The organism is Shewanella sp. 125m-1, assembly GCF_052977065.1.
This window is the reverse complement of the sequence record NZ_JBRILT010000041.1, coordinates 1-40,776: the sequence shown is the minus strand read 5'-3', so window position 1 is coordinate 40,776 and position 40,776 is coordinate 1. Positions and strand designations below refer to the sequence as shown.

Genomic DNA, 40,776 nt, shown 5'->3' with positions numbered 1-40,776 from the left:
AAGTGGTCACTTTGCTCTTCATCTTTAACGAGGAACATTTTGCATTCTGGGCAGCGACCGGGCTCATGGCTGGTCACCTCTGGGTGCATGGGGCAGTAATACTCTGCTCCATCTTGATTAGACTCATGCTGGTGAGCTTGAGTGTGTTGTCTATTGGCTGTTTCTGCTGTTTGGCTAAATCCGATGAGTGGGGTCGATGCCATCATTAGACTTAATGCACAAACGGCAGTTTGGCGTATTTTCTTTATCTTAAATAAACTCATAATGCCTTATCTCCACCCTAATGATTAGTGATGCGTGTGAGCTGATTTAGTCGCTTTATCGCCAGTAGCGACAGGTTCTAAATCCATACCACACTTAGGGCAGCTATCGCCTGCTTGACCTGTAATAGCTGGGTTCATTGGGCATGCATGGGTATGTTTGCTCATATGTTTCTGGTGTTTTTTAGCTTTATTAGGGCACGACTCTTTATTAGGGCAAGAATCACAGTTTTGGTTATGGGCTTTAGCTGCCGTTTTTGTGACTTCTAAATCCATACCGCACTTAGGGCAAGAATCACCTTTCGTACCAGTTACTTCTGGGTGCATTGGGCAAGCATAAGCTTGGTTTTGTACTGCATGTTGGTTTTTATGTGCACCGTGATGATGCTCATTTGCTGACGCAGTGCCTGTCCAAGACAACATTAACAAGGCAGATAAGGCTAAACTTATAAGGGTTTTCATAATTCTACTCCATCATAGAGATGGCCGAATGGCTGTGCTTAGCATAAGCAACAGAACAATTAACGGCTAAAATAATTGCTGATTAAGATTAATAACGGTTTCTGATCCGCGAACAGATGTATACGAAGAGACGTATAGCCTCTGTTTAAGCGATTGGAGGTCTTAAATCTTGTGGCAATGAAATAGAGTGGAAATGAGGCATTGGAGTGGCCGTTACAATTTCGGAAGTGGTGAAACCTGGCCAAGGTGACGCACTAAGCAGGGTACCTGTTACTGAAATAACCATGCAATGGTTGCAGTCGCTCTGACATGATCCATTGCCGTTGCAACAATCTTTTGAATTGCCGGGAAGCATTTGCATTTGTTCTTCAGAATCGCAGCAATGAGCCCCTTCATCCATTTGAACTTGATGACATTCAGTTCCGTCTTGCATACTCATCATTTGCATATCACCAGCCATCGCACTGGGTACCATCAAGGATCCATTAGATAGCACTAGCTGACTCAGCAAAGCGAGTAGCGTTAGGGCTAGTAATGTATGTCGACGGAATATGCTAAGCATGATGTATCCAAACAATAAGTTGCGATAAGTCTATCATAGGAATTATGTGGCACATTGATAAACTTCACAATTTTATCTGTTCAATGTGCCATCTCTATAAGTTATAGCTTGAATATCCTATTGTTTTGATAGTAGTAACTTTGTCATAAGTTGACCATGAGTCATTAGACTGACTTGTTGCTGTCCTCCCATACTGTCAGTTAATTGAATGGTCGGATTATCGATAAATTGATAAGCATCTGCTTCAGACAAAATGCTCGGAGTGAGCGCCTCGTAATTAGCCCCGCTATTAAAATCAATGTATAGATAAAGCAGCTCTGATTTAACCCAGTTAGAATCTTCGGCGTTGATATCAAAAAGATCACGATATTGAACCTCGATCAGATTGGGACCATTGTCGAGATCTAGGTAGCGGCTATCGACTTTACTTAGTCCGTTAACAGCGAGTACTTCTATAGACTCAGGAAAGGACACCGATGCAGCAGAAGAGATGAAACTGGTGAGTGATAGTGCGATAACAGCAATAAACTTTTTCATAATAAACTCCAAACTAAATTAAGTCGTTATTAATGCGAATATCTCTTCGGCTTCAAAGAGTGTTTCTGCAATCGATGCAGGGGTAATTGTTTTGGCTCAAATGAGCGTTCTAAAAATCATTACCAGTTAAAGCCAACATGATATGAGACAGTGCGCTACTGGCCAGCTATCGATAATGTGTGACAGCAAAGGCGCAATATTTCTGTAATGCTAAGCGCTGTATTGCTAGGCGCTCAATATGGATTAAGTTGAGATAAAGCTTAAAGACTGATGGGAGGGGGATTGATGGGCGACAACTCAGCAGTCTGTAAAGACCAAAAAACCGTTTGTACACTGGCCGTAGAACTTTGGGCGCTAGTGGTAAATTGTTCTTGCTCCATAATGCCTGGAGCCGATACATAGTGGGATACACAGTTATCCGCCCCTAACAGCTCGCATAGGGCGTCACAATCAATCTCAACTAAGCTAAAATCGCCTAAACCATCTAGGTCTAAATTTGGTGCTGTTGAATCACAGCTAATCTGCGAGTCCGCAATATGGGGCAGTCGAAAACTTTCAGCTATGAGTTCTGCTGTGGGTATGAGTGAAGCTTGGGGCTGATTATTTTCGGAGACGTGTGGTTGATAGACGTGTGAGCTAGCATGCAAAAATTTTGGCATCGCCATCGCTGGAGACAAGATAAACTGCCCTACCAGTGAGATGAAAAATGCTAAATATACAATTTGCTTACGCATGCTAACCTTAATGTGACCAAATCAAGTTGATGTAATTAGAAGACCTAGGTTTTATAGATAAAGTTTCATTATTCATAATTTTTTTGATTTTAGATGTATGGCATACCTCCTTTTACATCTAAAAGATTTTCAAACTAAAGAATTTATACTGCTCAAATATCAGCTTGATAGCCTATTAACCTTGCGGCAATCAAGGCTTTAGAGTAGCTTTAGTAAATGTGCATATAATGTGAGCAATTGAGGACTCAGAAAACAGAGTTAGAGCCATGTCTCATTTTGCACTTTTAGTTCCAGATCAATGAGTAGGATCTAGTTTATACTGGAAGGCATAAATAGCGATGAAGTTAACTTACATCGATATAAAAATTAAATATTCGGAGAAGAGTGATGAACTGGCGAGCACTATTTAAACCTAGCGCAAAATATTCGATTCTAGCCTTGCTAGTTATCGGTGTAGTTGTCGGTGTTGTAGGCTATTTTGCTACACAGCAAACGTTACATGCTACAAGTACAGATGAATTCTGTATGAGCTGTCACAGCAACCATTCGTTGAAAGCAGAAGTTCTTGCTTCACCTCACGGCGGTAATAGCGCGGGTGTTACGGTACAATGTCAAGATTGTCACCTTCCACACAACCCAGTTAAGTACCTAGTGAAGAAGATCATCGTATCTAAAGATCTATACGGTTACCTAACGATTGACGGTTTCAACACTCAAGAGTGGTTGGATGCAAACCGTAAAGAGCAGGCTGACCTAGCGCTTAAGTATTTCAAAGGCAATGACTCTGCTAACTGTAGACACTGTCACACTCGTATCTATGAGGACCAGCCTGAAGCTATGAGCAAGATGGCGAAGAGAATGCACGCTAACAACTTCAAGAAAGCTGAAGACAAGCGTAAGACTTGTGTAGACTGTCACAAAGGTGTTGCTCACGTTTATCCTAAGGGATAATACGCCAGCAAACCTAGAGTTAGCTAAGCCTGCTAACTCTTCAAGTTAATCGCTAAAAGCCCCTTAATTGGGGCTTTTTTGTTTTTAAAATCTAACAAGGCGCTAGGAAAAGCAGATAAAGACCCTAGGGAAAGCTAAGACGGAAAAGCTAGATAAGCCAGAGATGGTTTGCCTTTATTGAGTTGCGGGCTAGGATTTTTCTGCAGGTTGGGCTTTGATCCATCAATACGTTAATCATTTATTACTCGAACCGTTCATTACGAGCTGACGGCATAAATGCCGACCTACAAATGCAAAGCGAAGAAAGGTCCTAGGAAAGGCTTAGACGATCGGCCAGCGGCCTAGGGAACGTGACTGCGTCACTTACGGAACGCTATGCTGACGGAAAAGACGGAAAAGGCAAAAAAGCTGATGCCGTTTTGCCTGTGTTGTTTCGACTGTTGCTAGAACCTAGAACCTAGAACCTAGAACCTAGAACCTAGAACCTAGAACCTAGGCTTTAACCTGCTTATCTAACACCTGTTTGCGGTATTGCAGTAAGCTAAATACACCGAATAGGAATACCTGCAGATAATCGCTTTTTCTTAGTGTTAAAAGTTGGCTAAATAAACTGTGGAAAATGAAGGTTTGAAAGCAGTGCATCAATATTGTCATTACAAACAGAATATTAAGAGCCACTGCAATGCCACCTTCAAAGGGGAAAGCTATGTTATATAGCATCATCAACCAAGCAAATGCGGTGACGATTTTCCCTAGAATTAACATAACTTTCATTTAGTTCGTTTCCTGTGCATCGTTATTTGAATTATCAATTTCTTCTTCAAGTGCTACTGCAGAGTATTGATACAAACGATAGATCACTTGGCCTGCTTTTTTCTCTTTTAGCAAACTCCAGCTCGCGGGTACGGTTAACATCGCGATTTCACTCTCTGTTTCTACGTAGATCTGTGCATTGTCATTAAGCCATTCGTGCTGCTCGATAAGCGTAATACTCTTCTCGGCAAGTGACTTTCTAAAAGGTGGGTCGATAAAAACCAGATCGAAGCCTTCGCTAGGTTTATTCGCCAGCAAGGCTAAGCTATCACCTTTAATCACATCTGCGTTATCGCACTTGAGCGTGGCTAAGTTGGCCACGAGCTGTTTCGCAGCCTGGGCTTGTAGCTCAAAAATCTTCGCGTAACTTGCGTATCGCGACAGTGATTCAAGGCTCAGTGCGCCACTCCCTGCAAAGCAGTCGAGTACGCGTGCACCGCGAATATCGTTAGCAATCCAGTTAAATAGGGTTTCTCTAACGCGATCTGTGGTTGGGCGTAGCCCTTCAAGGTCATGAATGGGCAACTTTCGAGAGCGCCACTGGCCTGAAATAATCCTAACTTGACCGCTAGAAGGTCTTTTTTTGACCATGGTGTCCTCGTGATTTTGCCTAATGAAAGAAAGTGGTAGACTATGCCGTCTGAATTCAGGTCGTTATTTTATATCAAAGCACAGCTAAAAGGTAAAAAGCCGTTGTTAGAATCCGTATGAATGGCGGTTTTGCTGCTTTTATCTGCGTAATCTAAGCTGATTTTTGATATAACGTCCTCCACCCTAATGCATTTATGTACAGCTATTTGAGCACCGGTATAACACATGGCAAAGAAAGGTTTTTTTTCCTGGTTCCGCAAGGATAAGTCTAAAGAAGAAGCGCAGGCTGTAGAAGCGGCGAAATTAGAAGCTGAAAAGCTTGAATTAGAAGAAGCTGAAAAACTTGAGTTAGCAAGAGTTGAAGCTGAGCATCTTGCTGCCGAACAAGCTGAAGCGCAAAGAGTTGCAGAAGAGGCTCGCCTAGCTGCAGAGCAGGCAGAAGCTGAACGTATTGCAGCAGAGCAAGTGGCTCAAGCTGAGTCAGCACGTATTGCTGCTGAGCAGGCTGAAGCGCAAAGAGTTGCAGCAGAGCAAACGGCCCAAGCTGAGGCTGCACGTATTGCGGCTGAAAAAGCAACTCAAGTCGAAGCGCAAAGAGTTGCAGCAGAGCAAACAGCCCAAGCTGAGGCTGTACGTATTGCGACTGAAAATGCCGCCGTGGCAGAAGCTGAAGCGCAAAGAGTTGCTGCAGAGCAAGTGGCTCAAGCTGAGACTGCCCGTATTACGGCTGAAAATGCCGCCGTGGCAGAAGCTGAAGCTCAAAGAGTTGCTGCAGAGCAAGTGGCTCAAGCTGAGTCAGCACGTATTGCGGCTGAAAATGCCGCCGTGGCAGAAGCTGAAGCTCAAAGAGTTGCTGCAGAGCAAGTGGCTCAAGCTGAGACTGCACGTATTGCGGCTGAAAATGCCGCCGTGGCAGAAGCTGAAGTTCAAAGAGTTGCTGCAGAGCAAGTCGCACAAGCTGAAGCTGCACGCATTGAAGCTGCACGCATTGAAGCTGAACGCATTGAAGCTGAACGCATTGAAGCTGAACGCATTGAAGCTGAACGCATTGAAGCTGAACGCATTGAAGCTGCACGCATTGAAGCTGCACGCATTGAAGCTGAGCGCATTGAAGCTGAACGTATTGAAGCTGCACGCATTGAAGCTGCACGCATTGAAGCTGAACATATTGAAGCTGCACGTATTGAAGCTGAGCGCATTGAAGCTGCACGCATTGAAGCTGAACGTATTGAAGCTGAGCGCATTGAAGCTGAACGTATTAAAGCTGAACGTATTGAAGCTGAACGTATTGAAGCTGCACGCATTGAAGCTGAGCGCATTGAAGCTGCACGCATTGAAGCTGAGCGCATTGAAGCTGAGCGTATTGAAGCTGAAACTGCTGCAGAGCAAGCGGCACAGCTAGAAGCGGCAGAAGAGCAGCAGCCAGAACCGCAAGCTAAACCAGTAAAAGAAGGCTTATTTGCCCGCCTTAAGCGTGGCTTAAAACGAACCAGTGAAAGCATTGGTAGCGGCTTTATTGGTTTGTTTAGCGGGAAGAAGATCGATGACGATCTTTTTGAAGAGCTAGAAGAGCAGTTATTGATTGCCGATGTGGGTGTTGAAACGACGACACGCTTGATTAAGAACTTAACTGAGCAAGCGAGTCGCAAGCAGCTAAAAGATGGCGAAGCGCTGTATGAGTTACTGCGCGAAGAGATGCAAAAGACGCTAGATCCGGTTTCTGTACCATTAGTGCCAGAAAACGCCGATGGCCCATTTGTGATCTTAATGGTCGGTGTTAATGGTGTGGGTAAAACCACCACCATTGGTAAGCTTGCTAAGCAATATCAAGCGCAAGGCAAGTCGGTCATGTTAGCGGCAGGTGACACTTTTCGCGCAGCAGCGGTTGAGCAGCTACAGGTTTGGGGTCAACGCAACAATATTCCGGTTATCGCTCAGCACACAGGTGCAGACAGTGCATCGGTATTGTTTGATGCATTACAAGCGGCTCGCGCTCGTAATGTCGACGTATTGATAGCCGATACTGCAGGCCGTTTGCAGAATAAAGCACACTTGATGGACGAGCTTAAGAAAGTCGTTCGAGTGATGAAGAAGCAAGATGAAACGGCGCCACACGAGGTGATGTTAACCTTAGATGCAAGCACGGGTCAGAACGCGATTAGTCAGGCGCAGTTATTCCAAGAGGCGGTTGGCGTAACGGGTATTACTATCAGTAAGCTAGACGGCACCGCAAAGGGGGGCGTTATCTTTGCGATCGCTGACAAGTTTGGTATTCCAATTCGTCATATAGGTGTGGGTGAGCAGATCGACGATCTACGTACCTTCGATGCGAAAGACTTTATTGAAGCTTTGTTTAGTCAAACAAAAGACGACAAAGACGTTAAATAGCGTTAGCTTATAGAAGATAATTTAAGCTGCATACTCGATGTGGTAATACCAACTAATAAGAAATCTAATTAATGATTCGATTTGAGCAGGTAAGTAAAGTTTACCCCGGAGGGCAAAAAGCCCTATCGGATGTGAGTTTCCATCTAAAGCGTGGTGAGATGGCCTTTTTAACGGGTCACTCAGGCGCCGGTAAGAGTACGCTGCTCAAGCTGATCACCGTTATCGAAAGAGCTAACGGTGGTCGCGTTTCGATTAATGGCCACGATATCGCTAAAGTCACCCGCTCGCAGGTGCCTTATCTGCGCCGCGATATCGGTATGATTTTTCAAAACCATCATTTATTAATGAATAAAAGCGTGTTCGATAACGTGGCTTTACCTTTGATCATTGAAGGTTTTTCGATTGGTGAAATTCGTAAGCGAGTAGCCGGAGCGCTGGATATGGTCGGCTTATATGGTAAAGAGCGACATAATCCTATTATGTTGTCAGGCGGTGAGCAGCAGCGTGTGGGCATTGCCCGCGCGATTGTAAACAAACCGCCACTATTATTAGCCGATGAGCCAACGGGTAACTTAGATCCTAAATTATCGATGGATATCCTGCGTCTATTTGAAACCTTCAACGATGCAGGTACCACAGTACTTATCGCCACCCATGATCTTGGTTTAATTGCGCGAATGAAATACCGTACCTTAACGCTTAAGCAAGGGCGAGTATTAGGTGCCGAAGAGCTAAATACTCAAGATAACTTTGGCACTAACTGAGGATAAATGATGAGCCAGCAACCTCAGATAAACCGCAGCAAGCTGCCAATTTCCGGCAGAATCGTGATGTTTTTTATCCGTCATATTCAACATGCTATGGCCAGCCTTGGCGAACTATGGCGTAATCCGGTATCGTCCATCATGACGATGGCAGTACTGGGGGTGAGTTTAAGCTTGCCCGCGGCACTACAGGTATTAGTGAAAAACGCAGAGACCATTACCGAGTCCTGGAATAGCGCTGCTGAAATATCGCTATTTATTGATGAAGGTCGCAGCGAAACCGTGATTCAAAGTTTAATTACCCGCCTGAAGGTTTATCCAGAGGTGAGTAACGTCAGCTATATAGATCGTGATCAGGCGTTAGAAGAGTTTCAGCGTTTATCAGGCTTTGGTGAGGCGCTGTCGTATTTAGACTCAAACCCGCTTCCGGCCGTTGTAATGGTAACGCCTAGTCTTAAGTATTCAAGCCCAGCAGGTGCGAGAGAGCTACTGCGTAAGCTTGAGCAAGAGCCCGAAGTGAGCTTTGGCCGATTAGATATCGAGTGGCTAGAACGCCTGCAAGCGGTCGTTAAATTATTAGAGCGCACTGTACTAGCCATCGCAGCACTTCTAGTATTAGCCGTGGTATTGGTCATTGGTAATACGATTCGCTTAGCGATTATGAACCGCCGTACTGAAATTGAAGTGATGAAACTGGTTGGTGCAACCGAAGCCTTTATTCAGCGACCTTTCCTTTATACCGGGATCTGGTATGGCGTAATAGGTGGTGTGTTAGCGTGGATTATCATTAACTTATTGGTTTGGTATCTGGACTCAGCGCTAGCGGAATTGTTGGGTTTATATGGCAGTACGTTGCACATGGAATCTCTCACCTTTGCTGAACTTGGGCAATTAGTCTTACTCGCTTCGTTTTTGGGGTGGTTAGGTTCCTATCTTTCTGTGCGTCAGCATCTCAGAGCAATAGAACCGTCATAATAAAAGACTATTCTAACTGACAACTAGCCAACAAAAGCTCAGGCTAAATGATGAACTTTTTTTCATTTGCGTTAACGATAGCTAGGTGTAATATTTTGTTGGCGAATTTAAGTATGGCATTTAGCTTGGGTACTAGACTGGTATGATAAGCGGTTTTTGTGAGTCAGTATGCTCACTCTATACCTACTATATAAGTGATACATAAGCGTACATATTAGATAACGCCGATGGTTGACATATTTTGTCAATTAGTCGATAGTTCACAGTCCGTTTCAGTAATGAGCGGCTCGAAAGTAGATTTTAGCAAGACCTTTGTAAGCAAGTCGCAGGAGCGTAAATGACAGAACAAACGCAATCAATGGCACTGATGATTCCCCAGAGTAGTGGAAGCCTCGAGTCTTATGTTCATTCAGCACACAACATCCCGATGTTGGAAGCTGATAAAGAATATGAGCTAGCGAAGCGTCTGCAAGAAACGGGTGATTTGCAGGCTGCGAAGCAGTTAATTATGTCGCACTTACGTTTTGTAGTACACGTTGCAAAAGGTTACTCAGGCTACGGTTTACCACAGGCTGATTTGATTCAAGAAGGCAATATCGGCCTGATGAAAGCGGTTAAGCGTTTCGACCCAGATGTGGGCGTACGCTTGGTATCGTTTGCCGTGCATTGGATTAAAGCTGAAATTCATGAGTATGTGCTTAAAAACTGGCGCATCGTAAAAGTGGCCACCACTAAAGCACAACGCAAGTTGTTCTTTAATCTTCGTAAAGCTAAAAAGCGTTTAGGTTGGTTTAGCGATAGCGAAGTGGGCATGGTGGCTGAAAATCTAGGTGTATCAAAAGCCGACGTGACCGAAATGGAATCACGCATGGCAGCGCAAGATCCTGCATTTGATCTGGCTAGCGATAACGATGACGAACAAGATTATGCTCCTATGCATTACCTTGAAGATCATTCATCAGATTTAGCGTCTCAAGTTGAAACAGACAACTGGGAGCAGAATAATCAAGCGCGTTTGCTATCGGCCATCAAGACACTTGATGAGCGTAGCCAACATATTCTTCAAGCGCGTTGGTTAGATGAAAACAAGACCACATTGCAAGATTTAGCATCGACTTACCAAGTGTCTGCTGAACGTATCAGGCAGTTGGAAAAGAATGCAATGAACAAGCTTAAAGGCTGTATGGAAGTTTAATTCCATTATCAGTTTTAGAGACTTTATTAATAATTGAAACCTGCTTACCCAAGCAGGTTTTTTTATGTCTGGAACATTTATGCCAAAAGCCCATGGATGGGCAGCTTTTGGCTTTATGTCTGGAGCTTTTATGCCAAAAGCCCATGGATGGGCAGCTTTTGGCTTTATGTCTGGAGAATACTCAGACATCTCAGTATTTTTCATTATCAGGCTGCGCCTGACCAAAGTCGTGGGATTCCATCCCACATAGGGGCTTAAAGATATAAGCAATCAAACTTCGTTTGATAAAGATCGTGGCAAAGCCACATATCAGGCTGCGCCTGACTTTAAAGTTAGACTGCGTCTAACAATTAACATCGTGGCGCTTCGCCCACACCCGAGCCAAGGGGGAAAGCGCTTGTCCCCCTTAGCGAACCCTCAGCGCCCCAGACGAAGTTACATGCGTTGGGTGCAGGCCTCATACTTATTCGAAATAACCTAACGCTTCCGATGGGGCATCCTGCCCCGCGAAAGCTATGCCCACGTCCGTGTGGGCATTACGGCTATTTCTTCAACGTACTTCGGCAACTTCGATGGGGAATTGGTGTTTTCTTTTAGCTTGCTATAAAAGTTTTCATTGGTTTAAAATCAATTTACAACAATGGTTTATAGGTGATAGTTTGCTAGGGTGACTGTAATTTTTTAGGTGGATAATGAAAAGTGTAGAGAATAAAAAGACTGAAGATATTATTCGTCGAGCAGAAGAGATATTAGCCACTGCTAAACTTGGTTATGAAGATTGGTCTAGCACTAATAAAACTAGGAAATTCTCGGGATTGAGAAATCTTATTGTATTTGGGCGCTCAGTTACTTTTGTTATTCAGAATTTAAAGTCGTCTGAGAATAACTTCGAAGAGTGGTACCTTGAAATTCAAAATGAACTAAAACAAGATCCATTAATGAAGTACTTTGTTGATGTTAGAAATAATATTTTGAAGCAAGGTAAGATGGAAGTGAGTACAACTGCTCACCTTAGCAGCTTCTCTCCAAGTGATATTCATAAGTTTGGTACACCTCCACCCGGTGCCACATCTTTTTTTATTGGCGATGATATCGGTGGTTCAGGGTGGTTAATTTCATTACCTGATGGATCAGAAGAAAAATATTATATGGATTTACCTAGATCAATAGGTGAAGTGAAGCAGTCTTTCTCTGACCTTCCTGAAGTCATTGACGATGAATTAAAGAGGAAATCAATTGATGAGTTGTGTTTACTCTATCTTATGAAATTGGAGTCAATTCTTGATCGAGCAAGAAAAGAATTTTTAAACAATGAAGTTCAAGTTATAAATGGAAGAAGGTTGCCACCATTTTTGAGGGTTGTGAAATAATCGAGAATTACTGAAATTCAACTCACTATTTCGCGAGATTTACCGCTTCAATAACCTGTTTACGTACAACCTTAATCCCGGCGCTGCTGACTTCTGGCCAAGGGTAATAACACCTTGGTCGCTTGAAACGGGCAATTTTGTCGGCGAGGAATGCGGTTAGCTGAGCTTCCAAAGGTTGGTTAGCTGAACCGTTACTCAGCTTACTCTCGTTAAGCTTACTCTCGTTAAGTTTAAGTATGGCTGCTGGTAGATTGCCAAACTTGGCATCTGCCACTGGGAATACGATGGCATCACTGATCAGTGGATGTAGCTTTAATGCGGCTTCTATCTCTTCGGGTTGAATGTTTTCGCCGCCGCTGATAAACATGTTGTCGGCGCGGCCGTCGATGCATAGGTTGCCGTTATCATCAAAGTGGCCTAAATCTTTGGTGTAGAACCAGCCGTCTTTATCGAGCGGCAGATTAAAGCCCTCTTTGGCTAAATAACCCAAAAACAAACACTCGCCTTTTACCCATATTTCACCATCAACAACCTTTAACTCTCGCCCCGATAAGACGTTACCACTAGAGCCGTCGCTGCGGGCGATACCGGTGCTGATCTGCGATCCCATTTCTGTCATGCCGTAGCTGGTGTAGGCCTTGATATTGCGCTTAGCCAGTTCGGCTAACAGGTTGGCTGAAATGGCGCCGCCGCCGAGCAGCATGGCTTTGACCTGGCTTAAGTTGTCGCTACCGCTACCAAGAAGCTGTTGTAGCTGCGCGCTGACTAAAGACAGGTGGGTGATAGCGTCGCGACTGAGTTGTTCAGTCAGAGTTAGGTGCTTGTCTTCAAATACCACACACGCCCCCGCGAGGGCGCAGCGGTTTAAAATCGCGAGGCCGCCGATATGAAATAGCGGCAGCGACAGCAACCAATTATCCCCTGCAGCTAACGTAATTAGTTCACTTGAACCTGCCGCGCTGGCGATATGGTTGGCTAGGCTATGGGCGGCGGCTTTGGGCGTACCGCTGCTGCCAGAGGTGAGTATTGCGTTAACGGCAACGAGAGGTTCAAGAGCTGGTGCTAGCTGCTGGCTTTGGAGTGTAAAATCTACAGTCACTGACTCAAACTGGTTTTGATTGCTTAAGGCCAGAACCAGTGACGAGTCCACCGGATTATCAACTGCAAGCCAGTAGTGACGATAACTGTGAGTTTGCATCAGATCCACGACTTGCTTAGCAGCAAAGCGTGGCGATATGGGACAAAAGAGGATGCCGCTGTCGACACAGGCCCAATAGAGTAGTAGCAGCTGAGGGCAATTATGAGCGATACAGGCGAGGCGGTCGCCTTTTTGCAGCCCCTGCGCTGATAACTGCTCTGCAACTGAGTTAACCTGCTGGCTTAGCCCCTTATAGCTCACCGCTTTACCTGCAAATTTGTAGGCTGTGTTAGCGCCGTGACGCTGCGCGATGTTGTGGATGGGTGAGCGTGTCTTAGCTTGCATGCAGTTATCCGTTATTTGGCCTATGTGGATCTTGTTGAGCTGCTATAGATAGAGGTCTGAGTTAGTCGCTTACTTAAGTGCGACGAGTAGCGTCAAATCATCAAGGCTTAAACAGTCTGCTTTGCCTGAATGAGCGAGCAAGTCCTGGCTAAAGGCGCCAAGCGTGTCGATCCCTGGGATCTCATTTGGCGTCATGATCCGTGCCAAATGGCTTAAGGCGTCGATACCTAAACTGGCTTCTAAACTAGAACTTAACATACAGCGAACGCCATGTTCTTCAGCTGTATCAATCAGTCGTTGTAACGTCTCTAGACTGCCAAGCAGCATTGGCTTGAGGATTAGCGCACGTAGCCCTGGTTGCATTTCAAATTGATAGTCTGGGCTATTGAGTGATTCATCCAGTGCCCATGGCAGCTCAATGGCTTGATAAAAGGCGTGGTTATCCTCAGGGTTTTGACAGGGCTCTTCAATATACTCAATGCTGTTAAGTGGTATGCAGGCGGCAAATTCTATGGCTTGCTCCAGGCTAAAGCCTCGATTAGCGTCTAAACGCAATTTTAGATCGGGTCGAATCGCTAAGATCTGATGAATAAGCTTGATCTCATCTTCTAATGAGTCTTGAGCCACTTTAACTTTTACGGCAAAAACAGTTTTAGGCAAAGAGCGGACTTTGTCTGCGACGGCGTTAAGCGGTTCATCGGCATGACGATAAATAAGCGGCACGGTACGTGGCGTTATTAGGTGGCTGCCTAACTTGCCGTGCAGTTTACCGTGCAGCAGGCTAAGGCCATAAGCGAGTGCGGGATATTGATTAGCAATCGCGCTTTGTTCGGCAATGTCTAACAGCTTATCGGCTGGCTGCTGGTGCAGCAATGGCAATATTTCAATGAGTTGCTGGCTAACCGCTGCTAATGTCTCACGGCTAAAGCCTGTAATCATTTGCCCTTGGCTGTCGGAGCCGCTAAGCGGTGAGATCTCAACCGACTCTTGCCTATCGCCATTGGCTGTCATAATTGTTCCAGTGAGTACTAAGCCTTGGCGCTGCTCAATGCGCTGCTTGCCTACTGGCAGTGGCTTAGTTAGGTCGATAGCAAACTGATGCAGACTCAATTGAGTAAGAGTTAATGGGGCTGCTTGCTGTTGAGTTGCTGTCATTGAGTGCTCACTCTTTAGTTAGAAGTCGAGTTAGAGGTCGAGGTAAAAACGTGTTTTAGTAGTTTACCAAAGAGGATGGGCGCTGCTAAGTGCACATTGTGGCCGCTGGCTTCAATAGCATGTAACTCTAGCGCTTGCTGTTGTTGCCAGCATTTGGCCAGCGCCATAAATTTACTGTCTTGATGGCCTGCTATAAAGTGTGTAACGACGCTCAATCGACTGGGTGTATCCCAAAGGTCGCCTTGCTCGGCGAGCGAGGTCGCTTGATAGCAATTGGCTAGCAGTTGTGGCTTATTGGTCGCCCTCTTGTCGATTAAGTGGACGCGTTCAACGTCGGTTAAATCACTAAATACAGCTTGCTGATACCATAGGCCTAAAAAGCGTTTAATGGGCAGGTTTGCCAGTTTTAATGCCCATGCTGAATCACTCTCTTTACGAGCAAGTTTATCACTTTCTTGTTTTAAACCGGGATGACAAGACTCCAAAACCAAGCTCAGTAATTGCTGAGGGTACAGGTTTGCGATATACAATGCGATACGCCCGCCAAGAGAGTAGCCCACTAAATGGTATTGGCTAATGCTAAGCGTCGATAAGGTCGTTTGAATAAGCTCTGCGCAGCGGTTAAACCCCGGCGTGGGCAAGAGGAATGGGTTTGCCTGACAAGCCTCAAGGTTATTATCACCATGGCCGGGCAGGTCGAGAGCAATACAAAAAAAGTCATCTTGTAACTGCGCTACAACCTCATTCCAGTCTTCTTTGCTGCCTAAAAAGCCGTGCAGGAATACCACGGCTGGCGAGCCTATTTGACCTGCGCAGCGATAGCTCAGCATTAGCTTTGCTTTACCCAATTGGCTAGTTGCGCTATCTGCTCGCTGGCTTGGTTCTGGGCCACTGTGACTTCTATGACAGAGGGGCCAGAGTAGGTCATAGCGTACTCGTAGGACTCTATAAAGTCGGTTAACGAGTCGACTTGATTGTAGGCTAGGCCGAACATGGCAGCGCCGAAACCAAATTCAAGTCCGTGAGATAAACGATAGTAGTCGCTTCTGAGCTGCTCATTGGGCACAGGCAATAAATTAAAGATATTACCGCCATCGTTGTTGAGAATGACGATCACCAACGGGCTGGTGACACTGCGGGCTATTGCCAGCGAATTAAGATCATGTAGCGCAGAGATATCGCCAATGATGAGTGTCGTTGGTTTGGCCTCGGCAATAGCGACACCGCAAGCGGTAGCTAATAAGCCATCAATGCCTGATGCGCCGCGGTTAGTGAAAACCGTTGCGCTGCCGGTGGTGATAGGTGCGAACATGTCATACAGGCGCACGGGAAGACTGTTACCGATAAACAGTTGCTGCTCATTGGTTTGCATCTTGGCAATCGCTCGAATGGTTTGCGCTTCACCAAACTCGGCATGATCAATCTGCTGCTGATACAGGGTTTCTAACTCATCGTTAAATTGAACTAAGTTTAGTGCCCAATTTGCTTGTGACGATCTTGGCCAGGCGAGCGCGGCAAATTGATGGGCTGGGGCAATCCAAACCTGCTTAGATTTATTACTGGGGTCAAGCCGTTGTTGCTGCGGCAGTACTTGCCAATAATCTTTCCAGTCTTGGTCATTGAGATAGCTAATGAGGCGTTTGGACAGAATACGACCGCCAAACACAATGACTTTTTCAGCCTGAGCTAACAGTGCCTTTGATTTTGGCTGGTGCAGCAGTTGATCGATATTACCGATTGCGCCGCCATGCTGTCTCAGTTGCGACTGTGCATCGGTGACAATGGGCCAGCCCAGTTTTTGTGCAAGTGCGATGAGCTGCTCAGGTTGTTGCTCGGGTGCGAGTGTCGCGGCAACAATGACTCCTTTACCATGAACAAAACGGGCAAGAGCATCAGATGTCGGCATTTGGCTTGTATTCATTGGAGCGAACCGACTGTAAGGCGTGGTTTGTTGCTGCCACTGGGTCACTGGCGCTAGATAGCGAGAAAAATCGACACTAGGTTCATTTGGATATAGAGGTTCACGATACATACAGTTGATATGCACGGGTTGTGATTGGTTACACACCGCTTCATCTAACATGCTCAGTAGCGCTTGTGGCGCGATATTCATGTCGGGTGTTGGCAAATTTAGCTGTTTAGCATATTGCGCGAAAATAGCGGGCTGAATAATGGCCTGGTTAGCACCGCAGTCGATAAGCTCTGGCGGTCTATCGCCAGATAACACGATTAAAGGCACATGGGTGAGCCAAGCTTCTATCACTGCAGGGTAAAGGTTAGCGACTGCTGTCCCTGACGTGGTAATAATCGCAACAGGCGCTTGGCTTGCTTTAGCTAAGCCCAGCGCCATGAAGCCTAGGCCTCTTTCATCAAAGTGAATATGTTGGCTGAGCTTCGACTGTTTTGCCGCCGCTAGAGTTAATGGGGTGGAACGGGAACCTGGCGCCATACAGACGTGTTTTACACCAAGGCGGGCCAGTTCTTCTAAGATTAACGTTCCCCAAAGCAGGTTCAGTTCAGCTGTGTGTTCAGTTTGCATAGGTATTTACCATCTCATTGATAGCCTTAGTTTAACTTGCTTTAGGCTAAAGGAGTATGATCACTCTAGAGTTTTCTTTAGCGAGCATTTTGTCAGGGATTAATAGAGAGAGTCAGTCTTTATATTTTTACACCTACAATTAGGTATAGATGTGATTGGGGTAGCAAAATCGTATACTTTTCAGTGTTATAGTATTGTATACAATAATTAATAAAATGTTTTTTTAGGCAAGGATTTGATGCGTAAGGAACTTTCGAAGTTAGACTATTTTACTCTCAAGGTGTTTGTTGGCTTAGTTGAGTTTAAAAATGGTTCGGTTGTTGCCCAGAAACTTAGTACGACACAACCAAAGGTGAGCCGCGCTTTAAGTAATATGCGAGAGGTGATCCGTGATGAATTGTTTGTTAGGCGCCAATATGGTGTTGAGCCTAATGTAATGGCGGATAGAATATATCCTATCGCCAAATCTATTGTTCAGGCCTATGAACAGATGGCTGATGCGACTGCTCAACGCCCTGCTAAAAATCAATTAGTGATCGCAGCTCAAGAGCATTTATCTGGATTCTTGGTTGAATCGATTACTGAAGTTTGTCAGCGCCAAGGGCTAGATATGTCGGTGAGCATTCAACCTTGGAGCGATAATGTGCAAGAGTTATTGGCTCAGGGAAAAGTCGATTTCGCAATTACGGTAAACGCTAAAGCGTCTGATGTAGTACAGAACGTCAAGGTTGGAGACGTTAAGTATTACTTTCTGGCTGCAAAGAAGGGGCACTCATTATTTGAGAAAGAGTTGACGCTGAAGCATCTACTCGAAAATAAGCTGGTTTTTATTAACTACTCTAAAGTGGGCTTAGTTGATCATTGGTTTGAAAGTTATACAAAAGAACATGACTTAGACCTTAAAGTGAGTTTTAAAACGACGAGTTTAGCGATGGCGCTCAATCATCTTACTAAGTGTGATGATGTGTGTTGGACAGCCTCCATCTTCTCTCATCTGTACTTTAATAACCGGAATGATATCGATTATATCGATGCAACGGATTTTTATAATCAGGTGCTGTTTCCTAGCCGTGACCGTGAAAGTTATACCTACTATTTGCAGTATCACCATTCCCATGAAAATGATTTTTCTAAGGCGTTATCGACGCTGTTAACTGAAAAGCTCACGCTTGCTCAAGAATTATATGACCAGCAAAAGCTAGCTCAGGCTGCGTAATGATAAGAGGATGGAAACCAAGTTAACTCACTAAAGTATAGGTATTTTAACTTGATGTTGTTGGCGGAGGGTAACTCATTTAGACGGTTCTCCGCTGGTTAACTGGTACATAATCATCTAATAAGATTAATGCGGTTTTAGAATGAACCTTCATTCTAAAACCTGCTAAGTCTAAGAGGGCTTTCCGAGTTGTTCCATGGCGATATTTCGCATCTGGATCAGTTCGCTATGGCGCAGATATAGAAGCTCAGCAGTGCGGCGAATAATTTGGTCTTCATAGCGACATAAATGACCATCAGCATAGGCAAGCTGCCACATTGCTAAGATCAGCTGCTGTTTTTGTTCTACATCGAAATTGTCATTAATCGCTTGAGTAAACTCATACAAAGAGGTGGATTTCTCTTGTGATTTTTTTGCATCACTAATCAAGGTTTCTACATCGTTAATGCTGAGATTTAAAGTGGTGGTTAACAGCTCTGGCAGGAGTTTATTTTCTTGCTCAGACACACTCTCATCAGCCATTACCACTTCTAAAAGTAGGCTTGCAGCTGCTAGATTTAAATGTTCGGCGAGCTCTTCATCAGATAGTTTGACGTGTGGATTAGCAAAGAAATGTTTGAGTTTTGCAAGCATATTAACTCCTAAAGCTGAAGAGGGAATGTGATTATAATGATATTTAGAGCACTATTTTCATCGAGAGTTCCCTCTCAGTTATACGCCGATAACTGAGAAGGAGAAAGGCGTTTATAAGATAGAGTTAAGGCCTTTCATCAGTAGATCTGCTGTGCCAGCGCTACCGTTGGTGTCTAAGTATCCTTTTACAATATCGACCATAGGCGCTGCTAACTCTTTTGAAATCCCTAGCTTTTCAAAGGCGTCATACACCATGGCACCCCCTTGAAGAGACTCACCTAAGCCACCGGCTTTTGATAATAAACCAGACATGCCTGAGTCACTGTTTAGCTCAGGAGCTGCACTTAACAGCCCATCGATCCCTGGGATCGAATCAGCTATTGAGCTAAAGTCATTGCTACCTAAAGAGCTTTTCGCCAGTGAAAGCAAGCTGCCTAATCCACCCTCAGCTTGGGTCTGACTCAGACCCAGTTGTGACATCACACTACCGACTAAGTCACTTGACTCGGCTTGCTCGCTCGGTGCTTTAGCGGTTTCAGTTGCTTGGCCTAATTGGTCCAAAATTCCAGCACTGGCTGGAGTGCTCAGTAGGGCGGTAATGGCAAGCAAACTTGCAGTTGTTAATTTCATTTGGGCTGTCCTTAGTTGTTTATATTCTGTCTATTCTAGCGGTTTTAACAATTTGTTTGCATTTTTTTGTTTGTCGACACCAACGAATACGAATCACATATTCAGTTTGAGTGGTGTAATTAGTGATTTCAATTGTGCATTAATTTATAAACTTGGGTATCCTTAGCGTTAACTCGTGTTATTGAATTTTATCTTTTGGAAAACCCTATGCCATTGTCAGCAATTTTGACTCAAGCTTTTAACTTTTTTCGAAACAATATTAGTCAGTTAGCATTTTTGTTTGTACCAATTTTATTTATACAAGTTGGTATACAACTATGGCTAAGTTTAGAGATTAGTTCTGCCGATCTTGAAAACCCACAATTTGGCACTAGCCACATGGTCGCCATGATGGTGCTGTTGCTGGTGTTTTCGTTCCTGATCGCCGCTTTAACGTTATTTTTAGAGATCCGTTCTCAAGGTCACAGCCCAAGTAATGGCATGATCTTAAAGACGGGTTTGAACTTTGTTCCACCGCTATTGTTAGCGGGAGTGTTCTCGGGTCTTGCCGTTGCCGCGCCAGTGATGATTTTGGCTGCGATTAATGTCAACTTGATGATTATCGGTATCTTTGTATCGCTTTATCTGTTTGCTCGCCTGGCATTCGTTAACTTCATGGTTGTGGTTGAAAGACTGACACCAATGGAAGCGATTAAGCGCAGCTTTAGTTTTAGTGGTCCAATCGTACTTAAAACAATTGTCGTGCTATTGCTATACATTCCATTGTCGCTATTTGGTGGCATATTGGCACAAATCACTGAGCTAGGTGGCCTTCCTGTACAGCTTATTGGCGAAGTGATTGTGGCCTTCTTTGGCCTATTTGTGAACGTTGCCCTGTTCCGTTTGTATATGGTGTCGCGTCCGACTCCTGAAACGCCTGGCAACATTCAAGAAAACGACAGCTGCACTGATTAAATCAGTATTGTATTGAGCCTTGCAGTATTTTGCTTTCGAGTAAAGTGCTGCCGGGTTAGCGTGTTAGTTTAAAATTGCGACTCGCTTAAGCAGCGATATTTTTCGGTTGTGGTTAGGGGTATACGTCTTGTTGAACGATATTGAATTCGTGAATCTGTTTTCTGCGGAATTAGGCGAGGATTATCGCAAGGCTAAAAGCTATGTAAAAGATGTTCCTACCCAGGCTTTACTGCATGTGCGTAGCTTCAGTCATAAGCTCACCAGCTTGCTTGCTGAACCCAAGACAGTGCACTTTGAAAGCCCTAATCTGTATGATCGTATCGAGCAGTTAAATCAACGCCGACTCATAGATGTTAAAACCACACGCGCACTGCATAAGCTTAGAAGCGATGGTAACCGTGGCGCCCACCCTGAAAAATATCACCTGACTCCAGATCAGTTACAGCAACTAAGTGAACGTTCGATCAAGCACCTTTTATCTTTGGTTGAATCGCTGTTTGTGAGCGTGACGAAACAAGATAAACCCGACTACTACTTCGAAGAGTTTGATTCATTGGCGGGACGAGATCTTTGTTATCGTGCGGTAATGGAGCGAGATCCCGAGTCTCAGTATTTAGTGGGTATGTCGCTAAAAACGCGGGCATTGATGCAGCGTGAGCAAGAGTTGGCACTGCACGATAGTGGTCAGGAGGCGGTGGAAGATCGCTCAACAGCTTCACTGAAACAAGCCAGCTATTGGTTCGCCCAAGCCTCGGAAAAAGAGTTAAATGCCTTGTATGAGCACGGCGTGTCTTTAATCCATGGCTACAGTGGAGAGACTGACGTAGCCGCTGGTGAGCGAGCGATTGCTAAAGCTGCAGATGCAGGAATTGCCAATGCGATGGCACTGCTAGGTTATTTCTATCTGGTGGGGAGCGAGCAATTTAGTGTCGACCTAAATCTGGCCGAAAAATTTCTAAGTCAGGCTGCTAAGCTTGAGCAATCAGAAGCGATGGCCAATCTTGGGGTACTGTATTACCAGCAAAATAATTTAACCACGGCTTATAAGTATATTAATCGGGCGGCACAGGCCGGTTTTCCTCATGCACAATTTCATTTAGCCTTGATGCTAGCTCGCGGTGAAGGCTGTGAGCAAGACAGCGTAAAGAGTGCCTATTGGATGGCGGAGGCTGCAGAGCAAGGGCAGGTTGACGCTATGCTGTCACGCGCACAAACCATGTTGCATGATGATAATGCATTAGGACAAGATCTCTCCCAGGCAGAATCTTACTTACGTGAAGTGATTAAATACGGCCACAGTGTCCCAGCCATGATAGAGCTGAGTATCGCCCTTGCCGATGGTATTTTGGGGCACATTGACGTGGTGTCTGCCGCCGCCTTACTCAAAATGGCACGGGAGCGAGCGAATCAGGAAGAGCTAGATGTGATCTTGCCTTTATGGGGATCATTATCACACCAAGTCGATGCGGTATTAGCGGTGAGCGATTCAAAAGAAGAGCGTGTGTCATTACACAAAGCGGCAGAACTATTGTCAGAGCCTACAGAGTTGGCTGAGTAATGACTCGAGCCCGTAGCATTGTTCGTCTAGTCTATGTTGTACTTTCTTGTCCCCATTCAGTCGCTATTCGCGATTAACTCCGCAGCTAAACTTGAATCAACCTCAGAATAACTATGCATTATCAGTGATAAAATATAATTATCAATGCATGGGTTAGCACCAAAGATTGACTTCGATTGGGCTGCTGGGTGAGTTCTTTTCATGTTCAGTACCCTGCTATACTTAGCTCCTGTTAGCCTGTAACTCTTTAATCCTCTGAGCTTGCCCTATCTATTGTCTGTTATCCTCGTTGACTAGTTAGTCAAACTGCTTAATCGACTGTTACAATTGTATAATGTATACTTGGGTTGTAATCTTGATTATCCGCTTACCCGCTAGGAGTTCTTTTGCCAAACTTTGATACTGAACAAGACAGTGCTGCAACCTTATCATTTGATGCACAACAAGCTACGCTGAATCAGTTTGCAGAGCGCTATATCAAGCTGGTGTTAGCTGTAGGTCAACATGATAGCTATTATGTTGACGCATACTACGGGCCAGAAGAGTGGCAGAAAGAGACCTATTGGCAACCGTTAGCAGAGCTTCAAAGTCAGCATCAATTCGGTTCTGAGTTATTAGCAACACTGGCACTACAGGTAAGCGCTGATGAGCTTGTTGAGCGTTATCAATTCTTAAAGACGCAGTGGCATTCTGTCGGTGCGTATCTTAATTTCTTACAAGGCAAGCAACTGAGCTTTAATGAAGAAGCGGTTGCTTTATATGATTGCCATTTAAGTCCCTATTCACTGCTAGAGCATCAACAAGTGCTGGCTGACATAGAAGCTCTACTACCGGGAGATGGCTGCCTGACCGAGCGTTATAATCAATTTAAGTCTCAGTTTATTGTTCCAAAAGACAAAGCGGCACAGGTGTTTACGGCCTCGGTTGATATTGCTAGGCAACTCACCAGCAAGCACATGAACTTGCCTGACAACGAAAGCTTTGAAATTGAATATGTGAACGACAAAGTGTGGACGGCGTATAACTGGTATAAGGGTGACTCCCACAGTTTAATCCAGTTAAATCAAGACCAACCATTAGGTATTGAGCGCTACTTAGAGTTGGCGTCCCATGAAGGCTATCCTGGGCATCATGTATTTAATGTCTTGCAAGAGCAGAAGTTAGTGAAGGCTAAACAATGGCTAGAATATGCCATTTATCCGTTATATAGCCCAATCTCTTACCTTTCTGAGGGCAGTGCAAACTATGCGTTGAGTTTGATCATGTCTGACGACGAAGTATTGGCCTTTGAGCGTGATGTGCTAATGCCGCTGGCAGGGCTAGAGGGGGATCTGGCTTTATTCCATAAGGTATTAAAGCTGATAAAGAAACTTGGCTACTACGAAAACTATGTCAGTCAGTGTTTAACCGACAAACAGGTTGATGCTGAAACGGCTGAAAAGATGCTAATCGATGGCGCGCTATATCCGCGTTCTCGTGCTAAACAACGAGTGCAGTTCTTTGATCGTAATCGTTCGTATGTGATTAACTACAGCGTGGGCGAAGATGCTGTTGCTGCTTGGGTAGAGGCTAGAGCTGAGACTAAAGCTGATAAATGGACACACTTTGAGGCCCTGTTATCAAGACCTCTTAATGCATCAGGTATGCTCGTTTAGCCTGCGAGGCCAGTTAACTCGAGCCCAGTTAAACCTGCGCTAAGCTTGAGTTAGAGCTGAGTTAAACTGGTTCATTTGGGTTGTGTTCAAAAGTACGACCCTGACGTGGAGTTGAGGAGGTCTCTTTGAAAATAGTCTCCTGGAACTCTTCACTTTGGCTGTGAAACTCTTGATTCGCTTGCTGCTTTTGAAAGCGAGCTAGCTGACGCTTTAGGAATACTCGGCCAAATAGACTGAGTACGACAAAAGTAATGGCGCCAAATAGTAATAAAAATGGCAATGCAACCAACGTTAACGTCATAAACGCTAAGCCGATAACGAATGCTAACCAACCACGAGTACCAGAAAATCGATTCAGCATCGGATTGTGTTGAAATTGGCTATAAATCATATGTTCTCCCAAATGTCTTAATGTTAGCTTACACGAAGAAGATGAATGAAGACTGAATGGCTTTAGTCTTTTGTTCGTGATCTCTAAGGCTAACTGTTAAATATTATATTGCCGAATATTTAAACTAAGATCACGTTAATAAAGCTTCATCTTAATATGTGGCATTCATCCCCCAACTCTGCGCAGGCTATTTAGGGATATTATGGCTAGAAAGTGCATTCGCTACGCTTTCGCAAATAATCTCTTTTACCCACTTGTGTCCCGGTTCGTCAGCATTACGTTCATGCCAAAGTAATACATAGGCGAGAGGAATAAACTCAAAGGGTAGAGGTAACTCAACGAGTGAATAAAGCTTCTTAGCATGTTTAGCGAAGCTCGCGGGTAAGGTAAAAATCAGATCGCTATGGGCACATACGCTCGCGGCCCCATAAAAATCAGGCACGGTGGTGCTTAGGCGACGATGATGGCCTAAATCAGCTAGATGGTAATCGAGTGCCCACCAGTCATTGCCTTCACAACGTACTTGAACATGTGACATCTCAAGATAAATATCAAGATCCCAGTGACCAGCCGCTATTGTTGAGAGAATGGGGTGGTCTTGGCGGACTAAGCAGACTTGATGGTCGGTAAATAAGGTCTGGTGCGCTATGCCCTCGGGTAATCTATCGACTTGAAAGGCAGCCTGTGGATGCAGTTCCCGCCCTGAAATACCAAAGTCTATCTGTCCTTGCTGAATAGCTTGAATCGAGTTTTCTGTCCATACAAAGCTATTGAGTTTAAGGTTGGGCGCTCGATTGAGCAGCGTACCAATAAAGTAGGGGATCAATGTTTCATAGGCGCTCTCAACCATGGCAAATGAAAACTGGCGCGTGCTGTTATGTGGCGTAAAACTGGGCGGCAAGGTTAATTGGTGCAGCCCTTGTAAGCATTGCGGCAGCATTTTTCCTAACTGCACGGCATGAGCCGTTGGCTTAAGTCCATGAGCTGTGCGCAGAAAAAGCGGGTCACCTAGGGTTTCTCTTAACCGGTGTAAACTCTTGCTTAACGCTGACTGGCTGACATGCAAACGGTTGGCCGCACGGGTGACACTTTGTTCTTCTAATAGCACTTGTAAGATAACCAATAGGTTTAGATCGATACGTGCGAGGTTTTCAAGTTTCAAAGATATTCCTCAATGGAAATTCATAATGGAAATAATATCATTTCTGTTCATACCTTAGTTTGATTACTATAGCGCTGTTTTCCTAATTCTGAGAAAGATCATGCGTCGTAGTTTGTTACCTATTTTATTGCCAATGGTGATTTTAAGCCCGTTGGCTATCGATATTTACCTCCCATCTATGCCTGCAATGGCGGCAGAGTTTTCTGTGTCAGCGAGCGAGATCCAATCGACGCTAGTGCTTTTCTTATTTGCTATGGGCACAGGCCAGCTATTAATCGGGCCGTTAGCAGACCGTTATGGTCGTCGCCCCATTGCGATTGGCGGTATCATTTTTTACATGATTAGCAGTGTATTAGCCGCTATCGCTGTGGAGTTTCATTGGCTTCAAATAGCCAGAGTGATGCAGGGCTTAGCCGCGTGTTCAACTTCAATAGTGGTATTTAGTGCCGTAAGGGACTGCTTTTCACCAAAAGAAGGCGCGCGATACTACAGCTATTTGAATGGCATGATCTGTATTATTCCTGCATTAGCACCGACACTTGGCGGCATGTTAGCGCTGCAATTTGGCTGGCGCTCTAACTTCATTTTTATGGCGCTATATGGCCTGGTTATTCTTGCGTTAGTGACCTATCGCTTACCTGAGACTCGCCCACAAAATACCGTGAGTGATGGGCCGTTATATCGCTGGGCACGCTATAAGCCGGTGATAACCGAGCCACATTTTGTGTTTTATGCTATCGCTTGTATGGCAGGTATGGCTGCGATTCTTAGTTATGTGTCTTATGCGCCAGTCTGGTTGATTGGTCACCTTGGAGTGTCTGAATTAGCCTTCAGTGGCCTGTTTGGTTTAAATGCAGCAGTGAATATCGTGGCTTGTTTTGCAGCGCCGTTAGTGATGAAAAAATTAGGTAACCGCTCTACAGTGATTATCGCATTAGCGCTAATGCTAGTATCTGCGGTAACTCAGGTCATAGTGCAGCTCGTTGGGCCGCAAACAGGCATGATGGCGGCGTATAGCTATATGCTACCTATGATGCTGCTATGTATTGGCTTTGCACTGTTACTTGGCCCTGCAACCAGCATGGCGCTATCAGCCTTTGGTGAAAGAGCGGGCACTGCAACGGCAATGCTTGGCTTTATTCAGATGAGTGGCGCTTCACTACTTACGGCGTTAGTGCAGCAAACGAGTCTGCCAGCCCCTTATGCAGTAGCAATGCTGATGGGCTCTGGTGCCATCGTGCTACTCGCTATGATGGCGATGCCAAAGTTAGATCACTGGCATCAAGAGCAACACGCTTATTAGGCTTGTCTGCCGAGAGCGGCTGATAACTAATAGTAACAGTTAACTTTGTTTCACCCTGAAACACCCTTAGCCTGCATAGACTAACCATCTCTGCAGGCTTTTTTTATTTGATGATATTTGGTGTATTCCATAGTCATATTATTTGTCACCTCACTCAGCTACAATTTGCAGGCTACTCCAAACAAATACTTAGAGGTTTTGTGTCTCGTCCAACTTGTCCTAACTGCCACTATCCATTAAATGCGTGTTTGTGTGCCAGTATTCAAACCATGCAGGTCAAACCTGAACTGATTATTTTGCAAGACCCGAGTGAAGTCGGCCATGCCAAAAATAGTGTGCGCTTGCTAGAGCTTGTCATTACAAACACGCAAGTTGTAGTGGGTGAAAACCCCGATGATTTTGCAGGGGTGCGTGAGCAATTAGCGCAGTCGAATAAGCCTATTTATTTAGTGTATCCGTCAGACAATAGTGTATCGGCAAACGAGACTCAGGTTGAGACAGAGGTAATACTGCTTTTTTTAGATGGTACCTGGCGTAAGGCGTATAAGTTACTGCAGTTAAACCCTTGGCTGCAGGCTTATCCTGCGCTGCATTTGGATCTAGATTCCGCGTCAAATTACACAATACGCAAAGCCAGTCGCAGTGATAGTTTGTCAACATTAGAAGCGGCGGCCATGATGCTCAAGGCGATCGATCAGCAGCAAGATGTTACGCCGTTAACTCATGCCTTAAGCGCGATGGTTGAGCAGAGGCTAGCGTCTATGCCAGCAGAAGTAAGAGCCAGATATCGCTAAGAATCTTTATTGATTTGCAGGTATGGGGTGTGTCGATGAGTCCGTTCATCGATGTGAGCTTTTGTGATTCACATCGTTTATTCCTTGAAAAAAACCTGTCGATATCACGCTAATTTTAGCGGTAATAGGGTTTAATATGCCTATCATCTTATGGTGATGATAGTGGCTACGCTGGCAACAGCTTTTGCAGGGAGCGACACTGAGTAATTACATTCAGAGTGCTGGCGTAGCTACCCTCCACATGCTTGGGGGAGCGAATCTTCTCGCGTAATTGACTTCAATGTTTCTAAAGAAAAGCGTTCGCAGGTTGTCGGTTTGCCAAAATAGTAGCCTTGGCCCATCCCATTCCCTATGGTTAAAAGCAAATCTCTTTGCTGTCTGGTTTCTATCCCTTCAACAATAAAGCTGATCTTCAAGGTCTGAGCTAACTGGATGACGGCTTTACAGAGGTTAACTCCCTGCTCGCAGTGTAGATTTTGGACAAACTCAGAGTCAATTTTTAGGGTGTCAATTGGCAAGGTGCTTAAATGGCTCAATGAAGATAAGCCTGCACCGAAGTCATCAATGGCAATGCTGATGCTCATCGCTTTTAATTGGGTCAGCACTTTTGTAATGAGCGTCGGTCGGCGGATAAGCGCGCTTTCGGTGATCTCTATAATTAAGGCATTAGCAGGTAACTGTGTTCGTGCTAATACTCTTTCAAGCATGGAGATGAAATCGGGATGCTCAAGCTGTGAGGCTGAAATGTTGACGCTAATTTTTAATATTGGGTTGAGCTCTTTACGCCATTTTACCATCTGTAAGCAGGCTTGCTCCAATACCCATTGCCCCACGTTGACCATTGAGCCCGTCTCTTCTAATAGAGGAACAAAGTCGTGAGCTTCAAGGATTTCACCATTACTTCGTTGCCAGCGAAGCAGGGTTTCGACACTCACTAACTCGCTAGACTCAAGCTCGACAATACCTTGATAGACTAAACTAAATTGCCTTAAACCTTGTGCATGGCGCAGATCATTTAAAATGTGGAGCTTTTTCTCAGCAGCCTCTCGAATCGTAGCGTTATAAAAGCGAATATGATTAGGGCTATTTTTAGCTGAGTACATTGCGGTATCAGCCATGCTCAGTAGCTGATTCGCTTCATCGCTTTGTTGCGGAAAAAGCGAGATCCCGATACTGGTTCCCAGATAAAACTTTTGACTATCGACCTCGAACGGTGCTTCAAACAGTGAGAGTACTAACTCTGAAAATGCTTCAATCTCTTGTCTGCTAGCGCACTCAGGCAGTATTAAAGTAAATTCATCGCCACCAAGACGCGCAATTTCAGCATTCTCAATACAGCATGCTTCTAATCTTGCTGCTACAAGCTGTAAGACTTTATCACCCGTTGAATGGCCAAAACTGTCGTTAACATTTTTAAAACCATTTAGATCTAAGAACATTAAGGCGCCAATCATGTCAGGCTTATGCTTGATATGACTAATGGCTTTATTGAGGAGCTTAATCAGATGAAAACGGTTGGGTAGCCCGGTCAGTTTGTCATACATGGCTTGTTGAGTGAGTTTAGCTTCGAGGGCTTTTTTGTCACTGATATCACTAAATAGATTGACATAGAAGACCTGTCCATCGGCATAAATCCGTCGACAGCTCTGCCATGCAGGAAAAGTAGAGCCATCAGAGCGGCATTTCCAAACTTCACCTTGCCAGCTACCACGATCGTTTAATTGTGTGCTGGATGTGTGCGTATCGAGCTGCACTTCAAGATGCAGGTCGGCGGGGGTTTTTGTGAGTAGATGTTCAGCACTGAAACCACAAATACGGCACATCGCTTTATTTACCGCCAAGATACGTTTGCTCTCGTCGGTGATATAAACTGCTTCAGCGCTGTCTTCTAAGGTGATGGACATCAATTCTTTGGGCAAGGTTTCAAAGCCGTTGCTGATGGTCTCTCTAGTGCGCTTACGCCTATTCATAGGCTTAAACGAAATAATCATCACTTGTTTTTCATCAAGTTCAGCAGGATAGATAGTCACAACTGTGGGTAAGTCTTTGCCTTGCTGGCTCATGTGTAGCCAGCTCATCGATACAACTTCGCCTTTAGCGGCTCTTTTGAGCATTTGCTGGCCATATTCGACGCTGCTTCTGCCTGATGATTGGATCCTAGGGGAAAAATCAAACGGTGTTGCATGAAGAAAGTTATGCTCTTGGCTCTCAAAATAGTTGAGCGTTGCAGCATTAGCTGCCAAAAAGCGAGAACCTTGAATAATAGCCAATGCAGTGGGCTCAGACTCGTTTTGCCAAAGCTTGAGCTGATCTGATAATCCGGGGACGGTAAAAGATACACGCGAATATAGCTTAGACCACATTGACACACTCATACACTCTTCCCTTTTGGTATGACTCTATTCAGTGCTAGAACAACACAGGAATTGATGATAAAGCCAGCAATTTAGTATAGCTTTATTCGATTGGCGTCAAAAATACCTTTATTTGACGCTTTGTACAATTAAGATGTAACAAAATTGAATCTAGAGAACATTTATAACAAAAATAGTTTTGAAATCGATAAGTTAAGCTGTCAGTACCGATTAAAATCGTTGCGAACCATCGCAGTGACGGTTTGCTGTAATACAACGGTTTTAATTTAAGCACTTTAATTCAATTGCTTGAGATAAATAGTGGCCAAGACAAAATAAAAGACGATGCGAGCACCGAGGAAATGGGTAGAATATGCATTTAGAGAAGTGCTTCTTATAAAAGGAATAAAAGTGGCCATTCAGAAAATAGCATTAACGAGTCAGCTCTTCGTTTTTCTTGGTTTTATGGGAATGAGTTTAGATTTAGCCGCGGCGGACCCAGAAGCGACCGCTGAGCGGGCCCATTCTTTATCGCTACAAGCAGAAAAAACCAAGCAACGCGTTGAGCATGAGCAACTGCAAAAAGCGCGTGATGCCGCCAAGCAAAGGCAAGAGCGCGAAAGCAAAGTGCTTGAAAGGCAAGAGTCTGGTGATTGGGAAAGCGAGCAAAGAGAAAAAGCACAAACACAATTTAAGCAGCGTGAATCGCGTGAAGAAAAATACTTGCGTGAAGCGCGAGAAGCGGCCAGTAAAGATCGCAAAATCCCCAAGCCTTTTGAATAAGCCTTATTACCAAAATAAATAGAGTTAGGAATATCCAGTGAGTATTTGTCCCTTGTGCCAGCAGCCTGATTTACAGGCTTTCCATCAAGATAAGCTGAGAGAATATCAGCGCTGCAATCATTGCTTACTGGTCAGCGTTCCAGATCGCTTCTTGCTTAATAGTGTTGATGAAAAAGCCGTTTATGATCAACATCAGAATAATCCTGATGATCTTGGTTACCGTAAATTTTTATCAAGGGCACTGGATCCTATTTTAGCGCGAGTCACTCAAGATGCGCAGGGGCTAGATTTTGGCTGCGGCCCCGGTCCCACAATTAGCGTGATGGCGGCAGAAAAAGGCATCAAGGTTGATAATTACGATCTCTATTATTGCAACGACCCTCAAAAGCTGCAGCAGCAATATGATTTTGTCACAATCACAGAGGTGATTGAGCATGTAGCGGATGCAAAGTCCTTATTAGCGACACTCGATAGCCTGCTAAAATCTGGCGGCCTATTGGTGATTATGACTAAGCGGGCAGGCGATCTCGACGCTTTTCGCAACTGGCATTATAAAGGCGACCCGACTCATATAAGATTTTACTCAACCGCGACCTTTGAATGGATAGCCAAGCAGTACGGCTGGACACTCGAAGTCATGGGTAATGATGTAGTGCTTTTTACTAAAGATTAACGGCAGGTGCGTAAAGCCCTGTCCTCAAGCTGGCAACAACTTGCTATAGTCGCTGTGTAAAAATAGTCGCTGTGTAAAAATAAACACCCCATCTGCAAAGGCTCTTCTATAGGGCCTTATTGTTAATATGAACAAAGGAATGAGCAGTATGAAAGTAACAATTTCGGCACTTATCTATTGGGCGTGTATCTGCTTTAGTGCTTCGCTATCGAGCGCTGCACAGGCTGCGTCGAGTGACTCGATTACGTTTTTAAACAAAGCCGATGCCGCTAACGTATTAACCCAAGAAGATGACTTTGTTCGTGGTATTAGTCAATTTGATATGGCCTCACGCATGAAGCGTGCAGACAGTCCGAGTAAAGCTGAGTATCTGGCTTTTGTTGCAGGACAGACCTTAGATTGGAGTGAGCAAGAGCGTACTGCTGTGAAGCAAGCATTTGCCCAGATCCAGCCTCAACTAGCGGCATTAAAAGTGTCACTGCCAACACCCATAGAGTTTATTAAAACCACCGGCTTAGAAGAGGGCGGCGCGGCTTATACCCGAGGCCAAGCCATTATTTTGCAGCAAAAGCAGCTGACAAATGAACAAGGCCTGCCTGGGTTAGTTGCCCATGAGTTACTGCATATATTTTCTCGTTTTAATCCCCAAATGAAACAGCAGCTTTATCAAGCGATTGGCTTTTACCCTGTCGGCGAGATTAGTTTTCCTACGGCGCTTGCCAAGCAAAAAATCACCAATCCCGATGCACCCATCAACGACTTTGCCATTAGAGTTCGCTATGACGATAAGCTGGTTTGGGCTGTGCCTATTCTGTACTCGGCTGATAAGCAATATAGCCTAGAGAAAGGCGGTGAGTTTTTTGATTATTTAGAGTTTAACTTTGTGATTGTCGGCAGTGATGAGCAGCCAAATACCGCAGCTTATGATCCGGCCAATGCACAAATTGTAAAAGTGTCTGAGCTAAAGGGCTTCTTTAAGCAAATTGGCCGTAATACCAACTATATTATCCATCCAGAAGAGATCATTGCAGAGAACTTTTCATTCTTAATGACGGGCGAAACCGAGCTTAAATCGCCAAAACTACTGCATAGCATCGAGCAGATTTTTGTTGCTCAGTGATTTGAATAAATAACGTGGCTGGTGATCTCATTAACCTTAGCTGAAGCTATCAGTGCGGTTATTCGGTGCCAGCCATATCTATTTAGCTGTTTAAGTGATGCAGTATTACCTTTTGCACTAACTCTAGTGTCGCTTCAGCCTCTGAATCTAGGGCAAAACCATATTGTGCTAAGCCTGTTTGTGGCTCTAACTCTTGCTGATTCTTCAGGGTTACAGGAATGGTTTTTAGCTCATCATCAAGCTCAACTTCGAGCCTAAATTGGCTATCCACAATAAAATCGCTTCTGGCTTTACCTACAAATGCCCCGCCTTTAATTGAGATATCTTTTAAATAACCGCTTGAAATAACATCAGCACAATCGAGTGCAATAAGACTGGCTTTGACATTGATAGGCACGCGAGAATGCTGCCTCAAGGCAACCGTTTGCAACTCTTTGGGATAGGTGACTATTAGCCAGCGACCTACAGAGCTAACAACTTGTTGAATAGTACTTCTAAAGGCCAAGATCTTGGCATCTTGCTCGTCGCTACTGACGACCCGAAGGATCACACTCTGTCGCTCTCTGATATAGGCACTTGCAGCTTGCCAAGCTTTGTCATTGCCTAAGGCTAAGATAACCGAACGACCGGGATCTATTCCGATTAAGCGGCTACGCAAGCGAATTGTTTGTGTTGGTGTGAGTAACTGCAGGTGCACCCCAGTGCCGCAGTTGATCGTGTCTAATGTATTGAAGTCCTTTTCTGATGGCATAAAGCAACCTACCCGTCGATTAAGCAGAGCTTGAAGCTAACATAAAAGAGTCGTTTTCAACAACGAGAACACACCGGCGTTGCGTCTGGTTTACCTTGAGTTACAAATATTTGCCGCAGTTAATTTGATTTTCATCACAATTTGCTTTTTGATGGACGCTGCTTTCATAGCGAAACATCGCGATGAAAAAGAATAATAGTCGGAAAAACACAAATTTTCGTCATACGCTGACTGGAAAAGGTTAAGTATGGCAAAGGTGCTCAAACAAGGAGCGGATAATGAAGCGCTATACCAAGGCATTGTTTTTGAGCCTAGGATTGCTAATGGCAATGCCGATGGCTCAAGCCACAGAGGCCAAAGATATTCAGAGTTTTACTTTGGGTAACGGCATGAAGATCATGGTATTGGAAGATAGCTCGATACCCAATGCCAACATGTACCTATTTTGGAAAGTCGGCTCACGTAATGAAGTGCCGGGGATCACAGGGATCTCACACTTCTTCGAACACATGATGTTTAATGGCTCTAAAAAATATGGCCCTAAGATGTTTGACCGCACCATGGAAGCCGCGGGTGGCGCAAATAACGCTTACACCACAGAGAATCTCACCGTATACACCGACTGGTTCCCCGCTAATGCGCTAGAGACTATTTTTGATCTAGAAGCCGACCGTATCGAAAATCTCGATATCAACGAGCAGATGGTGGAAAGTGAGCGTGGAGTTGTCGCTTCAGAGCGGTTAACTGGGCTTGAAAACTCTAACTGGCGGGTGTTGCAAGAAGAGCTTAAAGGCGCAGCATTTAGGGCGCACCCTTATAGCTGGTCGGTTATCGGTCACGAATCCGATATTGCCGCTTGGACGTTAGAAGACCTGACTCAATACCACAAAACCTATTACGCACCGAATAACGCAGTGGTGGTGATAGCGGGCGACGTGAAGCTTAGCGAGGTTAAAAAGCTAGCCGATAAATACTTTGCGCCCATTGCTGCACAAGCGCCACCAAGAGCGGTGAAAACGGTTGAGCCTCTGCAAAAAGGTGAGCGCCGTGTGTTTGTGCAAAAAGCCTCGGTGAGCACCCCAAATGTGATGCTAGGCTACCATATTCCTGCGACCTCAAATGCTGACTATTACGCACTGGATCTACTGTCGTCTATCTTGACCACAGGCAACAGTTCACGCATGTATCAAGGCTTAGTCGATAAGCAAGTTGCCATAGAAGTTGATACTTATATGCCGATGTCATTCGACCCGAACCTGTTTTACGTGATGGGGGTGGCTAACCCTGGGGTGACGGCTCCAGAGTTAGAAGATGCGATGATCAGCGAGATCAATCGTGTAGCCCGTGATGGTGTTACGGCAGAAGAGCTTGAGAAAGTAAAAAACATCAAGCTAATGGGCTTTTATCGCGCCATGGAAACGATTAACGGCAAGGCCAACACCATAGGGACCTACGAGCTGTTCTTTGGTAGTTTTGATAAGCTATTTAATGCGCCAGAGGCTTATAACAAGGTGACACCAGAAGATATTCAACGTGTCGCGCAAACTTATCTTAAACGTGCAAACCGCACTGTTGCCGTACTGGCTGCAACCGAGGAGGCTGACCAATGAAAAAGTGTAATTTAAGCTTAAGTGCCTCGGCCTTACTGCAATCTAAAAAACTACTCACAGTGGTGGCTGTTGCGGGGGCGCTCGCGCTAACTGGCTGTGTTGCCACGGATCCGGCAAAGACAGTCGACACGGGGAGCTTTAGCGTACCTGCATATCAACACGTTACTCTGTCTAATGGCTTAACCGTGTATATGATGCCGCAGCGTGAAGTGCCGCTTATCACTATCGATGCCATCGTCCGTGCGGGTGCGGTTAACGACACCACCTCTGGTGTGGCCGAAATGACCGCCGCAGGTTTAATGTTAGGTGCAGGCGGTAAAAGTAAGCTGGAGATAGAACAGGAGGTTGATTTTTTAGGTGCCAGTTTAAGCAGCGGCGCAGGTAAAGAGGGCAGCTATATCAGTGCTAACTTTATGGCAAAAGATGCAGATAAGATGCTGCCGCTAATTAAAGATATGTTGCTTGTGCCAGACTTTGATACCACAGAGTTTGATAAGTTACGTCAGCGAGAAATTGCTGGCTTATCGCAATCGAAAGAGAGCCCGCGTGCAGTGATCAGTCGCTACTTCGATAAACTTGTTTTTGGTGAGCATCCCTACGGCAATGCTACATCAGGTAACAGTGATTCGTTGGCCGAGCTAACGATCCCGCAGTTGCGTGCTTTTCATAAGAGTTACTATCAACCGTCGAATACGGCCATTAGTGTCGTCGGTGATTTTGAGCCTGCACAGATGCAAGCCAAGCTAGAGAAGCTGTTTGCCAATTGGCAAGACGCTGAGCCTGTCACCTTAATCAATCTTACCAAGGGTTTACCTAAGTTTGATGCAAGCGCAGTACTACTGGTGGATAAGCCTGATGCGATTGAAACGACCTTCTTAATTGGTGGTATGGGTATTCGTCGTGATAATCCTGACTTTGTTGGGCTTACCGTGATCAATACCATCTTGGGTGGCCGCTTTACCTCATGGCTTAATGACGAGCTAAGGGTCAATGCGGGCCTGACTTATGGCGCACGTTCTGGTTTTATCCCTTACTCGGCGTCAGGCACATTTAGGATCAGCACCTTTACCAAAACGGCGACCACCAAAGAAACCATCGACTTAGCCTTAAAAACCTATGCAAGGTTATGGGAGCAAGGGCTAGATCAAGCGACCTTAGACTCTGCCAAAGCTTATGTTAAAGGTCAGTTTCCGCCTAAGTATGAGACCAGTGCTCAACTTGCCGGGCTAATGACGGATATGTACCTGTATGGTTTTGATGATACCTTTATCAATGAGTTTCAGGCCAAGGTGGATGGATTAACGCTAGAAGAATCAAAGCGCTTAATCGACACTTACTTCCCGAAGAAGAATCTACAGTTTGTCATCATCGGCAATGCAGCCAAGATAGCGCCGATTGCCAAAGAGTATGGCAAGGTAAAGCAAGTAGACATGACTCAAGTGGGCTTTGGTGGCTAAGCTTCCTTAAGGGCGTAAATACATAACGGAACACAGCAAAAAGCCGCGGTAATCGCGGCTTTTTGCTGTCTGGAACAGTTATGGCAAAAGCCCATGGACGGATAGCTTTTGGGCTTGTGTCAGGAACAGTTGTCTGCAACATTTATGCTCGAATACGAGTCTGGTTACATACCTGCGTAATCTAACTGACGCCAAGCTTCATAGCTGATAATGGCTACGGCATTCGACAGGTTCAAGCTACGGCTGGTCGACATCATAGGAATGCGCAGGCGCTGCTCGGTAGGGATCGAGTCGATAATATCAGCGGGTAGACCGCGGCTTTCAGGGCCAAATAACAACACGTCATCTTGCTTAAAGGTCAGCTCAGAGTGTGGACGACTGCCCTTAGTGGTACACGCCATAATGCGCTTACCATCCATAGCCTCAAGGAACGCCTCGAAGTTTTTATGGTGAGTCACATTAGCCAAATCAGCATAATCTAAACCCGCACGGCGCAGTTTTTTATCTTCTAGATCGAAGCCTAATGGCTCAATCAGGTGCAGCTGGCAGCCGTTATTGGCGATTAAGCGGATAATATTACCGGTATTTGGGGCGATTTCGGGTTCGTAAAGCGCGATATGAAACATGCTGGCCTGCCTAAAAATTGGTGAGCCGAGATTATACGGCAAAAACCTCGATGCGGAAAATCTCGCAGCGGTGATGGCAACATGTTGCGTGAGATAGGTCGTGATTATGTGGTTTAGCAATATGCCAACCGCTGTTTTAGGTCTATATTCCGCTTTACGAATACACGGTTTATTTAGGCAGACATATGGATCTCGCTAAACTTTCTCGGATCAGCATGAAGCACTTGATCACCCTGCATGTGATGCTCGACACCTTGAGCGTGACCGCCAGTGCTGAGCGTTTATGTCTAAGCCCGTCATCGGTGAGTAAGACCTTAAGCCAGTTAAGGCTCAGTCTCGACGACGAGCTGTTTTACCGTCACGGCAATAAGCTGGTGGCCACGCCATTAGCGAGAAGGCTGGGGCCTAGCGTGCATCAAATCATCAATGATATGAATCAGCTGATGACCCAAGAAGCCTTTAATCCTGCTGAATATAAAGGCCGATTTTCACTGGCGATGCGTGAAAGCACCTTTGAATTATTAGCCGCCAAGTTAACCGCCCATGTGCTGACGCAGGCGCCCAATATTCGTTTAGATATTTTTGCCAAAGACAGCGTGGGTTTTGATGGTTTAGTTAAAGGCAGTTTAGACTTTATCGTGTTGCCTCACGATAGAAGTCAGCCGCCGATCTCCCAGCATGAACTGGTATGGGAAACCTTGATCAATGACGAGATGGTATGCCTGATGAATCCTGAGCATCCGCTGGCGACTCAAACGCAGATCACTATCGATGATTACTTAAGTTATAGCCATATTGGTATTAGCGATACTGATTTAAATACCCCATTTTTTGAGATGCAGTTAGCGCAGCAAGCACGCAATCGTGCGGTACCGATTTCGGTTTCAGATTTTGGTAGTGCAGCGTTACTGTGTCATCACAGTGAGTTGCTGTTTACCTGCTCGAGGCGCTGGGCTGAAATAGCGTTGCAAGCAAAAGGTTTGGTGACCAAGGCGATGCCACTTGATTATGGTGAAGTGGCGTATAGTTTGGTGTGGCATAAGCAGAGTATGAATGATCCTGCACTTAGGTGGTTGTACCAACAGTTGGTTGCTTTTACTCAGGTGGAATTCGAGTAAGTTAATTCTGATTTTTGGCATCAGGCGATGCCTGAGCTTTGAGTTAGACTTCGTCTAACAACTACATCAATCAAACTTCGTTTGATAAAAGTCGTGGGATGCCATCCCACACTCGGGCAAGGAGGACTGCTCGTCCTTATCAAGAACATCCTTGTTCAAAAGCCAGTTCGCCGTCCGTGGTTCTCGCTCAGAGAGTCCATAGTTATGGACTTCGCCCTTGCATCCACCATGACGCCCCTACGAAGTTACATGCATTTGATACGGGCCTCAGTTATTTTCGAAAATCGCTATAGCCTCATATTCGCCGTCCATGGCTCACCTAAGGCGATCTCGGCATCCTGCCTCGCTCACACGACTTTCTGTTTACAAGAGTTCTTCAATAACTTCGGCAACTTCGATGGGGGATGGATGTTTTCTGACACAAAGTGAGCGGGTTTTAATTCTGTGTTTTCATATTAATGGCTCAGTAGTGAAATGATTATGCCTTTCTAACCTCGTGCAGATACGGCTGAAGCCTTCGGTTTCAGGGATGAAACCGCAGAGCGGCCAGGGATGGCGCAGAGCGTGTTTCAGCAGTGTCTGCACATGCCCGTGCTGCAAGCTATTGGAACCGCAAATGCCAGAAGTTGGTTTGAAGATTCAAGTGATGAAGAGTCTAAAGGTTTAACGCTGTAGATTTAAAGCTTGAGCAAGTTTCCCGCAAAGGAAACCCTTAACTTCTGCACATACGCTGGCTGCAGGCCATTGGAACCACAGATGTCGGAATTGGCTTCATACCTTCAAATGGCTATGAGGCCAAAGGTTCGCATGCTTTAGATTTAAAGTCTGCGTTAGTTTCACGCAAATGAACCCCTTACCCTCTGCATATACACTTGCTGTAGGCAATTAGCTGCATACGATGCTGAAAGTGATCTATGAGGTAATTGGTCACATCATTAGAACAGTTAGCTTCAGTGTAAAAACTCTGAGGCCACAATGACCAGGTATCTGTATCCTTTATGGTGAATTATTCTTCTGTTGGTTGTTCTAGAACCAATCAATAGAGTTAACTATTTAAAAACCGCAGTTGAACAGTATTTAAACTTATATGAATAAAAGTTTGACACGCGTCACGTTTTATTGCTAATTTGAACTCAGCGGTTTAGGTCGGAGAGTTCATTGATATAACGAGGACTCAATCGACTGGGAGTTCGACATTAGCTAGCTCCGCTGGCTGAGCCGGATTCGACAGAGCTGAGGCATTGTTATTAGAAGCTTCGACCGAACTACTTTTCAATCCGAGTCTTGCGAATACTATCGGATACGCATTGAGTTACCCACGGGTAACTTTGATAAGCCTAACAAATCAGCATTCATGTTAGGCAGTAAAACAAAAAAGCATCCCAGCGGGATGCTTTTTTTTGCTTTGAATTTTGGTTGATGGTTAGACTTCGTCTAACGACTTTATTTATCAGACTACGTCTGAACTCTATAGTTAGATTTCGTCTAACAACTAAAGTCGTGGCCTTGCCACTTATCAGGCTGCGCCTGACCCTTAAGCAATCAAGCTGCGCTTGATAAACGTCGTGGCGCTTCGCCCCACATTGGTAATGCATCAGGCTGCGCCTGACCAAAGTCGTGAGCTTCCAGCTCACACACGGGCAAGAAGGGGTCAACAGCTACCCCCTCTTGCATCTCCCCAGCCGCCCCGACGAAGTTGTTGATCCTCATACTCCAATAAAAATCGCCTAACGGCTCAGATGGGACATCCATGTCCCCCCGAGCCTGAACCATCATCCATGATGGTTCCACGGCATTTTTATCTACGTACTTCGGCAACTCCGATGGGGAATGGGTGTATCCAGTAAGTTTTGGGGTACGCTTAATAGAATTTTTATTATATCTAGATTTAGAATCAGACTTTATTCAAGAGATTGTTTTTATTTGCTTAAAATCTAGTTGGGTAAGATACTGTTTGCCTACTTAAGCATTCAATTTAAGAGAAATTATGAAGTTAGATAGTGGTTTTGACTGGTCTGAAGAGCTTGCTATTGAAAATGGATCTCAACCTTCGGAGGTTTTGCCGGCAGATAGGTTAAATAGAAAGAAATACGCTGAGTTCATAGCAAAGTTTCTAGTTTCTCAAGGCTACGACTCTCAAAGTGGTAAGCGTCATAACTATGTTCTTAATTTGAATGCTGAATGGGGGGCGGGTAAGACCTATTTTCTTAAGCGATTAGCTGAGGAGCTAAAACCGCATCATCCGGTTGTATATATTGATGCATGGAAGCAAGATTACTCTGACGACCCTTTAATGACTGTTATCTCATCGATGATTAGCCAGCTAAGAGAACAAGCTGGGAAGAATGCTGATGATAGTATTTATAAAGCTCCGAGAAAGGCGATGGGTTTACTAAAAGCTGCTGTTCCTGCAATTGTGGGGGGAATGACTAAGAAGTTTTTAGGTATAGATCATTTAGCAATTATGGATGCTGTTGGAGACGAAGATGATATTGGTGAAACTCTTAAAGATGAAAATGGAAAGGATGTTCTAGATGAAGATGGCAAGCCTATCGATATGGGGCCAGCAGCTTCTCTGTTAGTAAAGCACTTAATTGATGAACATGATGCAAAAGCTAAATCGATAGAGAATTTGAAAGTTCATGTTCAAGAGTGGGTAGATGCTTTAATAGGGTTAGATAATGCTAAGCACGAGGATGAAAATAGGCGTTCATTCCCTGCGTTCGTATTTGTTGATGAACTTGATAGGTGTCGACCTAGTTATGCTGTTGAAATGCTTGAAACCATCAAACACATTTTTGACATTCCAGGTGTAGTCTTTGTTGTTGGAACAGATACCGAACAGCTTCAACATGCAGTAAAAGCTATCTATGGAGAAGGCTTTAACGCTAGGAATTATCTAAGTCGCTTTTTTAATAGTCGTTTTACGTTGAGACAACCAGACATTAAAAGTTTACTCGCAGTACATTGTGATTGCAGCAAGCTATCAGGGGAGTATTTCCGAGATTTAGAGATTTCAGTATGGCCTGAAAATGAAAGTGCTGAAGATAATCTCGCGAATATATCAGCTGTTATTAATTGTTTTAATTTACCCGCTCGAACCGTAATTCAGATTACAGATTGGTAAGCCCCTAGTTTTCTAGACACTTTCTAAGTTCTCATAATACTGCTTTTCAAACTTCATTGGAGACAGTCCGTTATTACTACCA

Annotated in this window: 40 protein-coding genes; 20 read left to right on the top strand and 20 right to left on the bottom strand. The window is 44.8% G+C overall.

Features of this window, described 5'->3' with window-relative positions:
* The 5 genes from ACVBIK_RS16160 to ACVBIK_RS16140 form a co-directional block, all read right to left on the bottom strand.
* Positions 1–263 (bottom strand): heavy metal-binding domain-containing protein (locus ACVBIK_RS16160; RefSeq protein WP_447170087.1); only part of this gene is annotated, 263 nt, incomplete at its 3' end.
* A gap of 24 nt (positions 264–287) precedes the next feature.
* A complete protein-coding gene (locus ACVBIK_RS16155) occupies positions 288–722 on the bottom strand; it encodes a heavy metal-binding domain-containing protein (RefSeq protein ID WP_447158964.1) in 435 nt (144 codons plus the stop codon).
* Between the two features lie 145 nt (positions 723–867).
* Positions 868–1,284, bottom strand: coding sequence for a hypothetical protein (locus tag ACVBIK_RS16150; RefSeq protein ID WP_447170086.1), 417 nt, complete (start codon positions 1,282–1,284; stop codon positions 868–870).
* Between the two features lie 117 nt (positions 1,285–1,401).
* A complete protein-coding gene (locus ACVBIK_RS16145) occupies positions 1,402–1,821 on the bottom strand; it encodes a DUF2057 family protein (RefSeq protein ID WP_447170085.1) in 420 nt (139 codons plus the stop codon).
* Positions 1,822–2,081: 260 nt separating this feature from the next.
* Entirely contained in the window at positions 2,082–2,555 is a 474-nt protein-coding gene (locus ACVBIK_RS16140; protein ID WP_447164635.1) for a hypothetical protein, read from the bottom strand.
* A 387-nt stretch (positions 2,556–2,942) separates the two neighbouring features.
* Here ACVBIK_RS16140 and ACVBIK_RS16135 point away from each other — a divergent pair, with 387 nt between their 5' ends.
* The gene (locus ACVBIK_RS16135; protein WP_447158960.1) at positions 2,943–3,506 is read left to right on the top strand and encodes a NapC/NirT family cytochrome c; all 564 of its coding nucleotides are present in this window, start codon (positions 2,943–2,945) and stop codon (positions 3,504–3,506) included.
* Positions 3,507–3,998: 492 nt separating this feature from the next.
* Here ACVBIK_RS16135 and ACVBIK_RS16130 read toward each other — a convergent pair whose 3' ends face one another.
* The 3 genes from ACVBIK_RS16130 to ACVBIK_RS16120 all read right to left on the bottom strand — a co-directional run bounded on the left by ACVBIK_RS16130 (position 3,999) and on the right by ACVBIK_RS16120 (position 5,944).
* Positions 3,999–4,280 carry a DUF1145 domain-containing protein gene (locus ACVBIK_RS16130; RefSeq protein WP_447158959.1) on the bottom strand — a complete coding sequence of 94 codons (282 nt, stop codon included), beginning with the start codon at positions 4,278–4,280 and terminating at the stop codon, positions 3,999–4,001.
* Complete coding sequence (gene rsmD, locus ACVBIK_RS16125) at positions 4,281–4,910, bottom strand: 16S rRNA (guanine(966)-N(2))-methyltransferase RsmD (protein ID WP_447158958.1); 630 nt, start codon at positions 4,908–4,910, stop codon at positions 4,281–4,283.
* Positions 4,911–5,836: 926 nt separating this feature from the next.
* Positions 5,837–5,944 carry a hypothetical protein gene (locus ACVBIK_RS16120; protein WP_447170090.1) on the bottom strand — a complete coding sequence of 36 codons (108 nt, stop codon included), beginning with the start codon at positions 5,942–5,944 and terminating at the stop codon, positions 5,837–5,839.
* On the opposite strand from ACVBIK_RS16120, the gene ftsY reads away from it, so the two are divergent.
* The 6 genes from ftsY (at position 5,898) to ACVBIK_RS16090 (ending at position 11,602) form a co-directional block, all read left to right on the top strand.
* Positions 5,898–7,298, top strand: coding sequence for a signal recognition particle-docking protein FtsY (ftsY, locus tag ACVBIK_RS16115; protein ID WP_447170089.1), 1,401 nt, complete (start codon positions 5,898–5,900; stop codon positions 7,296–7,298). The two genes, ACVBIK_RS16120 and ftsY, sit on opposite strands and share 47 nt — an antisense overlap.
* A gap of 71 nt (positions 7,299–7,369) precedes the next feature.
* Positions 7,370–8,062, top strand: coding sequence for a cell division ATP-binding protein FtsE (ftsE, locus tag ACVBIK_RS16110; protein ID WP_447158957.1), 693 nt, complete (start codon positions 7,370–7,372; stop codon positions 8,060–8,062).
* Positions 8,063–8,071: 9 nt separating this feature from the next.
* Complete coding sequence (gene ftsX, locus ACVBIK_RS16105) at positions 8,072–9,037, top strand: permease-like cell division protein FtsX (protein WP_447163520.1); 966 nt, start codon at positions 8,072–8,074, stop codon at positions 9,035–9,037.
* 337 nt (positions 9,038–9,374) lie between these two features.
* Positions 9,375–10,232 carry an RNA polymerase sigma factor RpoH gene (gene rpoH / locus ACVBIK_RS16100; protein WP_447158955.1) on the top strand — a complete coding sequence of 286 codons (858 nt, stop codon included), beginning with the start codon at positions 9,375–9,377 and terminating at the stop codon, positions 10,230–10,232.
* Between the two features lie 64 nt (positions 10,233–10,296).
* Positions 10,297–10,482: a hypothetical protein gene (locus ACVBIK_RS16095; RefSeq protein ID WP_447170084.1), complete on the top strand. Its 186-nt coding sequence runs from the start codon at positions 10,297–10,299 to the stop codon at positions 10,480–10,482.
* A gap of 442 nt (positions 10,483–10,924) precedes the next feature.
* Entirely contained in the window at positions 10,925–11,602 is a 678-nt protein-coding gene (locus tag ACVBIK_RS16090) for a hypothetical protein (protein ID WP_447170083.1), read from the top strand.
* Between the two features lie 25 nt (positions 11,603–11,627).
* Here ACVBIK_RS16090 and menE read toward each other — a convergent pair whose 3' ends face one another.
* The 4 genes from menE to menD form a co-directional block, all read right to left on the bottom strand.
* Positions 11,628–13,085, bottom strand: coding sequence for an o-succinylbenzoate--CoA ligase (gene menE / locus ACVBIK_RS16085; RefSeq protein ID WP_447170082.1), 1,458 nt, complete (start codon positions 13,083–13,085; stop codon positions 11,628–11,630).
* 69 nt (positions 13,086–13,154) lie between these two features.
* Positions 13,155–14,240, bottom strand: a complete 1,086-nt coding sequence (gene menC, locus ACVBIK_RS16080) for an o-succinylbenzoate synthase (RefSeq protein WP_447170081.1) — start codon at positions 14,238–14,240, stop codon at positions 13,155–13,157.
* 14 nt (positions 14,241–14,254) lie between these two features.
* Positions 14,255–15,070, bottom strand: coding sequence for a 2-succinyl-6-hydroxy-2,4-cyclohexadiene-1-carboxylate synthase (gene menH / locus ACVBIK_RS16075; RefSeq protein ID WP_447170080.1), 816 nt, complete (start codon positions 15,068–15,070; stop codon positions 14,255–14,257).
* Positions 15,070–16,779: a 2-succinyl-5-enolpyruvyl-6-hydroxy-3-cyclohexene-1-carboxylic-acid synthase gene (gene menD, locus ACVBIK_RS16070; protein ID WP_447158949.1), complete on the bottom strand. Its 1,710-nt coding sequence runs from the start codon at positions 16,777–16,779 to the stop codon at positions 15,070–15,072. The genes menH and menD overlap by 1 nt, the downstream gene beginning before the upstream one ends.
* Before the next feature lie 238 nt (positions 16,780–17,017).
* Between menD and ACVBIK_RS16065 the strand changes: the two genes are divergently transcribed.
* Positions 17,018–17,995 (top strand): LysR family transcriptional regulator, encoded by a 978-nt coding sequence (locus ACVBIK_RS16065; RefSeq protein ID WP_447170079.1) that lies wholly within the window; start codon positions 17,018–17,020, stop codon positions 17,993–17,995.
* Positions 17,996–18,166: 171 nt separating this feature from the next.
* Here ACVBIK_RS16065 and ACVBIK_RS16060 read toward each other — a convergent pair whose 3' ends face one another.
* The gene (locus tag ACVBIK_RS16060) at positions 18,167–18,628 is read right to left on the bottom strand and encodes a tellurite resistance TerB family protein (RefSeq protein ID WP_447158947.1); all 462 of its coding nucleotides are present in this window, start codon (positions 18,626–18,628) and stop codon (positions 18,167–18,169) included.
* Positions 18,629–18,739: 111 nt separating this feature from the next.
* Complete coding sequence (locus ACVBIK_RS16055; protein WP_447170078.1) at positions 18,740–19,258, bottom strand: DUF2780 domain-containing protein; 519 nt, start codon at positions 19,256–19,258, stop codon at positions 18,740–18,742.
* Between the two features lie 207 nt (positions 19,259–19,465).
* Here ACVBIK_RS16055 and ACVBIK_RS16050 point away from each other — a divergent pair, with 207 nt between their 5' ends.
* From ACVBIK_RS16050 to ACVBIK_RS16040, 3 genes are all read left to right on the top strand, one after another.
* Positions 19,466–20,212, top strand: coding sequence for a hypothetical protein (locus ACVBIK_RS16050; RefSeq protein ID WP_447170077.1), 747 nt, complete (start codon positions 19,466–19,468; stop codon positions 20,210–20,212).
* A 127-nt stretch (positions 20,213–20,339) separates the two neighbouring features.
* The gene (locus tag ACVBIK_RS16045) at positions 20,340–21,770 is read left to right on the top strand and encodes a DUF4145 domain-containing protein (RefSeq protein WP_447170076.1); all 1,431 of its coding nucleotides are present in this window, start codon (positions 20,340–20,342) and stop codon (positions 21,768–21,770) included.
* 386 nt (positions 21,771–22,156) lie between these two features.
* Positions 22,157–23,425 carry a hypothetical protein gene (locus ACVBIK_RS16040; protein WP_447170075.1) on the top strand — a complete coding sequence of 423 codons (1,269 nt, stop codon included), beginning with the start codon at positions 22,157–22,159 and terminating at the stop codon, positions 23,423–23,425.
* A gap of 61 nt (positions 23,426–23,486) precedes the next feature.
* On the opposite strand, the gene ACVBIK_RS16035 is transcribed toward ACVBIK_RS16040, so the two are convergent.
* Together ACVBIK_RS16035 and ACVBIK_RS16030 are read right to left on the bottom strand one after the other, a co-directional pair.
* Positions 23,487–23,816: a hypothetical protein gene (locus ACVBIK_RS16035; protein WP_447170074.1), complete on the bottom strand. Its 330-nt coding sequence runs from the start codon at positions 23,814–23,816 to the stop codon at positions 23,487–23,489.
* Between the two features lie 187 nt (positions 23,817–24,003).
* A complete protein-coding gene (locus ACVBIK_RS16030; RefSeq protein ID WP_447158941.1) occupies positions 24,004–24,978 on the bottom strand; it encodes a LysR substrate-binding domain-containing protein in 975 nt (324 codons plus the stop codon).
* A 100-nt stretch (positions 24,979–25,078) separates the two neighbouring features.
* Here ACVBIK_RS16030 and ACVBIK_RS16025 point away from each other — a divergent pair, with 100 nt between their 5' ends.
* On the top strand, positions 25,079–26,281 hold the full coding sequence (locus ACVBIK_RS16025; protein WP_447158940.1) for a multidrug effflux MFS transporter: 1,203 nt from the start codon (positions 25,079–25,081) through the stop codon (positions 26,279–26,281).
* A gap of 200 nt (positions 26,282–26,481) precedes the next feature.
* A complete protein-coding gene (locus ACVBIK_RS16020; RefSeq protein ID WP_447170073.1) occupies positions 26,482–27,075 on the top strand; it encodes a tRNA-uridine aminocarboxypropyltransferase in 594 nt (197 codons plus the stop codon).
* 230 nt (positions 27,076–27,305) lie between these two features.
* Here ACVBIK_RS16020 and ACVBIK_RS16015 read toward each other — a convergent pair whose 3' ends face one another.
* Entirely contained in the window at positions 27,306–29,444 is a 2,139-nt protein-coding gene (locus ACVBIK_RS16015; protein ID WP_447170088.1) for a putative bifunctional diguanylate cyclase/phosphodiesterase, read from the bottom strand.
* Positions 29,445–29,894: 450 nt separating this feature from the next.
* Here ACVBIK_RS16015 and ACVBIK_RS16010 point away from each other — a divergent pair, with 450 nt between their 5' ends.
* The 3 genes from ACVBIK_RS16010 (at position 29,895) to ACVBIK_RS16000 (ending at position 32,005) form a co-directional block, all read left to right on the top strand.
* Entirely contained in the window at positions 29,895–30,212 is a 318-nt protein-coding gene (locus ACVBIK_RS16010; RefSeq protein WP_447159133.1) for a hypothetical protein, read from the top strand.
* Positions 30,213–30,249: 37 nt separating this feature from the next.
* A complete protein-coding gene (locus ACVBIK_RS16005; RefSeq protein WP_447163512.1) occupies positions 30,250–30,885 on the top strand; it encodes a class I SAM-dependent methyltransferase in 636 nt (211 codons plus the stop codon).
* A gap of 148 nt (positions 30,886–31,033) precedes the next feature.
* Positions 31,034–32,005, top strand: a complete 972-nt coding sequence (locus ACVBIK_RS16000) for a hypothetical protein (protein ID WP_447158936.1) — start codon at positions 31,034–31,036, stop codon at positions 32,003–32,005.
* Positions 32,006–32,087: 82 nt separating this feature from the next.
* On the opposite strand, the gene ACVBIK_RS15995 is transcribed toward ACVBIK_RS16000, so the two are convergent.
* Positions 32,088–32,756, bottom strand: a complete 669-nt coding sequence (locus ACVBIK_RS15995) for a flagellar brake domain-containing protein (protein WP_447158935.1) — start codon at positions 32,754–32,756, stop codon at positions 32,088–32,090.
* A gap of 278 nt (positions 32,757–33,034) precedes the next feature.
* Here ACVBIK_RS15995 and ACVBIK_RS15990 point away from each other — a divergent pair, with 278 nt between their 5' ends.
* Entirely contained in the window at positions 33,035–34,366 is a 1,332-nt protein-coding gene (locus tag ACVBIK_RS15990) for a M16 family metallopeptidase (protein WP_447170072.1), read from the top strand.
* Positions 34,363–35,823 (top strand): M16 family metallopeptidase, encoded by a 1,461-nt coding sequence (locus tag ACVBIK_RS15985; RefSeq protein WP_447170071.1) that lies wholly within the window; start codon positions 34,363–34,365, stop codon positions 35,821–35,823. The genes ACVBIK_RS15990 and ACVBIK_RS15985 overlap by 4 nt, the downstream gene beginning before the upstream one ends.
* 164 nt (positions 35,824–35,987) lie before the next feature.
* On the opposite strand, the gene trmL is transcribed toward ACVBIK_RS15985, so the two are convergent.
* Positions 35,988–36,449 carry a tRNA (uridine(34)/cytosine(34)/5-carboxymethylaminomethyluridine(34)-2'-O)-methyltransferase TrmL gene (gene trmL, locus ACVBIK_RS15980; protein WP_447158932.1) on the bottom strand — a complete coding sequence of 154 codons (462 nt, stop codon included), beginning with the start codon at positions 36,447–36,449 and terminating at the stop codon, positions 35,988–35,990.
* 185 nt (positions 36,450–36,634) lie between these two features.
* Here trmL and ACVBIK_RS15975 point away from each other — a divergent pair, with 185 nt between their 5' ends.
* Complete coding sequence (locus tag ACVBIK_RS15975) at positions 36,635–37,567, top strand: LysR family transcriptional regulator (RefSeq protein WP_447170070.1); 933 nt, start codon at positions 36,635–36,637, stop codon at positions 37,565–37,567.
* Positions 37,568–39,109: 1,542 nt separating this feature from the next.
* Here the strand turns inward: ACVBIK_RS15975 and ACVBIK_RS15970 are convergent.
* Positions 39,110–39,358, bottom strand: coding sequence for a hypothetical protein (locus ACVBIK_RS15970; protein ID WP_447170069.1), 249 nt, complete (start codon positions 39,356–39,358; stop codon positions 39,110–39,112).
* 196 nt (positions 39,359–39,554) lie between these two features.
* Here ACVBIK_RS15970 and ACVBIK_RS15965 point away from each other — a divergent pair, with 196 nt between their 5' ends.
* Positions 39,555–40,694 carry a KAP family P-loop NTPase fold protein gene (locus tag ACVBIK_RS15965; RefSeq protein WP_447170068.1) on the top strand — a complete coding sequence of 380 codons (1,140 nt, stop codon included), beginning with the start codon at positions 39,555–39,557 and terminating at the stop codon, positions 40,692–40,694.
* Positions 40,695–40,776 lie beyond the last annotated feature (82 nt).

Excerpts from the sequence above, each read along its gene's own strand:
- ACVBIK_RS16060 (WP_447158947.1), bottom strand. The coding sequence starts at position 18,628 with ATGCTTGCAAAACTCAAACATTTCTTTGCTAATCCACACGTCAAACTA.
- ACVBIK_RS15965 (WP_447170068.1), top strand. The coding sequence starts at position 39,555 with ATGAAGTTAGATAGTGGTTTTGACTGGTCTGAAGAGCTTGCTATTGAA.
- ACVBIK_RS16050 (WP_447170077.1), top strand. The coding sequence starts at position 19,466 with ATGCCATTGTCAGCAATTTTGACTCAAGCTTTTAACTTTTTTCGAAAC.
- ACVBIK_RS16065 (WP_447170079.1), top strand. The coding sequence starts at position 17,018 with ATGCGTAAGGAACTTTCGAAGTTAGACTATTTTACTCTCAAGGTGTTT.
- ftsE (WP_447158957.1), top strand. The coding sequence starts at position 7,370 with ATGATTCGATTTGAGCAGGTAAGTAAAGTTTACCCCGGAGGGCAAAAA.
- ACVBIK_RS16035 (WP_447170074.1), bottom strand. The coding sequence starts at position 23,816 with ATGATTTATAGCCAATTTCAACACAATCCGATGCTGAATCGATTTTCT.
- ACVBIK_RS16025 (WP_447158940.1), top strand. The coding sequence starts at position 25,079 with ATGCGTCGTAGTTTGTTACCTATTTTATTGCCAATGGTGATTTTAAGC.
- trmL (WP_447158932.1), bottom strand. The coding sequence starts at position 36,449 with ATGTTTCATATCGCGCTTTACGAACCCGAAATCGCCCCAAATACCGGT.
- ACVBIK_RS16095 (WP_447170084.1), top strand. The coding sequence starts at position 10,297 with ATGTCTGGAACATTTATGCCAAAAGCCCATGGATGGGCAGCTTTTGGC.
- ftsX (WP_447163520.1), top strand. The coding sequence starts at position 8,072 with ATGAGCCAGCAACCTCAGATAAACCGCAGCAAGCTGCCAATTTCCGGC.
- menD (WP_447158949.1), bottom strand. The coding sequence starts at position 16,779 with ATGCAAACTGAACACACAGCTGAACTGAACCTGCTTTGGGGAACGTTA.
- ACVBIK_RS16000 (WP_447158936.1), top strand. The coding sequence starts at position 31,034 with ATGAAAGTAACAATTTCGGCACTTATCTATTGGGCGTGTATCTGCTTT.
- ACVBIK_RS16090 (WP_447170083.1), top strand. The coding sequence starts at position 10,925 with ATGAAAAGTGTAGAGAATAAAAAGACTGAAGATATTATTCGTCGAGCA.
- ACVBIK_RS15985 (WP_447170071.1), top strand. The coding sequence starts at position 34,363 with ATGAAAAAGTGTAATTTAAGCTTAAGTGCCTCGGCCTTACTGCAATCT.
- ACVBIK_RS16135 (WP_447158960.1), top strand. The coding sequence starts at position 2,943 with ATGAACTGGCGAGCACTATTTAAACCTAGCGCAAAATATTCGATTCTA.
- ACVBIK_RS16010 (WP_447159133.1), top strand. The coding sequence starts at position 29,895 with ATGGGAATGAGTTTAGATTTAGCCGCGGCGGACCCAGAAGCGACCGCT.
- ACVBIK_RS15975 (WP_447170070.1), top strand. The coding sequence starts at position 36,635 with ATGGATCTCGCTAAACTTTCTCGGATCAGCATGAAGCACTTGATCACC.
- ACVBIK_RS15990 (WP_447170072.1), top strand. The coding sequence starts at position 33,035 with ATGAAGCGCTATACCAAGGCATTGTTTTTGAGCCTAGGATTGCTAATG.
- menH (WP_447170080.1), bottom strand. The coding sequence starts at position 15,070 with ATGCTGAGCTATCGCTGCGCAGGTCAAATAGGCTCGCCAGCCGTGGTA.
- rsmD (WP_447158958.1), bottom strand. The coding sequence starts at position 4,910 with ATGGTCAAAAAAAGACCTTCTAGCGGTCAAGTTAGGATTATTTCAGGC.
- ACVBIK_RS16145 (WP_447170085.1), bottom strand. The coding sequence starts at position 1,821 with ATGAAAAAGTTTATTGCTGTTATCGCACTATCACTCACCAGTTTCATC.
- ACVBIK_RS16155 (WP_447158964.1), bottom strand. The coding sequence starts at position 722 with ATGAAAACCCTTATAAGTTTAGCCTTATCTGCCTTGTTAATGTTGTCT.
- rpoH (WP_447158955.1), top strand. The coding sequence starts at position 9,375 with ATGACAGAACAAACGCAATCAATGGCACTGATGATTCCCCAGAGTAGT.
- menC (WP_447170081.1), bottom strand. The coding sequence starts at position 14,240 with ATGACAGCAACTCAACAGCAAGCAGCCCCATTAACTCTTACTCAATTG.
- ACVBIK_RS16150 (WP_447170086.1), bottom strand. The coding sequence starts at position 1,284 with ATGCTTAGCATATTCCGTCGACATACATTACTAGCCCTAACGCTACTC.
- ACVBIK_RS16140 (WP_447164635.1), bottom strand. The coding sequence starts at position 2,555 with ATGCGTAAGCAAATTGTATATTTAGCATTTTTCATCTCACTGGTAGGG.
- menE (WP_447170082.1), bottom strand. The coding sequence starts at position 13,085 with ATGCAAGCTAAGACACGCTCACCCATCCACAACATCGCGCAGCGTCAC.
- ACVBIK_RS16120 (WP_447170090.1), bottom strand. The coding sequence starts at position 5,944 with ATGCGTTCAGCTTCAATGCGTTCAGCTTCAATGCGTTCAGCTTCAATG.
- ACVBIK_RS15995 (WP_447158935.1), bottom strand. The coding sequence starts at position 32,756 with ATGCCATCAGAAAAGGACTTCAATACATTAGACACGATCAACTGCGGC.
- ACVBIK_RS16055 (WP_447170078.1), bottom strand. The coding sequence starts at position 19,258 with ATGAAATTAACAACTGCAAGTTTGCTTGCCATTACCGCCCTACTGAGC.
- ACVBIK_RS16130 (WP_447158959.1), bottom strand. The coding sequence starts at position 4,280 with ATGAAAGTTATGTTAATTCTAGGGAAAATCGTCACCGCATTTGCTTGG.